At 43.7% G+C, this 57,671-nt stretch carries 44 protein-coding genes (2 of these 44 cut by a window edge); 27 read left to right on the top strand and 17 right to left on the bottom strand.

Annotated elements, in window-relative coordinates; translation table 11 throughout:
- From PATL_RS08620 to PATL_RS08610, 3 genes are all read right to left on the bottom strand, one after another.
- On the bottom strand, positions 1–1,302 hold the 5' portion of the coding sequence (locus tag PATL_RS08620) for an aminotransferase class V-fold PLP-dependent enzyme (protein ID WP_011574513.1). Its footprint begins 21 nt before the window's first position; 1,302 of the gene's 1,323 nt are visible here — the first part of the coding sequence; it begins with the start codon at positions 1,300–1,302; the stop codon falls past the left edge of the window.
- Between the two features lie 302 nt (positions 1,303–1,604).
- Positions 1,605–2,780 (bottom strand): mandelate racemase/muconate lactonizing enzyme family protein, encoded by a 1,176-nt coding sequence (locus tag PATL_RS08615; protein WP_011574512.1) that lies wholly within the window; start codon positions 2,778–2,780, stop codon positions 1,605–1,607.
- Between the two features lie 48 nt (positions 2,781–2,828).
- On the bottom strand, positions 2,829–3,596 hold the full coding sequence (locus tag PATL_RS08610; protein WP_011574511.1) for a class II aldolase/adducin family protein: 768 nt from the start codon (positions 3,594–3,596) through the stop codon (positions 2,829–2,831).
- 346 nt (positions 3,597–3,942) lie between these two features.
- Between PATL_RS08610 and PATL_RS08605 the strand changes: the two genes are divergently transcribed.
- Positions 3,943–4,218: a peptidylprolyl isomerase gene (locus PATL_RS08605; RefSeq protein ID WP_011574510.1), complete on the top strand. Its 276-nt coding sequence runs from the start codon at positions 3,943–3,945 to the stop codon at positions 4,216–4,218.
- Between the two features lie 8 nt (positions 4,219–4,226).
- On the opposite strand, the gene PATL_RS08600 is transcribed toward PATL_RS08605, so the two are convergent.
- Complete coding sequence (locus PATL_RS08600) at positions 4,227–5,054, bottom strand: phytanoyl-CoA dioxygenase family protein (RefSeq protein WP_011574509.1); 828 nt, start codon at positions 5,052–5,054, stop codon at positions 4,227–4,229.
- 60 nt (positions 5,055–5,114) lie between these two features.
- Positions 5,115–6,797, bottom strand: a complete 1,683-nt coding sequence (locus PATL_RS08595; protein ID WP_011574508.1) for a sensor domain-containing diguanylate cyclase — start codon at positions 6,795–6,797, stop codon at positions 5,115–5,117.
- A 231-nt stretch (positions 6,798–7,028) separates the two neighbouring features.
- Here PATL_RS08595 and PATL_RS08590 point away from each other — a divergent pair, with 231 nt between their 5' ends.
- On the top strand, positions 7,029–7,649 hold the full coding sequence (locus PATL_RS08590; protein WP_011574507.1) for a hypothetical protein: 621 nt from the start codon (positions 7,029–7,031) through the stop codon (positions 7,647–7,649).
- 122 nt (positions 7,650–7,771) lie between these two features.
- Here PATL_RS08590 and PATL_RS08585 read toward each other — a convergent pair whose 3' ends face one another.
- Positions 7,772–12,346, bottom strand: coding sequence for an EAL domain-containing protein (locus tag PATL_RS08585; RefSeq protein ID WP_011574506.1), 4,575 nt, complete (start codon positions 12,344–12,346; stop codon positions 7,772–7,774).
- 228 nt (positions 12,347–12,574) lie between these two features.
- Between PATL_RS08585 and PATL_RS08580 the strand changes: the two genes are divergently transcribed.
- From PATL_RS08580 to PATL_RS08565, 4 genes are all read left to right on the top strand, one after another.
- Entirely contained in the window at positions 12,575–13,954 is a 1,380-nt protein-coding gene (locus PATL_RS08580; protein WP_011574505.1) for a M28 family metallopeptidase, read from the top strand.
- 772 nt (positions 13,955–14,726) lie between these two features.
- The gene (locus PATL_RS08575) at positions 14,727–15,176 is read left to right on the top strand and encodes a DoxX family protein (protein WP_011574504.1); all 450 of its coding nucleotides are present in this window, start codon (positions 14,727–14,729) and stop codon (positions 15,174–15,176) included.
- 23 nt (positions 15,177–15,199) lie between these two features.
- Positions 15,200–15,895 carry a pirin family protein gene (locus PATL_RS08570; protein WP_011574503.1) on the top strand — a complete coding sequence of 232 codons (696 nt, stop codon included), beginning with the start codon at positions 15,200–15,202 and terminating at the stop codon, positions 15,893–15,895.
- A gap of 102 nt (positions 15,896–15,997) precedes the next feature.
- Positions 15,998–16,900, top strand: a complete 903-nt coding sequence (locus PATL_RS08565; RefSeq protein WP_011574502.1) for a LysR substrate-binding domain-containing protein — start codon at positions 15,998–16,000, stop codon at positions 16,898–16,900.
- Positions 16,901–17,098: 198 nt separating this feature from the next.
- On the opposite strand, the gene PATL_RS08560 is transcribed toward PATL_RS08565, so the two are convergent.
- Positions 17,099–18,097, bottom strand: a complete 999-nt coding sequence (locus tag PATL_RS08560; RefSeq protein WP_011574501.1) for an NADP-dependent oxidoreductase — start codon at positions 18,095–18,097, stop codon at positions 17,099–17,101.
- A gap of 157 nt (positions 18,098–18,254) precedes the next feature.
- Here PATL_RS08560 and PATL_RS08555 point away from each other — a divergent pair, with 157 nt between their 5' ends.
- Positions 18,255–19,163 (top strand): LysR family transcriptional regulator, encoded by a 909-nt coding sequence (locus PATL_RS08555; protein WP_011574500.1) that lies wholly within the window; start codon positions 18,255–18,257, stop codon positions 19,161–19,163.
- A 21-nt stretch (positions 19,164–19,184) separates the two neighbouring features.
- Here PATL_RS08555 and PATL_RS08550 read toward each other — a convergent pair whose 3' ends face one another.
- The 3 genes from PATL_RS08550 to ffh form a co-directional block, all read right to left on the bottom strand.
- Positions 19,185–20,390: a GAK system CofD-like protein gene (locus PATL_RS08550; RefSeq protein WP_041714353.1), complete on the bottom strand. Its 1,206-nt coding sequence runs from the start codon at positions 20,388–20,390 to the stop codon at positions 19,185–19,187.
- 165 nt (positions 20,391–20,555) lie between these two features.
- The gene (locus tag PATL_RS08545; RefSeq protein WP_011574498.1) at positions 20,556–20,828 is read right to left on the bottom strand and encodes a Rho-binding antiterminator; all 273 of its coding nucleotides are present in this window, start codon (positions 20,826–20,828) and stop codon (positions 20,556–20,558) included.
- Positions 20,829–20,944: 116 nt separating this feature from the next.
- Positions 20,945–22,321: a signal recognition particle protein gene (gene ffh, locus PATL_RS08540; protein ID WP_011574497.1), complete on the bottom strand. Its 1,377-nt coding sequence runs from the start codon at positions 22,319–22,321 to the stop codon at positions 20,945–20,947.
- Positions 22,322–22,554: 233 nt separating this feature from the next.
- Here ffh and ccsA point away from each other — a divergent pair, with 233 nt between their 5' ends.
- A complete protein-coding gene (gene ccsA, locus PATL_RS08535) occupies positions 22,555–23,343 on the top strand; it encodes a cytochrome C assembly family protein (protein ID WP_011574496.1) in 789 nt (262 codons plus the stop codon).
- A 103-nt stretch (positions 23,344–23,446) separates the two neighbouring features.
- Positions 23,447–24,736 (top strand): HlyC/CorC family transporter, encoded by a 1,290-nt coding sequence (locus PATL_RS08530; RefSeq protein WP_011574495.1) that lies wholly within the window; start codon positions 23,447–23,449, stop codon positions 24,734–24,736.
- 28 nt (positions 24,737–24,764) lie between these two features.
- On the opposite strand, the gene PATL_RS08525 is transcribed toward PATL_RS08530, so the two are convergent.
- Positions 24,765–24,956 (bottom strand): hypothetical protein, encoded by a 192-nt coding sequence (locus tag PATL_RS08525; RefSeq protein ID WP_041713566.1) that lies wholly within the window; start codon positions 24,954–24,956, stop codon positions 24,765–24,767.
- Between the two features lie 69 nt (positions 24,957–25,025).
- Positions 25,026–25,499 (bottom strand): phosphohistidine phosphatase SixA, encoded by a 474-nt coding sequence (gene sixA / locus PATL_RS08520; RefSeq protein ID WP_011574494.1) that lies wholly within the window; start codon positions 25,497–25,499, stop codon positions 25,026–25,028.
- Positions 25,500–25,608: 109 nt separating this feature from the next.
- Between sixA and PATL_RS08515 the strand changes: the two genes are divergently transcribed.
- The 3 genes from PATL_RS08515 (at position 25,609) to PATL_RS22780 (ending at position 33,606) form a co-directional block, all read left to right on the top strand.
- Positions 25,609–28,389, top strand: a complete 2,781-nt coding sequence (locus PATL_RS08515; protein ID WP_232283306.1) for an insulinase family protein — start codon at positions 25,609–25,611, stop codon at positions 28,387–28,389.
- 189 nt (positions 28,390–28,578) lie between these two features.
- A complete protein-coding gene (locus PATL_RS08510) occupies positions 28,579–33,096 on the top strand; it encodes an EAL domain-containing protein (protein ID WP_011574492.1) in 4,518 nt (1,505 codons plus the stop codon).
- A gap of 357 nt (positions 33,097–33,453) precedes the next feature.
- Entirely contained in the window at positions 33,454–33,606 is a 153-nt protein-coding gene (locus PATL_RS22780; protein ID WP_191917753.1) for a hypothetical protein, read from the top strand.
- 198 nt (positions 33,607–33,804) lie between these two features.
- Here the strand turns inward: PATL_RS22780 and fadJ are convergent, their stop codons facing one another.
- Positions 33,805–35,958, bottom strand: a complete 2,154-nt coding sequence (fadJ, locus tag PATL_RS08505) for a fatty acid oxidation complex subunit alpha FadJ (protein WP_011574491.1) — start codon at positions 35,956–35,958, stop codon at positions 33,805–33,807.
- Positions 35,959–35,968: 10 nt separating this feature from the next.
- The gene (gene fadI, locus PATL_RS08500) at positions 35,969–37,279 is read right to left on the bottom strand and encodes an acetyl-CoA C-acyltransferase FadI (RefSeq protein WP_006994137.1); all 1,311 of its coding nucleotides are present in this window, start codon (positions 37,277–37,279) and stop codon (positions 35,969–35,971) included.
- A 398-nt stretch (positions 37,280–37,677) separates the two neighbouring features.
- On the opposite strand from fadI, the gene PATL_RS08495 reads away from it, so the two are divergent.
- The 8 genes from PATL_RS08495 (at position 37,678) to PATL_RS08460 (ending at position 46,280) form a co-directional block, all read left to right on the top strand.
- Entirely contained in the window at positions 37,678–38,634 is a 957-nt protein-coding gene (locus tag PATL_RS08495; protein ID WP_011574490.1) for an AAA family ATPase, read from the top strand.
- An 11-nt stretch (positions 38,635–38,645) separates the two neighbouring features.
- A complete protein-coding gene (locus PATL_RS08490) occupies positions 38,646–39,617 on the top strand; it encodes a DUF58 domain-containing protein (protein ID WP_011574489.1) in 972 nt (323 codons plus the stop codon).
- Positions 39,614–40,117 carry a DUF4381 domain-containing protein gene (locus PATL_RS08485; protein ID WP_011574488.1) on the top strand — a complete coding sequence of 168 codons (504 nt, stop codon included), beginning with the start codon at positions 39,614–39,616 and terminating at the stop codon, positions 40,115–40,117. Before PATL_RS08490 ends, PATL_RS08485 begins: the two co-directional genes overlap by 4 nt.
- Positions 40,110–41,141, top strand: coding sequence for a vWA domain-containing protein (locus PATL_RS08480; RefSeq protein WP_011574487.1), 1,032 nt, complete (start codon positions 40,110–40,112; stop codon positions 41,139–41,141). The genes PATL_RS08485 and PATL_RS08480 overlap by 8 nt, the downstream gene beginning before the upstream one ends.
- Positions 41,134–43,077, top strand: a complete 1,944-nt coding sequence (locus PATL_RS08475) for a VWA domain-containing protein (RefSeq protein WP_011574486.1) — start codon at positions 41,134–41,136, stop codon at positions 43,075–43,077. The genes PATL_RS08480 and PATL_RS08475 overlap by 8 nt, the downstream gene beginning before the upstream one ends.
- Before the next feature lie 4 nt (positions 43,078–43,081).
- Positions 43,082–44,836, top strand: coding sequence for a BatD family protein (locus PATL_RS08470; RefSeq protein WP_011574485.1), 1,755 nt, complete (start codon positions 43,082–43,084; stop codon positions 44,834–44,836).
- Between the two features lie 186 nt (positions 44,837–45,022).
- Positions 45,023–45,580, top strand: coding sequence for a sigma-70 family RNA polymerase sigma factor (locus PATL_RS08465; RefSeq protein WP_011574484.1), 558 nt, complete (start codon positions 45,023–45,025; stop codon positions 45,578–45,580).
- A complete protein-coding gene (locus tag PATL_RS08460; RefSeq protein ID WP_011574483.1) occupies positions 45,573–46,280 on the top strand; it encodes a DUF3379 domain-containing protein in 708 nt (235 codons plus the stop codon). Before PATL_RS08465 ends, PATL_RS08460 begins: the two co-directional genes overlap by 8 nt.
- A gap of 110 nt (positions 46,281–46,390) precedes the next feature.
- Here the strand turns inward: PATL_RS08460 and PATL_RS08455 are convergent, their stop codons facing one another.
- A complete protein-coding gene (locus PATL_RS08455) occupies positions 46,391–46,849 on the bottom strand; it encodes a GNAT family N-acetyltransferase (RefSeq protein ID WP_011574482.1) in 459 nt (152 codons plus the stop codon).
- 106 nt (positions 46,850–46,955) lie between these two features.
- Here PATL_RS08455 and putP point away from each other — a divergent pair, with 106 nt between their 5' ends.
- The 7 genes from putP (at position 46,956) to PATL_RS08420 (ending at position 55,320) form a co-directional block, all read left to right on the top strand.
- Positions 46,956–48,491 (top strand): sodium/proline symporter PutP, encoded by a 1,536-nt coding sequence (putP, locus tag PATL_RS08450; protein WP_011574481.1) that lies wholly within the window; start codon positions 46,956–46,958, stop codon positions 48,489–48,491.
- Positions 48,492–48,511: 20 nt separating this feature from the next.
- Positions 48,512–49,732, top strand: coding sequence for an EAL and HDOD domain-containing protein (locus PATL_RS08445; RefSeq protein WP_011574480.1), 1,221 nt, complete (start codon positions 48,512–48,514; stop codon positions 49,730–49,732).
- Between the two features lie 131 nt (positions 49,733–49,863).
- Positions 49,864–50,778: a sulfate adenylyltransferase subunit CysD gene (gene cysD / locus PATL_RS08440; RefSeq protein ID WP_011574479.1), complete on the top strand. Its 915-nt coding sequence runs from the start codon at positions 49,864–49,866 to the stop codon at positions 50,776–50,778.
- Complete coding sequence (gene cysC, locus PATL_RS08435; protein ID WP_011574478.1) at positions 50,778–51,374, top strand: adenylyl-sulfate kinase; 597 nt, start codon at positions 50,778–50,780, stop codon at positions 51,372–51,374. Before cysD ends, cysC begins: the two co-directional genes overlap by 1 nt.
- Positions 51,374–52,162 (top strand): 3'(2'),5'-bisphosphate nucleotidase CysQ, encoded by a 789-nt coding sequence (gene cysQ / locus PATL_RS08430; protein WP_011574477.1) that lies wholly within the window; start codon positions 51,374–51,376, stop codon positions 52,160–52,162. The genes cysC and cysQ overlap by 1 nt, the downstream gene beginning before the upstream one ends.
- A 2-nt stretch (positions 52,163–52,164) precedes the next feature.
- A complete protein-coding gene (cysN, locus tag PATL_RS08425) occupies positions 52,165–53,574 on the top strand; it encodes a sulfate adenylyltransferase subunit CysN (protein ID WP_011574476.1) in 1,410 nt (469 codons plus the stop codon).
- Positions 53,575–53,592: 18 nt separating this feature from the next.
- Complete coding sequence (locus tag PATL_RS08420) at positions 53,593–55,320, top strand: SLC13 family permease (protein WP_011574475.1); 1,728 nt, start codon at positions 53,593–53,595, stop codon at positions 55,318–55,320.
- Between the two features lie 210 nt (positions 55,321–55,530).
- Here PATL_RS08420 and rluF read toward each other — a convergent pair whose 3' ends face one another.
- On the bottom strand, positions 55,531–56,427 hold the full coding sequence (gene rluF / locus PATL_RS08415) for a 23S rRNA pseudouridine(2604) synthase RluF (RefSeq protein WP_049765943.1): 897 nt from the start codon (positions 56,425–56,427) through the stop codon (positions 55,531–55,533).
- Between the two features lie 135 nt (positions 56,428–56,562).
- Positions 56,563–57,671, bottom strand: the 3' end of a protein-coding gene (locus PATL_RS08410; protein WP_011574473.1) for a DUF349 domain-containing protein. 1,690 nt of this gene lie beyond the right edge of the window; the window shows 1,109 of its 2,799 coding nt (coding positions 1,691–2,799); the start codon falls outside the window, past its right edge; the stop codon is at positions 56,563–56,565.

Genomic DNA, 57,671 nt, shown 5'->3' with positions numbered 1-57,671 from the left:
AGCCAGCGCCAATTCTATTTCCTGTTCGTTGTTCAGCAAGGATGGTGCGAAGCGCGCATAGCTTTGCCGATAAGGCGTACTACTCATAATAATACCTTTAGCATGCATCTTTTCTACTACGGCTTGCGGCGCTAGTCCCTTCACGTCGAAACACACTAGGCCAGATGAAAGTGCACTGTCATGGGGTGTATACAATGTCACATGCGACATTTCTGCTAACCCTTTCTTGGTTTGTGCATTAAGTTGATGAATGCGCTTTTGAACGTTCGCTTTGCCCAACTGAAGGTGTAATTTGAATGCTTCTGGCAAAGCCCAGCGATGCTCGAAGGAGTGAAAACCCCCAGGGGACATATGATCGCCAATCGGCACGTTATCTTGCGTCGTTGACCCTAGCCAAACATTGTAAGACTCACTGAAACTAGGAATAACCGGCTCGCTTTGAGCCCACGCCCGTTCATTTCCCCACACAACACCTGTGCCCCTTGGGCCAAATATCCATTTGTGAGTGCCAGCGACGAAAAAGTCACACCCTAACTGGCTAATATCTTGATCCTCAATACCAAACCCGTGAACGCCATCAATGCAAAACAGTATCTGTTGATCACCTTTACGCTGCTGATTAATCTTGATGATGGTATCAGCCATAGCCCGAATAGGCAGCTTTACACCAGTGGATGAATGCACCCACGTAGCCGCAACCACTTTTGTTCGCTGGCTAATAGCATCGCGCAATCGCTTTAACACCTGATCCACGTTGACTTGCGCTGGCTCGTCATACAGAGCGATGCGCTTAACCGTGGCCCCAGTGCGTTTAGCCCGGTGCACCAACGACATATCAGTGGAGTAATGGTCGTGCACGGTTTGCAGAATTTCGTCCCCTTGCTGCAATTTTAATCCACTATAAATCAAGCCTAACCCCATAGTGGTGCTGTCGGTTAACGCGATGTGTCGAGCTTCTCCTCCCATATAATCAGCCGCGGCTTGGGTTATTTCACCGTCAATAGTGAGAAAGTGCTCATGCCAGTAATCCGAAGGGTTCTCATCAAATGCTTGTCTGTGCTTTTCGATGGCTTGAGAAACAGGTGCGGGATGCGACGCTAACAAGAATGTTGATAGCTGAATGTAGTCCCGAGTCAATGGAAACAAATTACGCAACGCTTGCCAATCACTCGGTGCAGGAAAACTATTTGCGTTTGCTATCTTAGGTACTGCTTTTGGTCCTGCTTTTAATAAAGACGATATGCTCACCAAACCTGCTCCGGCGCCCAGCCCCAATGCATGTAAAAACTGACGTCTCAACATATAAATCCCCCTTTCTTATCTCGCCGCTCCTAAGGCTAAAAGAATACATTTACAACGCGTTAAGCCATGGAGTAATAGGCATAAGTGTAGGGGCAATGCTGAAACTTCGCCTTTTTAGAGCATCAATATAGTGCTTAAAAATACGTCAAAAAGATAAACAGAATGAAATGGGATTGGACAAAAAATAATGTCACAACAAGAAAAGATACGATCGGTAAAGCTGAAAAACGAGAATATTGAATCACTCAGCACTGTGCCCCTCGACTGGTGGCACAGTGCTCATGTTATTATGCTTGCAAGATTTATTTCACTTCCATATGCGGCGAGCGGTAAACAATCTCATCGTTGAGATCGATACCAATGCCTGGGGTTTCACTGACTTCGAAAAAGCCATTAACGGGCTGAGGGTCTTGAATACACAATTCGCGATTCCAGTCTTTAATGGCGTAAGTATGATGCTCGTGAATCAAAAAGTTAGGGATAGCAGTTTCTAAATGTAAGCTCGCCGCCGTCGCCACGGGGCCACCACACACATGGGCCTGGATGCGTACGTCATACACATCAGCGTAATCACAGACTTTTTTGGCTTCAGTGAAACCACCGCATAAGCCAATGTCGGGCTGCAATACGTCTAGGCTTTGATCTTCTAGATACGGTCTAACCCCCCAACGATTATATAAACGCTCACCACCAGCAATGGGCACATTCACGCGCTTGGCGACTTTATCGTGTAATTTAGAATTCAAGTAGTTCACTGGCTCTTCGTAATACAAACAACCAATGTCTTCGACCATTTCACCTAACTGAATGGCCGTGGCAACACCGGGTAAACTGTGGCATTCAAAAATAATATCTACGTCGTCACCTACCGCATCACGGATGGCTTGCAACCGCGCTCTGAACAAGCGCATTTCTGGCTGAGTAAACAACTTGGTGCGATCAAAGTGCCCTGCCCCGTTTTTATCGTAAACAATCGGGTCAACTTTAACAGCGTCATAGCCTTCAGCCACAGCTTTTTCAGCTGCGCGTCCGTAATCAACAGGGTCGTTCAAGCGGGTAACCTCTTTATCCCAATCGAATTGTAATTGGCTGGCATAAGTACGTAATTTTTCGTTGGTTTTACCACCCAATAATTGGTACAAAGGTACATTTAGCGCTCTGGCTTTAATGTCCCATAATGCCGTATCGATTGCGCTCATAGCCGCATAAAACACTGGGCCGCCACCTAGTCCCCAAAAACCTTCTCTGAGCATTTTGCTCCACAGCAGTTCGGTATTGACCGGATTGAAACCGATCAATAATGCTTCTGCAATTTCCTTAATCATATGCGCAGCAGCACTGTGTCCCCAGTCGTATGCAAGACCAGCCTCCCCTACGCCTGTTATCCCTTCATCTGTATGAATACGAATAAAAACGGGGTTCCACACTGTGCGTTTTGGGCACTCGATATCAAAAATTTCAACGCGGGTAATTTTCATTAATTCTATTCCTGAAAGTAATTATTCTTGTCTTTAACGTGTATTTTGTTATTCGCAAAAACTCGGATCGAGCTTGTAAGCTTTACGTAACATGGCTGGCCAGGCTTTTTGGCCGCCGGTTTGCCCACTGTGAACCACATTAGCTTGAGCATATATGCCATCGACTATGGCCTGTGGAATTTCAATAACCGATTGATTTGCTTGTAGTAAATCCATCTGAATCTCACATGCGCGCTGCAAATCATAAAAGCGCATAAAGGCATCCCCCACCGTTGGGCCCAATGTCAAACCGCCATGATTATGTAAAAGCATATGGTTGTTGTTAGCTAAATCATCTTGCAGGCGCCTTTTCTCATCGGCATTCACCGCCAGACCTTCATATTCGTGGTAGCTCATGGACGACAAGGAGAACATCGCGTATTGGCTCCATGGTTGCAAACCATCTTTTAGGCTGGCAACGCTGATCGTCGCTTTGGTATGCAAATGAATGACGCATTGCGCATCATGTCTTACTTCATGAATAGCGCTATGAATGGTAAAACCAGCAGGATTAATAGTATACGGCGAACCATCTAGGATATTGCCTTCTAAATCCACTTTCACTAGGTTCGAGGCGGTGACTTCTTCAAATGTTAACCCAAAAGGATTAATCAAATACTCATCTGTACCGGGAACACGCGCAGAAATATGGGTATAAATAAGGTCGCCCCAGCGAGCGTCTGCCACGAGTCTGTAACATGCAGCTAGATCAACGCGAGTTTGCCACTCAGCATCGGACACTTGCCCTTTTAAACTTCTATCTGATAACGCAAACACCTTATCTCCTTACTATTCAAATTAAGCGTCAAATCGCTCTAGCTATTGTTGTTTCGTTTTACTGCGCCCTGAAAATTAGCCTCGAAAGACCGGCGCGCATATTATCAACATAAGCTCTGTTTTCACTAAGCTCAGTACTGCTGTCATAAAACAACTATGATAACTGAGTGACAAACAATATCCGAGACCTATGGGAATTACCTTATGGTTTTTAAATATAGATATTTGCCTTTGCTGCTAACGTCAGTCCCGTGGCACAATAACAGTATTAATGTTTACAAGATTACGCGTCCATTTGAGCCCTGTAAAAAGCCAGTGGGTACGTTAACAAAACAGGTGAATTATCATGAAAGCAGGCGCATGCCATATCTTGGTCAAAACTGAAAAAGAAGCGCAACAATTGAAAGCGCAATTAGACAAAGGCGCGAACTTCCAACAACTCGCTAAAAAGCATTCACTGTGTCCATCAGGCAAAAAAGGGGGGGATTTAGGTGAGTTCAGCCCGGGCACTATGGTTAAAGCCTTTGACAGCGTAGTGTTTAAAAAAGAGATTTTGACCGTACATGGACCAGTCAAAACTCAATTTGGTTACCACCTAATCAAAACCCTCTATCGCGGTTAATAGAAGAACTACAGAAGACTGGGCGAGGCTTGTAACCAATTTAGCGGGTCATATTTTGTGGTAGCACACGTCATGTGCAGCGTAAAAGCATGGCGTGATTTCTCCGAGCGATTTGGCGCACTAAAATGCGGCAGTAACCCATCAAATACCACCAGCGAACCTTTCTTTACCTCTAAAGGTTTTGCATCTTCATCTTTTGGCCAAGGGGTGTCATCTAGCACTTTTAATTCTGTGCTGTCATCGGTAAAGCGCATAAATTGCTCGCGCAGAGGCGTATCACTGCCATCGGCCTTAACTTGTAAGCAGCCATTTTCAATTGTGGCATCTTCCACTGCAAACCAAAATGTCACTACGGACAAGGGGTCGCTTAAGAAATAGGTGCCGTCTTGATGCCAGCGGATCACTCCTCCTATCTTCGGCTGTTTAAAAATATACATAGATTGATGAATTTGCGGTTTGAATAACCCTACATCTCTTGCTAATTGTCTGATCCTAGGATCGTGGCTGAATGCTTTAAATACGGGGTTTAGCGTGTGCAGGGCATGGCCAATTTTGTTAATGCTTACTGCCTTAGCTTGCTTCAAGTCGCCTTTCTCGTCGAAGGCTTCCTCTTCAAAAAAACAGCGGATTTTATCGCCTGATTGTAAGAAGTAATCATCTCTTGATTTGCTCTGATCTTGGGTAGAAAAAACAGCACGAGTTGAATTAGGGTCGAACAACTCAACAATAGATTCAGCTTCACTTTTTAAAGAGGCCATTTCTGCCGTGGAAAAAAGCTGGTTTAATACGATATACCCTTGGGCTCGAAATTCATTTTTCTGATCGACAGACAGCATAGAGACCTCACACTTTGTATCAAAATTTCTTGCAAAACAGTATATTATCTTGCGTTCAAGTCAAGAGCAGGTCTTGTCTTGATTCTCCCTTTTGCTCATATACATCGCTTGATCTGCTTTTTGCAGCATTTCACTAACGCTTATTTCGTTATCACTGAACACCACACACCCCACACTGGCGGTGACTCGGATCTGCGCGCTGTCGGTACTGATATTAATATTCTTTAAGCGTTTCGTAACACGTTCTCTTAATATTTCTGATTGACGTTCATCCTCAAATTGAGCAAGAGCGACAAATTCATCACCGCCTAGACGGCCAACTGCATCTTGATCTCGCATTTGTTTACGAATGATTTTAGCCATAATTCGCAGTACTTGGTCTCCTGCTTTATGACCAAAATTGTCATTAATCTCTTTGAAGTAATCTAAATCGATGTACAACAAACATAATATTCCCTGCTGCGTGTTGTGGTTTTTTACGATTTTTTCTGCGGCTTCTTCCCAGCCTCTTCGATTAAAAATTTCACATAGCGGATCCGTCATGGCTTGGGCTTGAGCCAAAATCTTCTCTTGGTTGATGCGCTTTATTCGTTCTGAGGTAGCGATAGCAAGAAGAAAACTCTCAATGGCAAATGAAAACAACAGGCCATAACGCTGTAAAAACGGACTTTGATCACCCAAAAATATCCGGAAAACCATCGCACAACACACAGTCAATGAAGCGAGCAGTACAAGGCGAGCGGTGTGTACTCGAACGTAGGAGGCATATGCAATTAATCCAAACGTACACATCAATACGGCCATGGTGGTTCTTGCCATAATGATGGCAAGTAATGTAAACCATTCCCCTCTAGGTAAAAAACACAGCACAATTGAGACACCCAACACGAAAACAGCAGGATACATCACGACATAGCGAGTGAATCGCGACCAACGTCGCTGTAAGCCCAATAAGGTTACAACGAAAATCGTGCCGGTAAATACCGTTAAGCCAGCGAATAAAAGGTTTAACCTTATGTTGTTGGTTAGGTTTGCATCAAAGAATAGGTTTATGTTCCCTTCCTGTAACAAGAAAAAAATGCCCGCACAGAGAACGTAGTAACAATAAAAGTGGAAGCGCTTATCTTTAAGGCTTCTCCCCATCACATACAAATAAAAAACCAGTGTAATGCACAGCCCATAAAACAGGCCCAATAACAAGTTATGTTGTTGCCCCGCTAATGCGTAATCTGGCCAGGTTTTGCGAACGAGTGTTAGGCTAAAGTCCCGCTCGGCGTCTAGTACTAAACTTGCGTTGTACTGCCCCTGGGGTAAAACAAAAACCAGTTTATTAGCGGCAATTTTCTGCTGCTCTTCATGCTCAATATGCAAACTTGCTTTGCGTATAGCATTGTTGTTGATAATTAATACACTCTGTTCTTTGACGTGACACGCTACTGATAGGTGGTTAGTAAATTGTTTAACAGGCACTCTTTTGATTTGATTTAGCGTAAGGGAAAGGGGTGTATCATTCTGCTGTTCATGGAATACAAAGCAGGTGTCCTGTTCTTGTGCATAAAGACGATGACTGAATATACTGCATATCAATAGCGCCGCAGATAAATAACAGAAAGAACCAGTAGCAAACTGTCCTTTACTTCTGCCATTTACTAGTACACAGCTGAAAATAGGTTTAAGGATACGGCTACCCCAAAGATTTAGCGTCATGATTACAGACACGTGCACCGCATTAAAATACGTCATACCTAATGTATACACCTAAAAGTCAGATTCTTATGTGTTAAATAGCGCATCTAGGAAATTCTCATTTTGGCTAAATGTTAGCGAATTTGACTTACCCTCGGCACTGAAGTCTCATTCCACATGACTTAAAATTAAAAATACTCTTTACTAACAACAATTTAATTACTTGGCACAGGAACTGCCTTGCATTGCTCATTGAGAATTACGCCTAACAAATGATGAGAGATTACGATGAGTTTACCGATCATACTAGTTACAGTCATATTGGCTATTAGTCCAAGTATTGCACTGGCCAGTCAAAAAGAAGTTGAAGTTTTCTATTTTGAGAATATTGCGCAAATGCGATATGAAAGTAGCCCATCGGCACTGACTGAAGCCAAGAAGAAGCTAATGCGCCACTTACCCTACAGTAACGATGGCCTATCGACACCAGAGGTTGAAAACCTAAGCCTTATTGGTAACGACGTTAAAAGAAGCTTTCCTATGCAAATGATGTCAGATATTCGCACTGTTCGTACAGATGTTGAATTACCCGAGAGTAGCGTTGTGTTGGGTTCGATTAACACAAACGATGGCAACATAGTGTTAAACGGCGTAACCGTATTTGGTCACATTAAGTCCCTGCAAGGAGATATCAGTTTAACCGGTAATACCGTCGTTTTTGGTAACGTGTTTATTGGCCGGCAGATGTATCAGATTAATGGAAACGAGATGGGGCCGCCCTCTGTGTTTATTGGCGAAGATGTTCGCATAACAGGCAAGTTGATCGCACATCCTTTGGTACAGCTAGCGATTGAAAATGACCAAGCTAGCATAACCTACAATGGTGCGTCGTTGAGTTCATCTTTATAGCGGTTCTGCAAAGCGGCGCCTAGCAACTCTTAGCAACTAGTACTCTCATTCCGCCCCGTAGTACGTTGTATTAAGTTGTATTAAGTTGTATTAAGTTGTATTAAAAAAATGTCTATTCACCGTTAATAAACCAAAGGTTCATCTATTAATGCGAAGGTATCAGCCAAGGCAACAGGTCTCGAAAAGTAGAACCCTTGCAGAAATTGGCAATCGTGCTCTTTAAAAAACGCTACTTGCTCTTTAGTTTCTATCCCTTCTGCCACGCAATACATATCAAGGCTTTGTGCCATGCGTAAGATGGTTTCAATTAATGCCTCGTTATTCTTATTTATGCCTATGTCATCGACGAAACTTTTATCTACTTTAATCACACTTAACGGAAATTCTTTAAGGTATTTTAAAGACGAATATCCAGTACCGAAGTCATCTAGGGCAATACTGAAGCCGGCTTCCCGTAGGTGTTTCATATAGATAATTGCTTTCTGATAATCTTTCATCAGCGCGCTTTCGGTTATTTCAAATCTAACCATCTCTACCGGTAAGGCGTTCGATGCTAAAAAGGCGATCACATCCTTTATAGACTGAAGAGACTCAAAGTGACGTGCCGATAAATTAACGGATAAATACCCATCGAATCCATTAGCTTGCCAATGCTTAAACATGGGAAGCGCCCGTTCCATGGCTTGTAACGTCATGCTTTCAATCAAACCAAGCTCTTCCGCTACGGGGATAAAACGCCCGGGAGAAACTTTTCCAGTGTCGGTAAACCAGCGCATTAGTAATTCAAAGCCGGCAATTTTATTGCGGCTAATATCAATAATGGGTTGATAATAATTTTCAAGCTGTTGATGGCTATGGGCGTACTTGAGGTCACTTTCTAACGCCAACCTTTGCTGGGCGAGGACGTTCATTTTGGCAGTGAAAAATTGAAAGTGACTGCGGCCATTTTCCTTCGCGTGATACATCGCAATATCCGCATTTTGCAAGAGCTCTTGTGCATCTTGCGCATCATCGGGATAGAGCGCGATACCAATACTCGAAGATACGCTCACTAGATGGTTTTCCAGCTGAACCGGGGTATCGATGATTTCAATAATTTGGCTAGCCAAGTGTGTGAGGTCATCAATGGTATGCACATTTTCAATCAGTACCACAAATTCGTCGCCGCCCAATCTGGCAATGGTGTCCTCTTTGCGTAACAGATTGAGTAAGCGGGCGGAAATTTCTTGTAGCAGTGTATCCCCTGCGTTATGTCCCAGACTGTCGTTTACTTGTTTGAATTTATCCAGATCAATAAAAAACAAACCTAACGTGCTTGCTGAACGCTGAGCTTGATAAATCGCATGATCAACACGGTCAAGCAATAGCGCTCTGTTGGGTAAACCAGTAAGTGCATCAAAATTTGCCAGTTTTATTAATGCTTGCTGAGCTTTCTTATGTTCGCTGATATCACTTAAAATAATCAGATAGGAGTCAATATCCGTGACATCGTTGATACAGGCGACGGCTTTGATGTATACCAATACATCTCGTACTTCCTCATTTTGTAACATGATTTGGTCTTCACCGCGCCAATCTTCACTTGCTTCTAAACTTTCGAGTTTGCTCCAGAAGCTTAACAATCCGGCTTGTTGATCGTCATATACAAGCTTGAGTTGCGAGGCAATGTCCTGTTGCTCATCAATATTAAATGTGTTGCAAAAAGCTTGGTTTGCCGCCATTGGTACTGTGTGACGGTTGCACACTAACACCCAGTCGCGCGTGTGCTTGTATGCTTCACCAAACAGACGCAAATCTTCTTGCTCTGCAATGCTGTCCGTAATGTTGGTATAGGTCCCTACAACGCGCTGGTTGTGCTCGCTTGCAACTCCCCCTGTCACATTGCCTACATCACGAAACCACAACCAATGCCCGTTGTGGGAGCGCATTCTGTAAGTCACATCAAACACACGATCTTCTTGCTCTAAAAAGCTGTGCCAGCGCGCTAAATACATCTCTTTGTCACGATTATGAATAAGGGATAAGTGCTCTTCTCGTGAGACTGCGCCAGTCTTATTCTCGTAACCTAGCTCATCGTGGAAGCGAGAGGCTTGGACCGTGTCACTCTTTTCATCCCACTCCCAAACGTCACTGTTGCTTGCTTGTAGAGCAAGTGTCAGTCGGCCCTTACTTTGGACGGCTTCTTTATGCGCACTTAGCAACCTTTGAGCCTGCAAACTGCGCATTTTCCAAAAAATATAAGCAATTAGGCCGATCAGTAGAGCGTAATTTAGATAGGCTAAAGGTGAGTTCCAAGGCGCATAATCTACCTTTATTTTGATTTGTGCACTGGGACTTTCCTTGCCGCCAGACATACCAATGGCAGAAACACTGAAAACATATGATCCCGGTTCAAGTTTGGGAAAATACACCTGAGGATCGGGTGTACTTGGATAGGTTATGTCTTGTGTCCCACTAAGCCGATATTGATACCGTGTGCTATGTAAGTTAGCAAATTCCAACGTTGAGAATCTAATTCGCAACCCCACATCATCGTAAGCCATGTGTACTTCACTATCTGCTAAATCTATAAGTTTCGATGAGTAAGGCGAGGCTGAAACTTTTATGCCGGTAATTTTGGGCTTTTGCGACGTTTTCTGGCTGTTTGGCAATGTCCCAGGAGTAAACATCACTAGGCCTTTGGGCGAACCGAATACCAGTTTGCCATTAACAAGTTTTATATTGGCTCCCTGATTGAATTCTTCATTGGCTAAACCGTGAGCGTGGCCGTAGCGTTGCAGTGTCATGAATTTGGGATCGAATTTAAGTAACCCGTTGTGAGAGCTTATCCAGATGGCGTTTTCACCATCTGATTGCAAGCTATAAATATTATTCGACGGCAGTAGATTCTCTTTATTAAAGAAATACCTTTGTTCAAAGGTGACACCATCAAGCCCGACTAAGCCATAGCCTGGGTAGCTAACCCACAAAATATTTTGCTTATCCAGAACCCAGCTATCTGGCCATAAGTTAGCACTTAATTGCTTGTCCAGTTGATGAACAGGCGTTAATTGCTTTAGGTTGATGTCCCACTGAAACATGCCACCTAAGGTACTCAATAGAAGACTATTAGGAGCGCCTGGAAGCGGAGGCATAATGCCTCGCAGTAACTTTGTGGTAGCAAGTGCATTAAGCTCTTTGAGTGCATTGATGTCCTTTGTTTGCAGATTGTAGTAGTAAACACCTTGTTCATATACTAAAAATAAATCGCCGTCTTTCGTTGCGATAGCGCTTTGAATATATTCGTTGAGAATGCGCTCATCGGCTGTTTTTTTGACCTGTATCGTTTCGAGCTTTCTTGATTGAATATGAAAACGGCGTACCCCCTCTCCTGTAAGCAACCATAAGTACCCAGGCTCGGCTGGTAAAATCTGATGAATACTTGATTCTGAATACTGTGCTAGCTCATTAGATGAAACTAAAAAGGTCTCAACAGTTGCCGTTTCAAAATCATAGTAGTTTAGCCCATTGTCGGTCCCTATCCAGTACCCGCTAGGGTCGACTTGCATTAAGGCCCATATATTATTATCGCTCAACGTTTTAGCAAATCGCCCACCGTTGAGATTGAGTAAATTTTGAAAGGATTGCGAAGTACTAACCCAATGCAAAACCCCATCTGAGCGGGTGCCTAGCCATAAATTGCTACTGTCATCGAATGCAATATCGTAAACAACGTCTTGTGACAGTAATAACCTACTGTCTGTGGGTAAAAGTAAATGCTGGGCTTGTCCGGATTGGGCGTCATAAGTGAAAACCCCCTGATCCGTCGGTAGGTAAAAAAGTGAATCATTCGAGGTGCGAATACGCCAAATGTTGCGACTTGCAATTAATGTAGCGAGTGGGTCAGGTGCAATATCCTGGGTAACATAATCAGATATCTGCGCTAAAGAGACACTGTATAACCCCTTTACCGTCCCTATCATCAATGTATCACGACTTTTATCTACGAAAAGAGACTTGACATCTTTTTGCCCTTCATTGCTAAATTCTGCAAATAAAAAGCCTAAATCGAAGCTTTCCTTAAGCTGAGGGGAATATACGAACAAGCGCTCATTGGTGCCAAAAAATAATAAATCGTTATGCCAAACCAAGGTGCGGATATAATAGCCTTTTTCTATCTTATTCGTGGCCATAGAAAAAATGCTTTTTAGAGTATTTGTGTGCGGCTCGTATCGCAGAATTTCCTCATCTGATGCGAGCCAAACTGCGCCGCCGTTATCTTCAGCGATGGCATTAAAACTCTGTTGCCAATCAGCTATGACTTGGGATTTTCGCTTGTCGATTAACCTTGCTTCGCCGCTTGATAAGTTGATCTTGAAAATACCCGCGCTAAATGTCGCGACCCATAAATTGCCTTGTCTATCTTGCATCAGGTCATTTATCGTTTTTGCGCCTAGGGCGACGTTACTCGGTTCGACGACGTCGACTTGATAACCATCGTAACGGTTCAATCCTGTGTCTGTGCCTAGCCACAAGAAACCTTGATCATCTGTGTGCATCACGTTGATCGTGTCTTGACTCAAGCCATTTTCAGTCGTTAATTGAGAGAAAACTGGGGACTTTAATATTGCATGTGAAACATCTGGGACCGCCAGCGCCTTCAAAGAATAAAGCAATATCCACAACCATCCCATCAAACAACAATATTTACCAAACATGCGACTCCGTCTTTCAACCTGCTCGTTACCCCCTCTATTGTAACGTGATGTAACAAGAATAATAAATTCAATAACATTGTTGATTCAAAAAAATGTCATTTTTGTGTTTTTATAGACGATATTCATCCTTATTACTGGCGCGCTTGTCGCATTACCTATATCTCGACGAGCAAATTTCAGTAACATGCATCAGACGACATTTCGATAACATAATAATAAGAGGCTCTCATGACACACATTCTTTCTGCAGGTATCACACTTGCAATGACGTTGACCACTGCTATCAGCTATGCCCAAAGCCCTCCTAGCTATCAGGACCAACAACGCCTGCACGACATAGCAAAAGCAGTTTCTGCAGAACATATCGAACAGGATATTAGAACCCTAGTAGGATTCGGCACCCGCCATACTTTATCTGATACGGCATCAGACACCCAAGGTATTGGTGCAGCTAGACGCTGGATAAAAAGCGAATTCGAACAAATATCGCAAGCGTGCGGCGGTTGTTTAGAGGTGTATTTTCAATCTAAAAGCATCAGCGGTGAACCCCGCATTCCTAACGCCACGGAAGTAGTGAGTGTTATCGCCGTACAGCGCGGCAGTCACGATCCTGACCGCTACGTGTTAATGTCAGGCGATATTGACTCCCGCGTTTCTGATGTGATGAACAGTACGTCTATATCTCCTGGCGCTAACGACAATGCATCGGGTGTCGCGGGCACATTAGAAGCCGCGCGAGTGTTATCAAAATATAAATTTAATGGCAGCATCGTTTACGCGGCATTAGCTGGGGAGGAACAAGGTTTATTTGGCGGTAAGATACTGGCTGAACAGGCTCAAAAAGACGGTTGGCGTATCAAAGCCGTGCTCAACAACGATATGATTGGCAATATCGAAGGCATAAATGGCGTTATTAATAACACCACAGCCCGTATATTTGCCGAAGGCACTCGCCAAACTGAAACCCCGGAGGAAGCGAAAACACGTCGCTTTACTGGTGGTGAGGTCGATTCTCCGAGTCGCAACTTAGCGCGTTACATCGACTGGATGGCAGACCGCTACATTCCTAACCTAGATACCATGGTCATTTACCGTCTAGACCGCTTCGGGCGCGGAGGGCATCATCGCCCGTTTAACGATTTGGGTTACCCTGGTGTACGCATTATGGAAACCAACGAAAATTACAACCGTCAACACCAAGATATACGCAGCGAAAACGGCATTGACTACGGTGATACCATCGAAGGTGTGAACTTTGATTATGCCGCAAAACTCACAGCGTTGAATGCTGTATCACTTGCAGGAATGGCATGGGCACCCTCCCCGCCGGCTAAGGTAAAAATTGCGGGGGCAGTAAAACCAAGCACCACCTTAAGCTGGCAGGCGCTGAATGAAGAGCAAAACCCGCAACTCAAAGGTTATAAAATTTATTGGCGCTATACAGATGCTCCCCAGTGGCAGTTCAGCCGTTTTGTGGGCAATGTGAATACCTTTACCCTTGAGAACGTTGTGATTGATAATTACTTTTTCGGCGTTGCCAGTGTCAGTCAAGACGGTACAGAAAGTCCGGTTGTTTTCCCCGGCGCCGCGGGAGCGTTTGGCGAATAACCTAGGTGACTTCTTATAGAAAAACGCAGGCTATGGTTTACTTGAGTATTGAACCACTATCGCTTGCGTCCTTATAAATGTCATTTAGTTGGATGAATGTTGCCACTTGCAGAGGCTGGCACGCAGCGATAATAAAAATTGTGTGGCAATCAGGGCATTATAGCGCGTCGTATTTACCCTTTGTGCGGATCCCAGCCTAAGTATGCACGAGTTCTAGCGTATGCTTTTTTTGTCGTACTGCTGCAGTTCCATAACTCGGCATACTTGCCTTGATTAAAGTACCAATTACCGATTTTTACACCTGTTGGCGTCGTCAAGAAGTTATGCCTGTTTTACTGGTGACTGATCGAAACGGTTAAACAGGTATTGACCTGCTCGGCTTTGAGGGTGCTGGCAATATCATTTTTACCTCGCCCTTATTTAATTAAAAGTCGGGTAGCACTGAGGCTTTCAAGTGACTGCTAATCTCGAGCTGATGCTGCCCGCCATCCCTCTGAGCAGATATTTCGCTCGCCAGTAACATCATGCTAATCGTAGAGTCTTTCTAAATTTCAAAGTGCTCGCTGAAGACCGTTTGTGCCAAACTTCCTTTAAATTCAAATTTTTTGAACAAACTCATCAAAATATTCTTATTTTCTTTCATTATCTGTCGAGTTACTTTAGCCACATCAACACGCATCGCTCACTTTAACTCTGATTGATTGTGAGTTAGCGAGTAGTGTAGAACTTGGAAAGTTGAATTAATTTGAATCAAATATATTGAGGGAAAACCATGAAAAGTACATTTTTAACAAAATTAACAACGTCACAAGCGGGTTTCTCAGCATTGTCGCTACGTATTCCCGTTGGCATTACCTTCATTGCTCACGGCGCACAGAAGCTTTTTGGTGCATTCGGCGGATATGGTTTAGAGGGTACCGGACAGTGGATGGCCTCCATCGGACTAGAGCCCGGCTATACGTTGGCCTTTTTAGCAGGTAGTGCAGAATTTTTCGGTGGCATCGCGATATTGCTCGGTTTATTGACTCGCCCTGCTGCTGCAGTTCTCGCTTTTACCATGTTGGTGGCTATTTTTGGTGTACACATAAGTAATGGTTTGTTTATGTCCAACAATGGTTATGAGTATGCACTGGCGTTATTAGCTGTGTCCGTTTCCTTAGTATTCTCAGGAGCGGGTAGATTATCGATAGACTCAATAATTTCTGCTCGTGGCATAAAATAAAATTCATTAGGTAGGTGACAGCTATGATAGATATTCGTTTAGCAGCAACACGGGGGCATGCCAACTTTGGATGGCTCGATAGCCGTCATACTTTTTCATTTGGCTCCTATCACGATCCAGAGCACATGGGATATTCGGCATTACGTGTGATCAACGATGATAAAGTCGAACCGGGTGCTGGGTTTGGCACCCATGGTCACAAAGATATGGAGATAATTAGCTTTGTAACTCAGGGCATTATTGCTCACAAAGACAGCATGGGTAATGTGAAGCACTTGCCCCCAGGTGAATTTCAGCTTATGTCTGCCGGTACTGGAGTGACTCACAGTGAGTATAATGCATCACAAAGTGAGTCCTTGCGCTTTTTACAGATTTGGATCATGCCGAGTCGTCAGGGGGGGACGCCTGGCTACCAGCAAAAAGCCTTTGGTAGACGCCAAGGCCTGACGCCCATTATCACCCCAACAGGTAAAAATGGCACGCTGGCGATTAAGCAAGATGCCACACTGAGTCAATTGGTGCTTGCTCCTGAGACAAGCCTGAACATCGAATTGGATAAAGCGCGCAATACGTACGTGCACCAAGTCAGCGGGCAGCTTGATATTAACCAGCATCGACTTAATCCAAGTGATGGCGCGAAAATAAATGAACTCAACACTTTGGTTTTAGCTAACAAAGGCACACAGAGTGTCACTGCGTTGTTATTTGATTTGCCTTAATCAATTACTTAAACGCAACTTAAAGTGAAGCAATAAAGTGCTATTTATAACCACACCACCCTAAGGTTGCTTAGGGTGGTGACTTTCGTTTATGGAGAAAAAATGCGCCACGCCGTTACCCTTGAAGCCCTTAGAGTGCTAAACGCCATTCATAGCAAGGGCAGCTTTGCTGCCGCTGCAGACGCGTTATTCAAAGTGCCTTCAGCTTTAACTTATACCATCAGTAAACTTGAAGCGGATTTGGGAGTTGCTCTTTTCGATCGCAAAGGGCAACGGGCTATACTAACTCCGGCTGGCAAATTGGTGCTTAGCGAGGGGAGTGAAATATTAAGAGCCGCCGACGATTTAGAAGAGCGGGTTCAACAATTAGAATCTGGCTGGGAATCAAAATTGGTGATCTCAAAAGATACAATCATCTCTGAAGCGCCATTACTCAAGCTTATCGCGGAATTTTGCACCCTGGATAAACATGTAGACATCACCTTGATTGAGGAAGCACTTGGTGGCGGTTGGGATGCACTTCAAACAAATCGTGCCGATATTGCTTTAGGCGTTACGGGCGAACTACCCAAGGGACAATATGATGTCGCGCTTCTTGGGGAGTTAGAATTTGTATTTGCTGTGAGCGCTAAGCATCCGTTGGCAGATTTTGTTGGTTTAATAGAAGGGCATCATATACGCCAATACCCTTACATAGTCGTGGCCGATAGTTCCCGCACCTTGCCGGGACGTACCAGTGGGTTGTTCGATAATAAACAGTTGATTCGAGTAAGTAGCATGAAAAGTAAAGCCCAAGCCCAGGCCGCCGGGATTGGCGTGGGTTTTCTACCTATTCATATTGCAAAGCCATTTTTAGACAATGGCAGCTTAGTGGCAAAAGGTACATCACTACCTCGCCCGCCTATTCCTATTTATTTTGCCAGAGAAAAATCAACCTCAGGCAAGGCCGCGCAATGGTTCTGGGAGCGATTGAGTCAGTATAACTGGCTGGCCACTCAATCGTGACATATTACATAACAGCGCATTTTTTGGTCACATCACGCTTCAAAAACAGGCAATTTAAATAGCTCGGTGAAGATTGCGCTTTGAACACATAAAAATTCATAAGCTGGCAGGAAATTAACTTTCCAGCCAGCATAGAAAGTAATGAATGCTATTTATGAAACGGTTATCAAAAGAATCATTCATTTGTAGAAACAGTCGTTAAAGCTTAACCATTAATTTCCCATTGTTGGCACCACTTAACAGCATGTTCAACCCATCAACTGCTGATGGTAACCCCTCAAGTACGTGAGCACGGTATTTAATTTGCCCTTTCATCACGTAGGGCGTTAACTTCGCCAGTAATTCAGGTACCTGAGCGTAATGGTCAGGCATTGTAAAACCTTGAATGGTGAGTCGCTTTTTAATAATGGGGATCCAGTTAGGTCCAGCGCTCGGCTGTGAGGTAGCATAATCTGAAATCATTCCGCATACCGCTATGCGCCCGTGGGCATTCATATGCTCAAAGATATGCTGCTGAATTGCGCCACCGGTATTTTCAAAGAAAATGTCCACACCATTTGGCGCAAGTTCATTTAGCATGGCGTTCATATCGTCTGATTTATAGTTAATCGCGCCATCAAACCCTAGCTCATTAACTAACCACTGGCACTTTTCATCAGAACCAGCAACACCGATAACCGTCAACCCATCTGCTTTTGCAAGTTGACCTACTATGGAGCCTACTGAGCCCGCAGCGCCGCTAACCACAATCGTTTCTCCCGCTTTTGGCTTAGCGACTCCGAATAAGCCTTGAGTGGCCGTTAATCCGGGTAAAGCAAACACTGACAATGCTTGTTCTTCGCCTACGCCCGCGGGTAATTTGTTTAAGCCTTGGCCGGTGCTGACGAAGTACTCTGTCCAGCCGGTCATCCCCATGACTTTATCCCCTGCTGTAAAATCGGGGTGATTGCTTTCTACGACTTCACCTATACCAGAAGAGCGCATGACATCGCCAAGTGCTACGGGTGGTATATAACTTTTGGTATCAGAACTCATCCAACCGATCATCGCAGGATCAAGTGACATGTAGGTTTGTTTGACCAAGATTTCACCAGGTCCTGGCGTAGGCACCGGTTTTTCAACGACTTCGAAAGTTGAAGCGGGAATTGGGCCTGGCTCTGGCCGTTGAATAAGGTTTATAGCGGTATACGTTGACATTTTATTTCTCCTCACAGTCGTATTTTTGTGTTTTCACTGCTATTTCAGCGATAAATATTATTTTAGGCTTTATTTTGCTAAGATAACTCCCCATAAAAGCCAATCTTTATTGTCTTAATAGCAATAATAGAGCGAAATAAAGCGAAACAGATAATTTATGGATCAGCTCAGAGCGATTCGATACTTTTGCAAAGTAGTTGAAACCGGCAGCTTCACCAACGCTGCTACGACTTTCAATGTCCCCCCCTCATCTCTGTCACGAAGGGTCGCTGACTTAGAGCGTTCGTTAGGTGCAACCTTGCTTAAGCGCTCAACGCGAGTGGTGAGGTTAACTGAAATAGGACGAACCTATTACAATCAAGTCAATGATATATTGCGTCAATTAGAGTTAAGTAATGACACGGTGCGTAGCTATCAAACAGTACCTACAGGGCAGCTTAGGATCAGTGCCATGGTTGAGTTTGGTGAGCCCATATTGTTTCCATTATTAGAAGAATTTTCACAGCGTTATCCGCAAATTATTCTTGATGTGCGCCTCAGCGACGAACTATCGGCCTTGTCCCGAGACGAAGTAGACATTGCTATACGAGGCGGGTATGCGCCCAATGAGCGCGTGATTGCAATTAAATTAATGGAAAATCAATTTATTGCCGTTGCCACTAAGGCTTATTTAGAACGATATGGCACACCAAATACACCATTGGATCTCAGTCATCATAAAGGATTGTATTATCGAACCCCTAATGGTCCATTGCGCTGGATCAGCGAAATAAACGGCCAATGGCAAGACGTATCCGCCCCACAGGTGGCGGTTTCAAACAATGGAAAATGGTTATTAGGGAAAGTGCTAGCGGGGCAAGGCATGATGATGGCGCCCAAATGGCTGCTTAAGGAATATCTTGTTTCCGGGGACCTGCAAGAGTTAAGCCTGTCTCCCGAAATTAACATCACTTCGAGCAGTGATTTCGGTATTTATCTTTTGTACCAAAAACAGCGCTATTTAGTGCCAAAAGTCAAAGCAGCAGTGGACTTCCTGGTCGCAAGAATAAAACAATTGCATGCTTAAGTGGCTCTGAAGATAATCAATTTAAACGTGATTTTTGCAGATATCTAATAAACTTCTTAACAGCAATTCATCGTTGTAAAACGGCGCACTGCGCATCGTCACTAAATCACGCTGTACGACTTTAATTCCCAGCTCACGGAGTCGCTCAAAAGGGATCCCGCCCGCGTAATATTTCTCATTTACATCGAGCAAAATGGTACTGATATATTTGGCTGGTGGAAGAGGTTGTTCTGTGTGTTTGCGCAAATAGCTAATGAGAGTCAAAACACAATCTTCTAAGCTCATACCTAGCTGTTCAGGATCATTACCTAGATTGGGAATGTAGACCTTTGGATTTGGGTTTCTGCTGACAGCATCCCCTACTCCGACAGGCAATAAATTAGCCACAATACTGGTAAAAAAGCTGCCAGGTGGATAACAAATCATATCGGCTTGCTCAATATATTGGCGATTTTCGCTTAACAAAGAACAATCGACAGCCTCGGGGTTTTCCTCGCTTTCGCACAAAAAAAGTTTGGTAATAGCGCTATGCAATACAGGGGTTTCTTTGGCCGTTAATAAATGCTGACCAATCACCGTACTGCCGTCCTGCAGTTCTGCGGCTATTTGCAAGTTACACTCGACTATCGGCCTGACTACACCACGAATATCCAACATTTGATGAAAGAAATCGATGCTACATTGCAGTCTATTTTCACCTGCGCACAGGGTATCAATGAACAACAAATTACCGATACTGGCACCGTTTAAATCAAAATTATCAGGCAAACATTGCAAAACCCTAGCCATTTTATGACAGAACATTTGGCGCTTTTCTATTTCTAACGAGCGCACAAGTGGATCTTGGCCTTCTGCCATCGACTTAAGATGTTCACGAAGAACGTGCTGAGCTGCAATAGAGGACAATCGATAACCCAATAAGCGAGCTACAACGTTTTGTTCCGGCGTAATATTGTGACTTAGGGCCAGTAAACGATTTCGAATATCTCCAACGCCTGGTAATGCAAAATGCCGACGAATGGTCGCTGAACTGCCACCTGAATCAAACGGTGTTACAAGGTGCACCGAATTATGCGTTGCTTCTATCAGTGGCTGACAGAAACTTCGCAATGCGCTACCGCCACTGAAAAATAAAAGGTTCTTCCCCTGATGCGCTGCCCTATGCTGAGCGTCCAAAGGAGACAGAACAGACGTTAATTTTGTGTGCTGAGTTGGCTTAACGCGCATAAATAGAGGCATTCATATGATGAGGTTAACCCTGAGTGTATCTTTATTATTATGCATAATAGATTACACCTTCGTACAAAAAAGCCAAGGGCGAAGGTAATGTTGCTAGAGTAATAGCTATATTAAGACGCCGTAAAATTGATAGCGGCTTGTGAGTTAGCGTTTTTACTGGGCGTTGTTTTTAGTGGCCAATGACTTTGAAAACCTGATCTCGCTAAAATGTGGGTTTGCATGTTGAGCTTGCATCAAAGCAATTAAATTGAGCGCTATGCTGCATTCCCCTTCTGCTGAATGAAGCACAATACATTCTTGTTTCTGCTTATTGTAGCTTGTATCTTTTGCCGTCCCTTTAATCTCACTACCATCGCGCAAACGTAACAAAATTGGCATGTTAAATAAGCAAGCTAGCTCAATATAATCTTGTTCAGCACATTTCATCGTTCATCTCCTGTCTGTCCTAAAGATACTGACTCATGTCAATGAGCTATAAAATGCAAAAAAATAGCCCAACAATGTGGGCTATCAGTATCAGCAAGCTGCAATGAAAACGCTAGTTAACGTGGTGGGAACATTCCACCAGGACCACCAGGGGGCATCATACCTTTCATGTTGCGCATCATTTTCTTCATGCCACCGCCTGACATTTTCTTCATCATCTTTTGCATTTGGGTAAACTGCTTCAACAGGCGGTTTACGTCTTGAATTTGAGTACCAGACCCCATAGCAATTCGACGTTTGCGTGAGCCTTTGATGGTATCGGGCTTAGCACGCTCAAGGGGTGTCATTGAATTAATGATCGCTTCCATTTGATTAAATGACTTATCGTTGGCCTTGTCTTTCACCTGAGCGGTCATGTTGCCCATACCGGGTAGTTTATCCATCATGGACATCATGCCGCCCATATTACGCATTTGTTCCAACTGCTCTTTGAAGTCTTGTAAGTCAAAACCTTTGCCTTTCTGTACTTTCTTGGCAAGACGTTGGGCTTTATCTTTATCAACTTTACGCTCAACTTCCTCAATCAGGCTCAGTACATCACCCATACCCAATATACGTGAAGCAACACGCTCAGGGTGGAAAGGTTCAAGGGCGTCAATTTTTTCGCCCATACCCAAGAATTTAATAGGCTTGCCAGTGATATGGCGAACAGATAATGCAGCACCACCGCGGGCATCACCGTCTGTCTTCGTCAAGATAACACCGGTTAATGGCAACGCTTCATTAAACGCTTTGGCCGTGTTCGCGGCATCTTGCCCGGTCATGGCGTCCACCACGAACAATGTCTCTATCGGTTTAATCGCTTGATGAAGGTCTTTAATCTCTCCCATCATTTCTGCGTCTATGTGTAAACGCCCCGCAGTATCGACTAATAACACATCAAAGAATTTTTTCTTTGCGTGATCAACTGCTGCATTAACAATATCAATCGGCTTTTGTTCTATCGTCGACGGGAAACACTCTACACCGACTTCAATCGCTAGGGTTTCAAGCTGCTTGATGGCCGCAGGACGATACACGTCAGCACTGACCACAAGTACTTTTTTCTTTTCACGGTCGGTTAAATAGCGCGCTAGTTTACCCACGCTGGTGGTTTTACCCGCACCTTGCAGACCTGCCATGAGTACGACTGCTGGCGGCTGCGCGGCAAGGTCTAAGCCTTCATTGGCCTGCCCCATGACAGATTCCAACTCAGCTTGTACAATTTTGATGAATACCTGGCCGGGATTTAAACTTTTTGAAACTTCGGTGCCTACAGCACGCTCTTTCACCTGCTCAATGAAGCTTTTTACCACTGGCAAGGCGACATCGGCCTCAAGAAGCGCCATGCGTACTTCGCGCAGGGTGTCTTTGATGTTGTCATCAGTTAATCGGCCACGGCCGCTGATATCTTTGAGAGTTTTGCCTAAGCGTTCTGTTAAATTTTCAAACATAGCAAATTTATACAAGTTAAATTCTAGATGTGCTTATGATACCTAAATTCCTCCCAGATAAGAACCAAAGCAGTACAACAAATAAAGTTAATGAGAATTATTGCTAAACACTAGGTATGAAGGGGCATAATGGTTATACTCCGTCGTCTCAGAGCGTTAATCGTTCGCGTTTTTGCCCTTCAGGCTTCGTTCGTGAATTCGCTCAACATCAATACGGAAATCGAGGTTAGATCATGTTGTTAGGCTTAATTTGTTTTTGCCTATATGCTGGCGCTGCTGGCGTAATTTTATTGAAGTTTTTTGACCATAAAGGCCCCAACCTAAAACTGTCTTATGTATTAGCTATCGCAGCGATAGCCATGCATGCTTGGCTATTAAATAACGATATTTTTGTTAGCCTTGGCGAGAATTTAAGCATGCTCAATGTTGCTTCACTTGTCGCATGGTTGATTAGTGTGACCATGTTGATAGCCGCCTTTACCATGCCAAATACCATTTTACTGCCTGTGGTGTACTCATTTACTGGCGTCATAATTCTGCTTGACCTCTTTATTCCCGACGCGCACATTATGCAAATTGGCGTGCGCCCTGAATTAATGATTCACATAGGGTTAGCGCTATTTGCTTATGCTTGCCTTGGTATTGCCTTACTCTACGCGCTACAGTTGGCATACATCAACATGCGCCTTAAAGAGAAAAAAGCCTCGCTCCTGCACTCTTCCCTCCCCCCGTTGATGATGGTTGAAGGCATCCTCTTCAAATTGCTTACCGTTGGTACTATTCTTCTAACTCTGTCATTAATAAGTGGGTTTGTATTCTTAGAAAACATGTTCGGCCAAGGGCAAGCTCACAAGACCATTTTGTCGATATTGGCTTGGTTGGTGTTTTCTGTTGAGCTATTTGGACACTTCAAATTTGGTTGGCGCGGTAAACCCATTATTTTCGCCACTATTTTGGGCTCAATACTTTTGAGTCTGGCTTATTTTGGTAGTCGGTTTGTCAAAGAAATAATTCTAAGCTGATCCTGTTTTTAGCCAATATCTATAGTAAAATAAGCCAACTTGCTTGAAACGTGGGGAATTTGCCCTTAAAGTTTCGCTTTAACAACCTTTAGGGATCCCTTAGTTGGACGATATATCAACAGGTAGTCTATTTATTCTACTTGGTATTTTAGTATTACTTTCCGCTTATTTTTCTAGCTCTGAAACCAGTATGATGTCGATCAATCGATATCGACTAAAACACTTGGGTAACGAAGGCAATAAAGGTGCTCTGAGAGTTCAAAAGCTTCTTGAAAGGCCTGATCGCTTGATCGGTTTAATCCTTATTGGCAATAATCTTGTCAATATTGCAGCATCGGCAGTTGCAACCGTCTTAGGGTTACGTTTATACGGAGATGTCGGTATAGCGATGGCGACAGTGGTGCTCACCCTGGTTATCCTTATTTTTTCTGAGGTCACACCTAAAACGGTTGCAGCACTTTACCCAGAAAAAGTCTCTTTTCCAGCCTCTTTTTTCCTTCTACCTATGCTTAAGTTACTTTACCCATTGGTGTTTTTAGTAAACGGAATAACTAATTTTATTTTAAAGCTGTTGCGCATCAGTACTGATGACAGTGGCAGCGGTAGTTTAAGCAGAGAAGAACTGCGCACCGTAGTACACGAAGCGGGCGCCATGATCCCCAAAAAGCACCAAGACATGTTAGTGGGCATTTTAGACTTAGAGAAAGTGACCGCTGAAGATATTATGGTCCCACGCAATGAAATTGTGGCCATAGATATCAATCATGAATGGAAAGACATTCAAAAACAGTTGATAAACTCGCAACACACTCGTGTTTTACTGTATCGCGATAGCATTGATGACGCAGTTGGCTTTGTTCATGTGCGTGATGCCTTGCGGTTGCTGTCCAAAGACGAGTTTACCAAATCCAGCCTTTTGCGCGCCGTTCGGGAAATCTACTTCACCCCTGAATCGACACCATTACATACATTAATGTATAAGTTTCAAGCCGTTAAAGAACGCATTGGTCTAGTTGTGGACGAATACGGTGATATTCAAGGTTTGGTTACCTTAGAAGATATCCTTGAAGAAATTATTGGTGACTTCACCACAAGCATGGTGCCGGATCATAGCAAAGAAGCAGATACTCAGCAGGATGGAAGTGTACTGGTTGACGGCAGCGCCAATGTTCGAGAGTTAAACAAAGAGATGGATTGGCATTTTCCCACCGAAGGACCAAAAACCCTTAATGGGATTATTTTAGAGTATTTGGAAGATATTCCAGAAGCCAATATCAGTTTACGATTAGCTGGCTATCCTCTTGAAATTATCGAAATGAAAGATAACGTTGTCAAAACAGTACGAATAATGCCGCAATTCTACTTAGCACAAGATAATAATAGATCTGATTGAGTGAGATTATACCAACACCATTGAAACCTTAAATTTTGGTAAGGGGATCTTTTGCCAGTCTATTTTGACGGATTTTCTCTTTTGCTAGCTCTACTTTTGTATTCAGGTTTGTCAGGCGCTCGTAAATGCCCTGAAGCTCAGAGTCATGAGTCAGTTGTGCATTTGATACATGATGTTCAAGTACCTGCTTTAAGTAGGCAGGTAAATTTTTGCCTGGCATGAATGTAACCCCTCTAACGAGTTATCGGTTCTCATACTCAAATCTATAGTGAAAGTTTATCCCTTAACTTCAAGATGGGTGATAAATATCCAACACCGTCCCTGAGTGTGTGGTTGGTTGATAATCAACCATAACTATACTCGAAGTGTCAAAAAATAACGAATGTTGTTGTCCTGTTATCTCGTCTAAAAAATAACTCACAAACGGCATATGGCTCACAATTAATAGCGAATGTTTCACCCTATTCTCTTCGAGTAAATAATCAATGTAATCATGAGTTAGCCAAATGTTCCCGTCAGGCGTGATATCATTTGATACAGTTTGGCTATGGACTGTTATCTTTTCACCGACCGCTTCCAATGTTTGTCGTGCTCGGATAAATGGGCTAACAAGGCTCATCTCGATCCCTGACGGCTCACAGCGGTCTAATAACCATTGCCCTGCAGCCTTGGCCTGCTCTAGGCCAAACCTCGTTAATTCACGGGAACTGTCTTCATATTGAGCAGTCTCGGCTTCGCCATGACGCATGATAATAATATGCATAAATTACTGCTGAATGGTTAACAAACTTTGTTACGCTTAATATAGCAAATAAATGTTTGAAAATCCGAGAGTTGAGTGTTTTTTGCGTTATGCTATTTCAGCGCAATATATGAAAACAGGATCTAGTCTTTTGCTTACTCATCGCCTCGATAATCGTCACTATCACTTTTCTCAGTTTGAGAACGGCTTGAAAGTGATATTCGTCGAAGACCCAAGCAGTGAAGTGTGCAACGTAGCGGCTACTGTTGGCAATGGTCATTTTAGTGATCCTATTGATTGCTTAGGCTTGAGCCATTTGTTGGAACATATGCTGTTTCAAGGCAACAAAAAATATAAAACGATAGATGCGTTTGATACTTTTCTTTCTTTACATGGCGGCTCGGTAAACGCTGCCACTGGCTCAGAATATAGTCACTATTACTTTTCGGTAACCGGTGAACATCTCTCGTCTGCACTTGATCATTTCAGTCAGTTATTGACAGCGCCTTTATTTGAAACAGAGGCAATTGAAAAAGAAATCGGCGCGATTGATGCTGAGTTTTCATTAAAAATACACGACGATTTGCGCAGGCTATATGAGGTGCACAAGGAAACGGCTAACCCGGACCACCCTTTTAGTCAATTTTCTGTCGGTAATGCAACCACCTTGGGTGAACTTAATTTACAAGAAGTGCGGCAGCGTCTAAAAACACTGCATCAAGATAAATACGTCTCTCAAAATATCGCATTGTGCATCATCAGCCCATTTAGTCATCAAACGAGTTTAACGCTCATTGAGCAATATTTTGGACAACTGGAAAATAGAAAACCGTCTAAGCGACCCCCTTTACCAGCACTTTACCTGCCCGAGCAGTTGGGTATTAGAATTGATATTACCCCCCTAAAATCGGCTCGCAGGCTTATCGTCACGTTCGCACTGCCATGTGTACACCATTATTATCGCACTAAACCGCTAAGTATTATCAGCGAGTTATTGGCTGATGAGGGCCCAAATGGCTTACTTGGATTTTTTAAAGAAAAGGGATTCGCTACCAATATTAGTGTCGGTGGTGGTATCGAAGGCAGTAACTTTCGAGACTTCAATGTCAACTTACAACTAACAGAATTGGGGTTAGCCAACATTGACTCCATGTTAGAAACGCTATTTCAATACTTAGAGAATATTAGGCAGCACAGCAAACTGCGCTTCTTTGATGAAAAGAAAGCGTTGCTGGAACAAATCTGGCAATTTGCTGATGCCATAAAACCGATTGATGAAGCTGTTAGCTTATCCAGCGCAATATTTCTCTACCCTTGTGAACACCTTATTGCCTCAGAATACATACTCGATAAGGCCGACCCTTCAATTGTGGACGAAATACTGGGCTTTTTTACGCCGTCAAATATGCGCGTTAAAGTCGTTTCCCCTGATGCTCAAACGAACCAAATAAGCCAGTGGTACAACACCCCTTACGCAGTGTCTCCCCTGCCCCCTCAATTGCTAAAGAAATTGCAAAATGAGAGTTGCAGTTCGCTCTTAATGTTACCTGAAGAAAATCAATTTCTGAGCCTCGAGCATACATTGATTCAAGCTGAAAAGAAGTATTCTGTACCCCAAAACATAGTTGCATCAGAGGACTTCAATGTCTGGTTTGGTCAAGATACCCAATTTGGTTTACCAAGAGGTGATTGCTATATCTCATTCGATTGCCAAGCAGCCACCACTGGGGTTGAAGCGACAGCATCTAGAAAACTGTGGATTGCCTTACTCAATAACCATTTCCAGCAAGCTTATTATCAAGCAAATGTAGCAGGGCTTAATTATCATTTGTATTCACACCAATGTGGTTTTTCTTTGCATACCAGTGGCTTTAGCGCCAAGCAACTGACCTTTAATCAGGAGCTAATAGATCAATTACACTCTTTTGAAGACTTTGAAAAACACTTTGAGCAGATTAAACAACAACAATGTCAGAGCCTACACAACAACTTACTGAATAAACCCATCAACCGATTATTCGCCAGACTCTCGGCTTTCATGCAGCAAAATACCCATACACCACTGAGTATGGTCGCTGCCATGGAGAGCACAACACTTGAACATGTCCACACCGTAAAAGGCCAATTGCTAAATGATAGATATATGGAATCTCTCATTTTTGGAAACTGGGATATCAATCACGTACACCGGTTCTCGGATAAATTACATCAAAAACACGCATTATATAGCGGGCACAAAAAGCTATCGAGGAGTGTATTTGATTTATCAAAGCAAGATTCGTTACTTCACGCCCTTCCCTGTGAGCATCCGGATGCCGCTGTGGTCATTTATTACCAATCTCCCAATACCGGGCGCCGAGACACATTGTTGACGATATTATTAGAACAATTAGTGTCACCTGTCTTTTTTAACTTTGCCCGCCAGCAAGCGCAATTGGGTTATTTAGTGGGGAGTGGTTATGTGCCGTTCAACCAACATCCCGGCATAGCATTCTATGTGCAATCACCTAAATATTCGGCGCAATACCTCATTACCGTCATCCGAGACTTTTTGAAAAAGTTAACAGTAGATCTATTGTCTTATCAGAAAAATTGGCGTGACATAAAACATGGCGTGATGAAGCAATTATGTCAAAGAGATGCAAATCTAAGTATCAAGAGTCAACGTTTGTGGTCTGCATTAGGCAATCAAGACTATCGTTTTTCTCAAAATAGAGACACGGCAAATGAATTAGAATGCATCGAGTTTTCGGATCTAATGAACTTCGTAAACGGTCTCATCATCGGTAAAAACACGGGTGAATTAATACTGTACAGCGACCCTAAGCATTCAATATCGGCCGATGAGCTTTTGACGACTCCAGTTGACGATGTCTCGGAGTTTAAAAAACGCACGCCGTTAGTAGAATAAAGCGTTAATATTTCTTTAATAGACCGAACAATTCACTGCTTGTTAGTAAAAGTTAGCTGTAGCGTTAAAAAGTAACGATTAAAACTTGTTAAGGCCCCATATTTTAGGCATATTTAAGGCCGTGGGTACTACGGATAGTTTCCTAAATATTAATAATTACAAAGCAGAAAAACTGCTGACAGGTGTTAATTGCGTACTTTAACTATTCCATCCATCTTTTGGTGTCTGTGGCTCGTAAGCGCTACTTTTGGCTTTTTTAATGCCGCTCATGCTCAAACATTTTCATTTGATAATCTCACCAAAGCCGACGGCTTAACGCAAAATACCATCACCGACATCATCGAAGATAAGCGCGGCTTTATGTGGTTTGCCACTGCAAACGGCTTGAGCCGTTTCGATGGCTATGAATTTGTCAATTATCAGCATAACCCAAATGACGTTAAATCATTACCTCATGATTTTATGAGAACCATGTTAATAGATCAGGACGGGGCACTGTGGATCGGCACGCAAAACGGTCTGGCGCGCTACAATCCTTTATCGGATGATTTCACTCGTTATAACCAACAAAATAGCAGTTTAAATAACAATATTATAAATACCCTAAGTCTCACCAATACTGGAAAATTGCTAGTCGCTAACGAATCGACTCTTTACACGTATTCTAAACAGACAAATGATTTCACCCCAGTAGAGGTATCCTCGGAACGACTTCCTGCAGAAATTAAAGCTATACTTGTCGAAGATACTTTTAGCATCATTGGTAGCTACGGACACGGCATTTATCTACTAGAGAATGAGTCAAATACACTCTATAACTTAAACGCTCAAAACCCACTTAACATCACTATTCCTGCTCAATATTTATTTGATGTAAAGCATTTCGGAAACAGTTATTGGTTTGCGACCGAGCTTGGCGCCTATATGTGGGATAAAGAAACTCAAGAGCTACTGCATTTCAACGGGAACAGCTCGCCAAGCCTTCTTGGAAACGAAGTACGCAGCATCCAACAAGGCAATGATGGAGATATCTGGCTCGGTACATCAGCTGGTCTAACAATTGTAAGTAAGACAAAGGATACTACTAAGCATATTTCACCAGATAGTGGCTTAGCCAAGCTCCCCTCACAAAGCGATGCTGGTATATTCCTACTCAGTATGTTTCGTGATAGTAACGATACCTTATGGCTTGGTTCACATACCGGAGGGGTGTATCGATACAATCAAGACTCAGCACTTTTTCGTCATTATGTCTCAACTGCGTCAAATACGAATACATTGGCTGGCGATGTAGTGTGGTCAATAAAGCTAGATAGTAAGGGGTTGGTGTGGCTTGCAACTCAGGCTGGCGGCATATCCGAGTTTAACACTGATACGGAGCGATTTACGTCCTGGCTTGAAGACTTTGAGTACAGTATTTGGGACATGACTATCGACGAAAAAGATCGCCTTTGGTTAGCAACAAGTGGAGGAATATACATTTATGAGAAAGCCGATAATGGCGAATTAAGCCTCTTGAAAACCCTATCTAAAGGTAACTTTTATTATAGGGTTTTGTACTCTAAAAATAAGATTTGGCTAAAGTCCCTTGATAATAAATTAAGATGGATAGATACAAGTGATTTTAGCGCCCACACCATACAACTAGGCAATAAAACATTTAAGACATTAGATCCAGTATTCATAGATAGCGAAGAGCGGTTATGGTTAAGAGGAAACAATGAACTCCTGCTCTTTGACATGAAAACGCAAAAACTTGATCAGCTGTCGAACGATCCGCTACTTACCAGCAACAATTTTAGCGCCGTGGTTGAAACAGACGAGCAGTTTTGGTTAGCGTCTCTTGAGTTCGGGCTTATTGTTTTGGATAAGCAAACTTTCCAAGTTACGCAAAAAATAAATGTCAGTTCTGGGTTATCTGATAATCAAATAGTACAAGCTTTGAAAGTAGACGATAGTATTTGGCTAACTACCATGGCAGGCGGAATCGAAGAAGTTTCTATTTCATCTGCTCAGGTCATCCAACAAATAACGCCTGAGAGACTCAATTTTAACGATTTCAATGAAGGCGCTGGACTCGTCACTTCAGATAGGAAAATTTTATTTGGCGGCTCACAAGGTTTTAACCTGTTCGATCATGACCAAATAACTCAGAACAGACCGCCCTCAAGCAGCAACCTTGCTAATAGCAATATTTCAATTCCCCCAATCATTACTCACCTAGGATTATTCAATAGAAAAATCGACGTTCATAGTGTAGGCAGCCCGTTACGAAAGCCCATTTATCTTACCGATCAACTTACACTTTCTAACAGCTCAAATCACGTTAGCTTAACCTTTGGGCAACTTAATCCGCTAGATGCTAAAGGGTATTCTTATCGTTATAAGTTAGGTGGTTATTCTAATAAATGGCTGGATGCAGATAAGCGTACGCGAGAAGCGACTTTTACAAACTTAGACTTTGGCCGATATCAATTTGAGGTTCAAAGCCGGCATAACATGGACCCATGGTCTAAGTCCCGAAAGTTGACAGTCAACATCGAGCCACCGCTATGGTTACATCGCAATGCCCTCATTTTTTACTGCATATTAGTGTTGTTCAGCATATTGGCGGTGGTTAAGCAATATCGCTCTAAGCGTGTGGCGCGCTTGGCAATAACCGAAAGTGAAGAGCGTTTAAAACTGACATTATGGAGCAGCGGTGACGAATTATGGGATTGGGATATATATCAAGGTCAAGTGTTCCGCTCAAACACGTGGGGGATCATGGACTTTCCTCAAGATGATATTCGCGTTAACAGTGCCTACCAAGCTAATATCCACCAGAACGATCTGAAGCGGGTTCAGGATGCGCTTAACGAACACCTACAAGATAAAACCGAGCATTTTGAAGTCACATACCGAGCAAGCACCTTTAAAGGTGAATGGTTGTGGGTGCTTGACCGAGGCAAGGTTGTTAGCCGTGATAACAATAATCAACCTGTTCGGATGACGGGTACATTTAAAAATATTAGCCACCTGAAAGAAGCTGAAGAGCAATTAAAGCTTTTCAAACGCTCCATTGAAACCATTTCAGACGGCGTATTTATTGCAGATACCAGCTTTAGATACATTTCTGTCAACAAGGCATATTGTAAATACACTGGCGAAACGCGAGAGCAAGCATTAGCAAGTTATCTCACCTTCCATCAATATCCTGGGGCTTTTACCGAAGAAGTAAAAAAATCCCTTCGTCAAAAAGGCAATTGGAACGGAGAGGTCGAATCAAGACGAATAAATGGTGAGAAGTATGAGATGGAATTGAACATCGATGCCATCAATGATGAGGACGGCCGCATTAGCCATTACGTAGGTGTATTTTCTGATATTACACCTAGAAAAAGCACCGAAAAAGAATTGCTTAAGTTAGCCAATACTGATCCCCTTACCGACTTACCAAACCGCTCTTTCTTTCAAGCGAGCCATAATAATATTGTGCGCCGTGGCACCCAGCATGCGTTGGTATGTTTAGACATGGACAACTTTAAGAAAATTAACGACTCATTAGGTCATCAGACCGGCGACTTATTGATTAAACAAATAGCACGGCGTTTGCAGAAATTAGCCGGTAAAAGTGCAACGTGCTACCGCCTTGGAGGCGACGAATTTAGTATACTGCTCGACAAAGACACTGACGTGCACAGTGTGACGCATTTCACTCAATCCATTTTAGATGACTTGGCCCGCCCTTTTTTAATCAATCATCAAGAATTTGTGCTGGGTGCCAGTATTGGGATCGCGTTTTATCCTGAAGACGGTAGTTCACCACAGGAATTATTGAAAAATGCGGATACTGCTATGTATTTCGCCAAGAACGCTGGCGGTAACAAATATCAATTTTTCAGCGGTGAAATGAATCAAAATGCAGTGCGCCAATTACAAATAGAGAATTTGATACGCCACGGCTTAAAGGAAGATTTATTTAACGTTTATTATCAGCCTAAGATTGACATCGCTACCGGCAAATTGGTTAGTATGGAAGCCTTAGTGCGCTTTGAACATCCAGAGAAGGGCATTGTGAGCCCGGCTCAGTTCATCCCGTTGTCAGAGCAAACTGGACAAGTCATCGATATTGGTGAAGTGGTATTACGAAAAGCTTGTGAAGACACCAAACGTTGGGTTAAAGCGGGGATTTTCACCGGTCGCGTGGCGGTTAATATATCAGCGCGTCAATTTGAATTACCGGATTTAGATGAGAAAATCGAGAGCATTTTGCAAAAAGCAGATCTTTCGCCATTGCATCTAGAGTGTGAAATTACCGAAGGCACATTGATGCAAGACCCTGACAATGCTCTGCGCATGATGACTCGTTTGCGTGAAAGAGGCATACATTTAGCCCTTGATGACTTCGGTACGGGCTACTCTTCTCTGGCCTATCTAAAACGATTCCCGCTTAACACCCTTAAAATAGACAAAGCCTTTATTGACGACATTGCCACCAGCAGCGTTGACCGGCACATGACTGCCGCTATTATCACCATAGCGCACAATCTTGGCCTCAAAGTTGTTGCCGAGGGTGTAGAGCTCGAAGAACAGATGTCAATATTACGTCGCTATGAATGTGAAATGCTACAAGGCTATCTTTATAGCAAGCCTCTGAGCTCTTCACGCTTCGAACGGTTACTAAAAGAAAATCACCAGCTAAACAAATTATTGCAAGGTAGCTAAGGGTACCCCTTAGCTTTTTTCAGCCACTAGCGTTGCCTAGTTTTCATCACCAAAAAATTGAAACGCTATCGTTAACAACCCCATACTACATGGCTTGGGGAGAACTCTATTTGATTCATCTTCTCCTTGTTCGCTAAAAATTATGAATCTTGATCTATATAATGATCGCAAAATATTGCGATACGGTTTTTGAAAGTATCTTTACCTTCTCGCGTATAGATAACCTCCCCGCTACGTAATTTCATCGTGTATTAATTCTACCTTGAGCACATTGGCACACAATAAGCATTAATACTTTCGACTGACAAATAATAGTCAGCAAAACGTCAATAATAAAAATATAAAGAGGAATATCCAATGTTAAAAGCTTATGCAATTGCTCTAGCCCTTACTACCGCTGCTCCTGTTGCAACACAATCTGTTGAAAGCGCTAAAGCTCCTGAAGCGACAAAAACAATAACTTCAACGGTAGAAAATAAAGCAATAAGAGTAGGTTCAGTAAGATTCTAGATGACTAAATACTAATTGAATTTTATTATTCAGTAGAAAAAAAGAGAGAGGAACTCTCTTTTTTTATGCCTGTAATTTAAGGTTGGTATGACGAGTCGGAACACTCCGAGTTAACTAATTGGTCATTTGGTAAAATAAGGCGTAAAAAAACCGAGCTAATCCGCTCGGCTTTCAAAGGCTAGTTAAAATACACATTAACTATTTCGGGTAAAACGTATCCTTACTTTCTGCCATGTCTAAAAGGCGCTTAGCAGGCGCAAACTTGTCACCGAACTGCTGCTGATAATGCGTTAATCGTTCCACAACGTGGTTAATGCCTAAGGTATCCATGTATCTAAACGGGCCGCCTAAGAATGGTGGAAAGCCGATACCAAATATCGCACCTATGTCACCGTCTCTAGGATTACGCACAACACCTTCGTCAAGACATATAGCGGCCTCATTAAGCATGAGTAACACACAACGTTCGGCAATAGTATGCTCGCTCAAGCGGCTATTAGGCGTAATGCCAAGTAGATCATAAACGCTTTCATCGACTTCTTTGCCAGGCTTTTTACCTTCATAGTTATAAAAACCACGCTTGTTCTTCTTACCTTTTCGATCGTCCGCCAATAATTTGTCAAAACCTGGCGCTGACTGGAATCGCTCACCGAACTCAGCAACCAAAATTGGTCCTATTTTAGTGCCAACATCAATACCCACTTCATCTAAAAGTTTGATGGGTCCCACAGGGAAACCGAATTTGACTAACGCCTTATCTATCTGCTCAATGGGCTCACCAGCCAATAGAATTTCAGCAGATTCATTCATATATGGCGCTAAAATTCGATTAACATAAAAACCTGCGCCGTCTTTTACAACGATCGGGGTTTTACCTTGCTTCTTCGCTAGCTCAACCGTAGTGGATATTGTTTGGTCAGAGGTGGCTTCATGCGCAATAACTTCTGCCAAGGGCATCTTATCTACCGGTGAAAAATAATGTAAACCAATAACATTTTCAGGGCGCTTCGCCTTAGCGGCAATTTGACCTATGGGGATAGAAGATGTATTCGAAGCAAAAATCGTATGCTCTGAGCAATGCTCTTCCACATCCGCAACCATATTTTGTTTCAACGCTAAATCTTCGAAAACCGCTTCAATCACCACATCGGTGTTATCAAACCCAACATAATCAACAGAGCCTGTTAGCCGTGATAACTGAGATTGCATTTCTGAGTGCAGCATAAACTTGCGCTTCACTTTTTTGTTCAAAATATCGTAGGAATATTTCATCGCATGCGCGATGCCATCGCTGCGGATATCTTTGATTCGAGCCGGAAGTTTAGCTTTGGTTGCCGTCACAAACGCAATGCCACCGCCCATCAACCCACCGCCTAACACGCCGATTTTCTTCAGTGTTTTAGGCGCTACTCCTTCCACGCCATTTTCTTTTTTCATTTCGGTGGTCGCGAAAAACAAACTACGTAAAGCAGCTGATTCAGACGTCATAACCAGATGACCAAAATGCTTAGCTTCCACAGCAAAACCTTGGGCTTTTCCCTTCTCTAATCCCGTTTCGATACAATCAATAATGCGCTCAGGTGAGGGATAATTCCCCATTGTTTTAGCCTGAGTTTGTTTGCGAGCTTGTTTAAACATGAGTTTTCGGCCCATAGGGGTACGTTCAAGAAACTGCCCCATTGCATCAAGCTTTACTGGTTTTCTATTCGGCTTAGGTTTTTTCGCCATTTCAATCGCGACTTCAAGCAAAATAGAACGCGGCACCATATCGTCAACGATACCGTATTTTTTGGCTTGTTTTGCTCGTACTGAGGCCCCTGTGAGCATCATTTTCATTGCTTGTTGAACGCTAATTAACCGCGGGAGTCTTTGCGTGCCACCACTACCGGGTAAAAGACCAAGCTGTACTTCAGGTAAGCCCAGCTGCGTCTTATTGTCGTCACTACATACTCGCATGTGACACGCCAACGCCAGTTCAAGCCCGCCTCCCAAAGCAGGGCCGTGGATCGCAGCGACAAATGGCACTGCCATATCCTCGATACGTTGGAATACCGCTTGTCCGCCTTTTCCAATCGCTTCAGCTTCTTCTGCACTTTTACATCCTGCGAGCATAGAGATATCAGCACCGGCCACAAACGAGTTATCTTTACCACTGATCACTACCACGCCTTTAATAGCGCTATCACTTTGAATTTGGTCAAGCATGTCACCGACTTGCTCACCAAACTCCACTTTGAGCGTATTCATGGTTTCCCCTGGCACATCCATACTCAAAATCGCGATGCCATCATCACGCTTGGTTAAGGTAAACGCGCTAGGGGCAAGTTGTTGGGTACTATTTTCAGTTGTCATCTTTTTGCCCTTATTCTGTTTCAACGATCATTGCTGCGGCCAGACCGCCAGCGGCGCAAGCGGTGAGTAATCCACTGCCGCCTCCACGTCGATTTAATTCATTTAACATTTGGGTGATCATACGTGTGCCCGTCGCTGCAAATGGATGCCCATAGGCAAGTGAACTTCCCATAACATTGAATTTAGCCATATCAATTTCGCCTGTGGCTTTACTACGACCGAGCTTTTCTTGGGCAAATTTATCACTAGCAAACATTTTGATATTCGCCAATGTTTGCGCCGCAAACGCTTCGTGCATTTCAATTAAGGTTAGGTCGTTTAATGTCATACCCGCCCTATCTAACGCCATAGGCGTGGCATACGACGGCCCCATTAACATATCTTCCCACACATCGATAGCGGCAAACGCATAACTCTTAATGTAACCAAGAGGGGTGTAACCCAGTGCTTTTGCACGGCTTTCTGTCATCATCAACACGGCTGAAGCACCATCAGTCAATGGAGTAGCGTTCGCCGCGGTGACAGTACCGTGCTTCTTATCAAACACAGGGCGAAGTTTGGCATAGCCTTCTAATTTTGAATCAAAGCGGATGTTGTTGTCTTTTTCAAATGCGCTTTTGTATGGCGCAGGGTAAGCGGTCATCACTTCGCCAGCTAATTTACCTTCATTCCAGCTCTGCGCTGCTAAAGAATGCGAACGGTGTGCGAGCTTATCTTGGTCTGCCCGGCTAATACTATGACTCTTGGCCATTTGCTCAGCAGTTTGTCCCATGGACAACCCAGTTGAATACTCTGCAACTGCAGGTGGAACCGGTAACAAATCTTTTAGACCTAGCTTTTTAAGAACATTGAATTTTTGGCCTAAGGTTTTGGTTTTTTGCAGATCTGTCAAAGCCCGTGCTAGGTTTTTGGAAACGCCAATGGGAGACACAGACGTAGAATCAGCGCCCCCAGCAATGCCGACACTGATATTACCCAGCATCATCGATTCCGCAATATTCACCGTAGACTGGAAGCTCGTCGCACACGCCCTAGACACGCTGTAAGCGTCGGTATGCACACTCATGCCTGTGCCAAGCACTATTTCACGTGCGATATTAGGGGCTTCTGGCATCTGCACGACTTGACCATAGACCAATTGCTCGATAAGTAGCGGGTCCACATTGTGCTTAACCAACATCTCATTCACTACCATTTTGCCTAAATCAACAGCAGGAACGCCGTGAAAATTCGTCGCCATTTTAGCGAATGGTGTTCGTAGTCCCGCTACGATAGCGATGCGCTCTCCATCTCGAGTCGTAACTGTTTGCTTTGCCGTCATGATTTGCCCTTAATGTTGAGTCAAAAACCAAGTGGTCTGACCTGTAATTTTAATCGATTGTACAGGGAGAATAGAAATTTTGAAAGTCCAAGTAACATTGCGTCAGTTTTGTACATTTACAATAGTCCTAAGGTAGTGAATAACACGCGCAATCTCACCCTATGCGGTCAGACGACGTTGAATAAGGCAGCGTCGCCGGTATTACGCCCATTAGTTAGGCTATTTAACAATGGATACAATAGCTTATACCGTCAAAACGGATTGGTTTTCATCGAAAAGATGTTATTTGTAACATTGTTTTTCACCAATGGAACCCTATATACACAGCATTGTCTGTTATACAGTTTATTTTCCCGTACACCTTTGTACGCCAATCAACCAAGGAATAATAAGAACGCATGCCTTCAGTTCAATTCTCACAACTACAAGCGTATTTAGACTCACAAGTTATTGGTCAAACAACCTTGACGCAAAATATTCTCGTGGCGTTACTTGCTGACGGCCATCTACTGGTTGAAGGTCCTCCCGGATTGGCAAAGACCCGCGCCGTTAACTCATTGGCCAACGGCGTTGAGGGTGACTTTCACCGTGTTCAATTTACCCCTGATTTACTGCCCGCTGATTTAACAGGTACAGATATATATCGACCAGAAACAGGCAAATTTGATTTTCAAAAAGGTCCACTTTTTCATAATTTGGTCCTTGCCGATGAAATAAACCGCGCGCCCGCCAAGGTGCAGTCGGCGCTGCTCGAAGCAATGGCGGAAAGGCAAATTACTGTCGGTAACAAAACCTATCCGTTGCCTGCGTTATTCTTAGTGATGGCAACTCAAAATCCTATTGAGCAGGAAGGTACCTACCCCCTACCTGAAGCACAGCTAGACCGGTTTTTGATGCATTTAGAAATTGATTACCCTGGGGCAGAAACAGAGTTAGCGGTGTTAAAACTCACGCGCAATGAATCATTAAATAGTGCCCCGGTTATGCCACCCAACTTGACGCAAGAAGACATATTCAAGGCGCGCAAATCGGTACTGGAAATTCATTTAGACGAATCCTTAGAGCGCTACTTGGTAGAATTGATTATCGCCACTCGTCAACCGCAAAAATACAGCGAACAACTAGCGAGTTGGATCGAATTTGGTGCGAGCCCAAGGGCCACGATTGCTCTAGACAAATGCGCTCGGGCTCACGCTTGGTTAATGGGCAGAGATTTTGTAGGACCAGATAATATTCACGCGGTATTTCATAATGTACTGCGCCACCGGTTGTTACTCAGTTACGAGGCAGAAGCGGAAGGTGTTAGCAGCAATCAAGTGCTTGATAGCATATTGCAACTTGTCCCTGTTCCTTAAGGACACTGGATATGCAAACGATACAGGACATACCTCAGTGGCTGGCCAGCCATCATAGCGATGGCGTTAATCTGAGTATAAAAGAACTGCTTTATTATCGCACCAAAGCGAGTCTGTTGAATTTAAGCTTAGGACGTCCCGCACAAGCCAAGCTAGCCGGGGGTTACCTCGCGAAGACGAAAGGCCGCGGTATGGAGTTTGATGAAGCTCGTCATTACCAGCCTGGTGATGATATTCGAGCAATCGATTGGCGAGTCACTGCGCGCACGGGTAAAACCCACACAAAAATATACCGCGAAGAGAAAGAGCGTCCGGTCTTTGTGTTAGCGGATTTATCAAGCTCAATGCACTTTGGTACTCAATTGCTGTTTAAATCCGTACAGGTCGCACACTTAACCGCATTAATCGCATGGGCGGCTCATAAACGGGGAGATCGAATAGGCGGGTTGGTATACAACCAAACACAGCACAAGGAATTTAAACCGTTTTCTAGGCAGAAAGCCGTACTTTCTTTATTAAATGGTATGGTCAATTTACATCATCCCCAATCACTGCCCTCTAACCATGATGAAGAGCAAGTGACCTTCTGTGATGCGTGTGCTCGACTTAGGCGTTTAGCACATCCGGGGAGTTTGGTCTTTATATTGAGTGATTTTGCCAACTTAACGGATTCGGCTCAGCAGCACATATCCCAGTTAAGCCGGCACTGTGAGGTAACCGCTTATCCTATCAGCGATCCTTTTGAACACGCATTACCCCAAAGTAAATTCCAACAAATGCTTAACTTAACTGATGGACAAAACGAGCAACAAATACTCATCGGTGAACAGCGCATCGCAACGCAATACCAAAGTCAACACGAACAGCGATTTAACGCGATCAATACGCGCTTGAAAAAATGCCGAGCCAATGTAGTACCGATAAGTTGCGCACAATCTCTAGAGCGACAGTTATCAAAACGTAGTAGTGAAACAGACGTATGAATCCGTTAGACCAATTAAAAGACATCCACATTCCTTCTCAAATCAGCCCTTGGCCGCCGGCCTATGGTTGGTGGTTAGTCGCCTTTTTTATCCTTTTAGTTCTCATTGTGCTCATCACCGCATGGGTGAAACACCGACAATATAACGCCGCACGACGCCATGCTCTGAATGAACTAGCTTCAATCACAAGCAATCAATCTGATTGGCCAATTCGTATGAATACTTTGCTCAAGCGTACTTGCATGCATTATTTACCGAGTGAGCAACATGCAAATCTGCACTCTCAGCGCTGGCAAGCTTATCTCTGTGAGCAGTTGCCGTCGTCCCAACAAGGTTCCTTTAACGCGGCCTTTTCAGCATTGCAAACACAACTCTACCGCCCAGCTACCGCGGATAGTACGCAATTTACTGCTATTCAGGCCCAAGTCGGCGTATGGCTAAAGTACGCCAAATTAAAAGATGTTAGTGAGTCTTCTTCAACAGGAGCCGCACATGTTTGAGTTTGCATGGTGGTGGATGTGGTTCGCTTTACCGTTACCCATATTGGTTTACTTGTTGCCCGCAAAGGCACAAGTGCAATCTGCTGCTTTGAGGGTACCTCACCTGCCCCAAGGGATCCAAAACGTCTCTAAGCCACCCACAAGTAGAAAGGCATTCTTGATAATTGCCACCATAGGCTGGGTTGCCCTAGTGAGTGCAAGTGCTCGCCCCCAATGGTTAGGCGAGCCCGTTAGTATTCCCGCAGAAGGCCGCGACCTGATGATTGCGGTTGATTTATCTGGCAGTATGAAAATTGACGATATGCAAGTTAACGGTCGTCAAGTCGATCGCTTGCAAATGATAAAGTCAGTGTTACATGACTTCATTCAACGTCGCATTGGTGACCGATTAGGGCTTATTTTCTTTGCTGACACAGCCTACTTGCAAGCACCCTTGACTTACGATCGTGAGACAGTGTCACAATTATTAAACGAGTCGCTTATTGGCCTGGTGGGTGAACAAACGGCTATCGGGGATGCCATTGGTTTAGCCATCAAGCGCTTCAAGAGCAAAGAAGAGTCAAACAAAGTATTGATCCTGTTAACTGACGGGCAAAATACCGCGGGTAACATTACGCCGGAACAAGCCAATGAACTAGCCATTAACAACGGCGTCACATTATACACAATAGGCGTCGGTGCCGACCAAATGTTAGTACAAAGTATCTTTGGCAGTCGCCAAGTCAATCCCTCACAAGAGTTAGATGAAGGCATGTTAACCACCCTTGCAGAATCCACTGGGGGCCGCTACTTTCGTGCAAGAGACGCCCAAAGCCTAACGGAAATTTATAGCAAGCTAGACGAATTAGAGCCCATCGCTAGAGAAAGTCGACAAATGCGCCCGCTGCAGGCACTTTATTTCTACCCCTTAGGCTTGGCGCTACTTATTTCCTTATTACTGGCCCTTAAACCGCTTGTCTCCAGCTGGTTGTTTAATCTTAAAAACGCTAGAACATCCAAAGAAAGGAGCCAGATTGATGTTTGATTTTACCCTAGCGGATTTTCATTTTTTGCGCCCTTTGTGGTTATTAGCCATTATTCCTTTGTTTTTACTCATTGCGCTGTTGAAACGCATGAACCAACAACGCTCAGGGTGGCAATCTGTTTTACCTTCACACCTGTACCAACACCTTGTCGCGAATAATGGGGTTAAATCTTCGAAACCGCCTTTATACGTATTAGTCGTCGCTTGGACCTTAGCCTGCTTAGCCCTCGCGGGACCAACGTGGCAGCGCTTGCCTCAGCCGGTATATCAGTTAAACAGCGGAAAAGTCGTGGTACTGGATATGTCATTATCAATGCGAGCAACAGATGTCACGCCGAACCGTCTAACTCGTGCTAAGTACAAGGCTATTGATTTAGTCAAGGCCATCGCCGAAGGTGAAACCGGCCTCGTTGCTTATGCTGGTGATGCCTTCACTATTAGCCCGCTAAGTTCAGATGGGCAGAATTTAACCGCTTTGATCCCCAGCCTGTCGCCCGAAATTATGCCCGTTGCCGGTAGCGAGCCGTTTTTAGGCTTGGAATCAGCGATCGCGCTATTACGCAATGCTGGTTACCAGCAAGGTGAAATATTTTGGATAACCGATGGCATTGAAAATACGCAAGTCGCTGAGGTGAGTAAATTGCTTGAGGATTCACCTTATCGCCTTTCCATATTGTCGATTGGTACACCCGATGGAGCTCCTATTCAATTGGTTAATGGTGACTTTTTAAAAGACAATAGTGGCGCTGTAGTCGTGCCTCGATTACGGGCAAGTAACCTGCAAACCCTCGCACGCAAAGGGGGGGGCAGGTATATTGCGATGCGCACAGATGATAGCGATATCGACTACCTTAAAAACCAAACTGTGCTCTCGTCACAAGAAGATAAGCCTGGCGAAACCGATGACAAGTTTGGTGATAAGTGGCAAGAGATGGGCCCTTATCTGTTAATACTGTTATTACCCCTAGCCGCGTATGGCTTTCGTCGCGGGTTACTAAGCATATTTGCAGTTTTCATGTTATTGCCCGGGTATACACCGCCCGCCGGTGCAACTTGGTGGGATGACATGTGGCAAACCGCAGATCAGCAAGGTCAACACGCCTTTCAAACTGAGAATTATGAAGAAGCAGCTAAACACTTTGACGACCCTATGTGGCGAGGAACAGCTGCTTACAAAGCGCAAGACTACGCTGCTGCACTTGATGCATTTCGCGCAGCAAGTGGCGCGCAAGCCCGTTACAACGAGGGAAATACTCTTGCCCAGCTGGGTGAAATTGAGGAGGCCATTAAAGCCTACGATAGAGCACTGGCGGTTGATCCTGATCACGAGGATGCAAAAGCAAACAAGGCATTGCTCGAACAGCAAAAGCAACAGGACCAGCAAAATCAAGAACAGCAGGAAAATGCTGAACAACAAGAGCAAGACGAAAACCAGCAAGGTGAGAACAACCAATCTGGCGATCAACAAGAGGGCCAAAATGCCGATAACAGCCCTGAGCAATCATCACAGGAAAACCAAAAGCAATCGCAAACGAATAATGACTCGCAACAAGGTGATAGCGAGCCATCCACTTCTGAGGAACAACCTGAGCAGAACGAGCAAGATAGTGAAAACAACAGTCAGCAAGACGGTGCACAGTCTTCTCAACAAGAGGAGCGAGAGCAGTCTCAAGATGAGCAATCATCTCAACCTGCTTCTATGGATGAAAATGAGCAAGCTGAGGGACAAGATGCGTCTCAGCTGCAGGCGGCTTCCATGGGCGCACAAGCACCACAAGAACTTACTGACGAACAGAAAGAACAAATGCAACGCATGCAAACATTGCTCAACCGCGTTCCTGACGATCCAGCATTTTTATTAAAACGAAAAATGCAGATAGAAAATCAAAAGCGAAGACAACAACGTACACCGACTCAACGACAAAGGAACTGGTAGCAAAATGCAGTTATTTATCCGTTATTTATCTCGTTCATGTTTATTCCTCTGGGCCTTAAGCACATTTGCTCTTGCGCAAATAGATGAACTGTCAGCCACGGTCGATAAAAACCCCGTACTCGCTGATGAATCGATAACCCTAAGTGTGGTCGCATCGGGCGATGCATCTCGCGAGGCATTCGATCCTAGCCCATTGAACGCAGATTTTATCGTAGGCAGAACCTCTGTTAGCTCGCAAACCCAAATGATAAACTTTGACACAACCCGCACCACCATTTGGACCACCGTTCTTATTCCACGCAAGCCAGGGCGCTTTGTCATTCCAGCATTTACCATAGAAGGCAAAAGCTCAGCACCCATTAATATGATGGTTTTACCGGTATCGGCTCGTCAAAGTACAGAAGGTCGAGATGTGTATGTCACAACGTCAGTAGACACAGATGAAACCTACCTACAGCAACAAATTCGTTATACCGTAAAGTTGTTTCTTGCCAGAGACCTGCAGCGAGGTAGCTTATCGGCTCCTACGTTGGCCGACGGAGAAATTCGACAAATTGGTAAAGATGCAGAATACAACGACATCGTCGATGGAAAACGCTATCGGGTGATTGAACGCACCTTTGCGGTTATTCCACAAAAGAGCGGTACCTTTACTATCCAAGGCCCAATGTTTGAAGGCGAAGTAGTTCAGGATAGGCAACAAAGCTTTGGTTTCTTCAGCCGCAGTAAAACCATTAATCGTGTGGGGCCAGCACAAGAAATAACCGTGAAACCCATTCCGGCCAATTATTCTGGTACCTGGTTGCCTAGTGATTATGTTGAGCTACACGAAGAGTGGCAACCTGATGCATCTAAATTCACGGTCGGTGAGCCAATCACCCGCACTTTGACTCTTACCGCTGTAGGTGTTGATGAAGCGCAGCTGCCAAGTATCAATAGTCAATATCCCAGCGGCGTGAAGGTTTACCCTAACCAACCAAATACCACCACTGTTGAAAAAGACAATACGCTCATCGCCCAGCGCACTGAAACCATCGCGATCATTCCCAGTCAAGCGGGTGAATTCACGCTAGATGAAGTGAGCGTTCCTTGGTTTAATATTGTCAGCGGACAAGTAGAATATGCCACGCTGCCCAAACGCATCATTACGGTCGTTGCAGGCGCTAATGATACGTCATCCTCCAACATTCCACCTGCTGCTGTTGGCAAAAACGAACAGTTCCCCCCTACTGTGCAAACTGCAGAACAGGCCCCCCAGCAGGACAGCCAACACAGCGTTGAACAATCAATCTCAAGGGTTAGCCAAACAACCAATCTCTGGTTCTGGCTCAGCTGCACATTAATAATCTTGTGGGTAACCACACTTGTTGGCTGGGCGGCGCACGTTCGTCGCTTAACAACCAAAGCAAATGTGTTTAGTAGAGCCAATAATGGCGCAGCGAATAAGACGAATCCTTCTGAGAAGCAAGCATGGAACTCGTTGCAAGCAGCTATCAGCAAACAGGATACGCAGGCAATCATTCAGGCATTAACATTATGGCTAAATACGTTAACGGGAAGTAATGGTAAATCAATCAATACATTACAAAACGAATTTAGCAACGCCTCGCTAGATAATGCGATAAGTACATTATATGCATCTAAATTTGGCGCCGAGGACAAACAGTGGAACAAGGAAGAAATTGTCTCAATACTTAGCTTAATTCGACAGCAAGCTAGCGCTCATCACAGCAACGAAAAATTAGCCCCACTTTATTAGCTGATGAATGGGGAACAACTTCAATGACTTAAGAGCGCTATTTTTCATGCCTCATTTGTAAATATGGGGCAACATCCGCAGTAAAAATGCATGTGCAATCAGCCTTTCTCCCACGACTAAGGGCGAATTGCACTATGCCCCGCTTTAACGAATAATAAGATCACACATAAAAGGCGGAAATAAATAATGAATTTGCGAAAGCAATTTAAAAAAGCCTCGGTCTCTAGTGACATGCTAGATAAACAAAAACGATACGAAACCCTAGTCCAAGCATTACATGGTGATATATTCCGCTATGCATACTGGCTGGTTAAAGATAAAGCGGTGGCAGAAGACATAGTCCAAGAGACATTTCTGCGTGCATGGAAATCATTGGATTCATTAAAGGACGAAAAAGCCGCCAAATCTTGGTTGATTACGATATTGCGTCGGGAAAATGCCCGACGCTTTGAACGTAAGCAGTTCGACTTGGTTGATATCGATGATGTGTCTATCTCAGACGATCAGTTGACTCACGAAGTTGAGATTGAGCACCGAGAGTTACGGAAAATAATGGCGTCTTTGACTGAAGAGTATAGAGAGCCATTAATGTTGCAAATCATGTTTGGATACAGCGGAGATGAAATTGCAGCTCAACTAGATTTAAACAAGAATACCGTAATGACCCGACTATTTAGGGCGCGAAGCCAAATTAAAGAGGCGCTAGAGAAATCAAATGACAATCGAGAACGGAAAAATGGATGATTTAGAATTTCGCAGAACCATTTATGCTGATCCGAATTGCGATGACATACGAGTCAAAGAAGCGGCAGCACAAGACCCTGCAAAACACGAATTTTGGTCTGAGCAAAAAAAGATCGATGCGAGTTTACAAGCGGCGATGAAAGTCGATGTGCCTGACGATTTAGCACACAAACTTATTTTGCGCCAAACTATGCAAACTCACCAACACAATAAGAAGCGTGCCCGGGTGCATTTAGCGCTAGCGGCATCTTTAGCGTTTGTTGTGGGTGTTAGTTTCACGCTGTGGCAACAACAAAATTACATTGATGTGTCAGCTCAATCACTGGCTCACGTATATCATGAAGGTCCTCATGCGCTTGATGCGAACGAAGATTTCACCTTGCAACAAGTCAACGCTAAGCTCGCCCAATACGGTGGTCATTTAAATGAGGATATGGGGCAAGTATTTTATGCAAACCACTGTGACTTCGAAGGGGTTAGAAGCCTGCACTTAGTCATGCAAGGCGATAATGGCAAAGTGACTGTATTTATTGTGCCTCATAAAGACGGTTACAAAGCAAAAGACAGAGTCACCGATGGCTATCTAACCGCCGAAGCAGTGGATATGAAAGATACCAGCTTAGTGATCGTCAGTGAAAATGTACATGATGTAGAGCAGACCAAAGATAAATTGACTAGAGGCATGACCTTCTCTGCCTAAGAATGTGTTGCGCGTAAAGAAGAGCGCGCTACATAGAAACCGACAATGTTTGAGAAAAAGGAGCTTATGCTCCTTTTTTTATCTCCCTCGACTCCCTTTTGAAGCTCCCCTTATCTGCCCACCGATAAAAACATATCGATGTGCTCGATGCCGCCATCATCGTAAGGCTTACCCTCTGGATGAAAACCAAATTTAAGATAGAAATCAGACGCATCAGTCTGGGCTGATAACGTGATCGTTGTGACTTTAGGGTCAAGACGAATCTGCTTAATCGCCTCTTTAATTAATCTATTCCCGACTCCCTGCCCCCTGTATTCTGGCAAACACACCACCCGCTCAATCTTAGCGATACTTGGCTGTTTTGTTGTACGTACCCTTGTATAAGCAATTAACCTAGCTTGGTGAAACACGCAAACGTGTGTGCTGACGTTATCCTGCTCGTCTATGTCTCTGTATATACTTTGTTGTTCGATGATAAATACGTCCTGACGCAATTGTAAAATTGCGTATAAATCGTTCAACTTCAGCTGACTAAAAGAGATTACTTGGGTTTTATATAATGCCGACACTAGTGTATTCCTAGGTTGCTTGATAGCATGGTGTAAAAAAGTAAACGCTAATTTGCAACAGCGTAAACAAAAATTCAATCATTCCTCATCTTAATCGAAGGACACCATGGAAACAGCCACTTTTATATCATTAGGATTGTACTTTCTCGCCATGCTCGCTATTGGCCTTTATTCTTTCAAACAGGCAAATACTGACGTAGAAGGTTATATGCTGGGGGGGCGAAACCTTAGCCCAAAGGTTACTGCCCTTTCGGCTGGCGCTTCAGATATGAGCGGATGGATGTTAATGGGCTTACCCGGCGCAATGTATTTGACCGGTTTGTCTAGTGCTTGGATAGCCATAGGACTCGTCATTGGCGCCTATTTTAACTATGTACTGGTAGCTCCCCGTTTACGGGTATACACAGAAGTGGCAAATAATGCGATTACTATCCCTGACTACTTTGAGAATCGGTTCAACGACAAAAGCCGCGTTTTGCGCATTGTTTCCTCTATCGTCATTGTGCTGTTTTTTACCTTATATACCTCATCCGGTGTCGTTGCTGGCGGCAAATTGTTTGAAACATCATTCGGTCTAAATTATGAGTTGGGTTTATACATTACCGCTGGTGTGGTTGTGGCTTATACCTTATTTGGAGGGTTTATGGCTGTGAGCATCACTGACTTTGTGCAAGGATGTATCATGTTTGTAGCGCTGGTATTGGTTCCAGTGGTGGTGCTCGTCGATTTAGACGGTTGGCAAGGTGTCACCCAGTCTTTAAGTACCCTTAATGGTCAATACTTAGATATGTTCGTCAATGCTTCAAATGGTGAGCTTGTATCGACAATTGCCATCATATCCATGCTGTCTTGGGGATTCGGGTATTTTGGGCAACCCCATATCATTGTGCGCTTCATGGCCATTCGCAGCGTAAACGACATTAAAACCGCTCAGACGATCGGCATATCGTGGATGGTAGTAGCCATAACAGGGGCATTAGCAACGGGGCTACTAGGGCTAGCCTATGTGACCAAACAGGGCACACCATTGAATGACGCGGAAACAATATTTATTTATTTATCTCAGTTGCTCTTTCATCCTTTAATCGGTGGTTTCTTGCTTGCAGCAATTCTGGCTGCAATTATGAGCACTATTTCCTCGCAATTACTGGTCACATCGAGCTCTCTAACGAGCGACTTTTATCAAGCATTTTTCAGACGAGATGCGAGTCAACACGAACTGATCATTGTTGGCCGTATATCCGTGGTCATTGTTGCTTTGGTCGCTATTTTCTTGGCGTACGACAGAGATAGCAGCATATTGTCATTGGTCAGTAATGCGTGGGCCGGTTTCGGTGCAGCATTTGGGCCTTTGATTTTATTCAGTCTATTTTGGAAGCGAATGACACTCATCTCAGCCATAAGTGGCATGTTAGTCGGCGCTGTAACAGTGTTATTATGGATTTATTTGCCAATTACTATCAATGGCCAGAGCCTAAGTGCTTGGCTATACGAAATAGTACCGGGCTTTATATTGTCGAGCTTGACTATTGTTGTAATCAGCCTAGTGTCAAAACAAAGTGATAGTTCAATTATCAATACATTTGAGAAAGTAGAGAAGACTCTGCACGACTCGGTGAATAACGGCGGCAATGCTTCTTAATGTTTAAATAGGGAATTTACATGAACTTTTATGCCGCTAGGCAACCGATATTACATGCAGATAAAACACTGTTTGCTTATGAATTGTTATTTCGGGATAGTTTGGAGAATACCTTTCCAAATATAAATGAAGATGAAGCTACAGCGAAAATGGTCGCTGGGCTTCAATTCAATCTAGGGTTAGACAGCTTGTTGCCTGACACGCTAGCGTTCATAAACTTTACACATAATTCGTTATTAGACGGGTATCCTTTGATGCTACCTAAAGAGAAGATTGTAGTAGAGATTTTAGAAACGGTTAAACCAGGTAAAAAACTACTTAATGCGTGTATCGATCTAAAGAAAAAGGGCTATATCGTTGCCCTTGATGACTATGTTCACCAAGGAGTCTGGCTGCATTTCTTTCCTTATATCGATATTATTAAAATTGACTATCAAGATACCTCACATGAGCAAATTCTAAAGATAATAGAAGCGATAAAGCCCTTCCCCAAGGTAAAATTGTTAGCAGAAAAGATTGAAACCCACCAAGAATACTTACAAGCACTGGAGTATGGCTGTTGTTATTTTCAAGGCTACTTTTTCAGTAAACCAGAGATTATAAAAAACACAGCCTTAACGCCTTCGCAAATGTCCATAGCGAAATTAATGGGGGAAATGGCCAAAGAAGACCCCAAAATTGAGATTATCACTCAAGCGTTTGAATCTGATGTGAGTCTCTCTTTTAAATTGCTGCGTTATGCCCAATCGCCGATTTTTAAACGCACCAAACAAATTGAGACGATAAAACAAGCTATTGTGGTGTTGGGGCAAACTGAGCTTAGGCGTTTTGTGTCGTTACTTTTTACTGCTCAATTCAGTGAAGGCAAGCCTGCTGAGCTTACCGTGATGTCACTTTCGCGGGCTCGTTATTGTGAACTACTCACAGAATATTCCAATCAACGCGACGGCGTGGCATCCGCTTTCTTGGTTGGGCTTTTGTCATTACTTGACGCCATGTTGGATGCTGATATCGCAGACCTTATGGAAAAACTGCCTATATCTCAGAATATCAAAGACAGTATCGTGCTACGTCAGGGGGAACAGGCCAAATACTTAATGCTGAGCGAATTTTTTGAGGAAGGTCGATGGAGTGATGTCAATCGCCTGTGTGAAAATCTCGACGTTAATTTTGATGATGCATTTTCAATGTTTCAACAATCTCAACTATGGGCAAAAGAAAGACTCCAGGCTTTAAAGTAATCCCCCATTCAAACAGTTGTCATTTTGTCATGATATATTTTTAAAAAATATATCATGACTGCTCGTTTTCGTGATATTGTTCTATGCATATAATATTTTAGTATATCCATTAACTTAGCACGAGAAACTCTATGACTTCGTCGATTCCAAACGTTACACATTTGAAACAGCTTGAAGCGGAAAGTATTCACATTTTTCGTGAAGTAGCCGCTGAATTTGATAACCCAGTAATGCTTTACTCAGTAGGTAAAGACTCTTCTGTGTTGTTACATCTAGCGCGTAAAGCCTTTGCCCCAGGTAAAATCCCCTTTCCTTTGCTGCATGTAGACACCACATGGAAATTCCACGAAATGATTGCCTTTCGTGACCAAATGGCAGACAAGCACGACTTAGACTTGTTGGTTCATATTAACCAAGAAGGCGTGGATATGGACATTAACCCATTTATTCATGGCAGTGCTAAGCATACAGATATTATGAAAACGGTTGGTCTTAAGCAGGCGTTAAACAAATACAAATTCGACGCAGCGTTTGGCGGCGCAAGGCGTGATGAAGAAAAGTCACGTGCCAAAGAGCGCGTGTACTCTTTCCGAGATGAAAACCACCGCTGGGATCCTAAAAACCAACGTCCTGAATTATGGAGTATCTACAATTCACAAATTAACAAGGGCGAAAGCATTCGTGTATTTCCAATGTCGAATTGGACAGAGTTAGATATCTGGCAATACATCTACATGGAAAACATCGAAATTCCTTCTTTATACCTTGCTAAGCCACGCCCAGTAGTAGAGCGCGACGGTTTGCTGATTATGGTTGATGACGAGCGCATGCCGTTAGAAGAAGGTGAAACGCCAGAGATGCGTTCAGTACGTTTTAGAACGTTAGGCTGTTATCCATTAACAGGTGCCGTTGAATCGACTGCGAATACACTACCTGAAGTTATTCAAGAAATGCTACTAACTAAGACCTCTGAGCGCCAAGGGCGAGTCATTGATAATGATTCATCTGGCTCTATGGAGAAGAAAAAAATGGAAGGTTATTTCTAATGGAAAACAACATTGTTTGGCATCAGCACGAGGTTGACAAACGTCGCCGCGCTGACGCTAAAGGGCAAAAGCCGTGTGTGGTTTGGCTGACTGGGTTAAGCGGTTCTGGCAAGTCGACCATCGCTAATTTGTTAGAAAAAAAATTAGCCGATAACGGCAAGCACACCTACTTACTTGACGGCGACAATGTTCGTCATGGTCTCAATGGTGATTTGACCTTTAGCGACAAAGATCGGGTTGAAAACATTCGCCGCATAAGTGAGTTATCCAAACTCTTCGTAGATTCAGGCTTGATTGTCATCACCGCATTTATCTCACCGTTTAAGAGTGAACGTGATTACTGCCGCTCTCTGCTTGAGCAAAACGAATTTGTTGAGGTGTTCGTCGATACACCATTAGAGGAATGCGAAAAACGCGATCCTAAAGGGTTGTATCAAAAAGCGCGTTCTGGCGAAATTACTGATTTTACCGGTATCAGCTCACCCTATGAAGCGCCAGAATCTCCTGAGATCACCCTTAATTTCAGCGGACAAAGCGCCCAGGAATCTGCGGAACAACTGTTCACTCAATTAAAGCAAAAAGGATTGATTGACTAATGCTCGATAGCAAATTGATAGACAGTATTACCCATATTGCACACCAAGCGGGTGATGCAATAATGGATATATATCAGCGTGATTTTGCGGTATATGAAAAGTCTGACGAAAGCCCTTTAACAGAAGCTGATTTAGCTGCCCACAATTGCATTGTCAAAGGCTTACAAGCCGTATCTGATCTACCTATTTTGTCAGAAGAATCTGCTAACATACCTTGGTCTGAACGCCAGACATGGGATCAGTATTGGTTAGTAGACCCCCTTGATGGCACAAAAGAGTTTATAAAAAAGAATGGCGAGTTTACAGTCAACATTGCATTAATTGATAACGGTGAACCCGTCTTTGGTGTCGTTTTTGCCCCCGTACTAAAGCAAACCTATGTCGGTATTGTGGGCCAAGGCGCTTATAAGCTAGAAGGTGATAGCCGTACAGCGATTACCCCTAAAATGAAGAGCGATGACGAAGAGTGGCGCGTGGTAGGCAGTCGCTCACATCAAAGTCCTGACATTCAAGCGCTACTTGCCAAACTTGGTGGAGAGCCTGAGCTTGTGGCAATGGGCAGTTCGTTAAAATTATGCTTAGTTGCTGAAGGTGCAGCGCATTTATACCCTCGCTTAGGCCCTACGTCTGAATGGGATACAGGTGCAGCTGATGCGGTGGTTCGTGCCGCCGGTGGTAAAGTCACTATTATTGAAAGTGCTGCCAATGTGTTCGATGAACACGCTAAACCTCTTAGCTACAACCAAAAAGAATCCGTTTTAAACCCTTATTTCCTTGTGAGTTGCTGATCATGAATAGTGAAAACGCGTTATTACAATCTGACATCCTGGCGTACCTCGAACAGCATGAGCAAAAAGACATGCTGCGTTTTTTAACCTGCGGTAGCGTAGATGATGGTAAAAGCACCCTAATTGGTCGTTTATTACACGACTCGAAAATGATTTACGAAGATCAGCTTGCCGCCATCACCAAAGACAGTAAGAAGTCTGGTACCACTGGCGACAAAGTAGATTTAGCCTTGTTGGTAGATGGCTTAGCGTCTGAGCGTGAGCAAGGGATCACCATTGATGTGGCATATCGTTACTTCTCAACGGATAAACGTAAGTTTATCATCGCCGATACTCCGGGACATGAGCAATATACCCGCAACATGGTAACGGGTGCATCAACATGTGATTTGGCCATCATATTGGTAGATGCTCGTGCTGGAGTTAAAACCCAAACCCGTCGTCATTCATTTTTGGTTTCATTGCTTGGCATCAAACACGTCATCGTAGCAATCAACAAAATGGATTTAATGGAGTTCAGTGAAGAAGTGTACGAGAATATCAAGAAAGACTACTTGGTCTTTTCTGAACAACTAGATATTCCTGATATTCAGTTCGTGCCTATCTCAGCCCTTGATGGCGATAATGTGGTTAATAAGAGCGAGAATACTCCTTGGTTTGAAGGCTCTACGTTAATGAAAACCTTGGAAAATATTGAAATTGGTAATGACGCCAATATCGATGATTTCCGTTTCCCCGTGCAATATGTAAACCGCCCCAATCTTAACTTCCGTGGTTTTGCTGGCACAGTTGTGTCTGGCCAAATCAAAAAAGGCGATAAGATCACCGCGCTTCCGTCGGGCAAACAATCTACCGTGCGCTCTATTGTCGGTTTTGAAGGCGAGCAAGAGGTGGCTTATACACCGCTTACCACGACCATCACCCTTGAAGATGAAATCGATATCTCTCGTGGTGACATGATTGTCAAATCTGACAACTTGCCTTTACAAAGCAGTGCTTATGAAGTCAATTTAGTGTGGATGGACGAAACACCGTTAATGCCAAACAAACAATACGGTTTCAAATTTGCTACTAAGTTTGTACCAGGTAGCGTAACGGACATCGAACACCAGATTGATGTAAATACCATGGAGCACAAAGAAGCAGTAAGGCTTAATTTGAATGAAATTGGTGTTGGAAAAATCAAGCTTACCCAGTCAGTTGCCTGTGACCCATACACCAAAAACCGTGAAACCGGTGCGTTCATTATTATTGACCGATTAACCAATAGCACAGTCGGTGCAGGTATGGTGATTGATGCCATTCAAGATTCAGGTACGAAAACAGAATATTCTGAGTTTGAACTTGAATTTAATACCTTGGTTAGAAAGCATTTTCCACATTGGAATGCCACTGACATCACTAAGCTGTAGGCGCAACGTCGATACTATATGGACATAAACCAGCTTCTGGTATTAGCAATATTTACCGGTACATTAGCGGCGCTTATTCTCACGAATAAGCGCCCTTCTTCAATTTTTGCGGGGACATTGTTAGCACTTATATTAAGTCAGCAATTATCGCTTTCAAACATCATCACCAACTTCACAAACCAAGGATTAATTACCCTTATTCTGCTGTTGATTGTAAGCACAGCAGTAGATAAAACGTCCCTCGTCAAACGGTTGGGCCGCACGCTTATCGTTGCGAGCTTCAAACGCAGTTACTGGCGCTTATTTGGGCTAACGTTTGCTTCTTCAGCATTGTTGAATAACACCGCCGTGGTAGCAAGTTTGATTGGTCCGACTAAACAAAATCAATACCATCCTGCTTCTAAGTTACTTATCCCTCTTTCATACGCAGCAATTTTAGGCGGTACAGTGACACTTATAGGTACCTCCACCAACCTCATAGTTGATAGTTTCATGCGCGAGCATGGTCACGCAGGTTTTAACTTCTGGGACTTTACGCTCTATGGCTTGGTCGCAGGTTTAAGCTGTGGCGTGTTAATGTTTTTGTTAACGCCACTGTTGCCCGTAATCGAAAACAAAAACCGCAAATACAATAGTTATTTTATCGACGCGAAAGTAGAAGCCGATTCTGAATTAATTGGCAAAAGTGTCGAGCAAAACCACTTACGCAATTTACCTGAGCTTTTTTTAATCGAAGTGGTGCGCAACGGTAAACTTATCAGTCCTGTTAACCCTGAGTTAGTCATACAACAAAACGACAAACTGATTTTTTCAGGGGATATACACAAAGTTGATAATTTAAGTCACATCAAGGGATTAACCCTTTTTGCAGAATCAAATGGTTTGTTACGTGAAAACCTTACCGAAGTGATTATTTCTAATCGGGCACAAATCATTGGTAAAACGCTGAAAAGTGTTGGTTTTAGGGCATTATTTGATGCCGCTGTTGTGGCTATCCGTCGAGACGGTGAAACCCTATCAGGAAAATTAGGGGAAATTAAACTCCAAGCAGGTGATTTTTTGCTTTTGGCTACAGGCCCTGACTTCGTCAAGCGCCAAAACTTAACCAAAAACTTTTTCATTTTGTCCGAGAAAAAAGTCGCCACAAAACTCCTCGAAAAACAAGAGTGGATAACCTTAGGCGGTTTTCTAGTCACTATCGCCCTTGCTGCCGCATCCCTCATTTCACTTGCCACAGGTTTAGTGTTTTTCCTAGCGATATTGGTAGCCACTGGCGTTACATCCACCAACGAAGTTAAACGTCACCTACCGTTAGAGCTCATTGTCGTGATTGTCGGCGCCCTTAGCCTGGCTAACGCGTTAGAAAGTGCAGGAGTGATAACCACTCTCACACATTATTTAGAGCCCTTCATGGCAAGCTCCAGTCCATTTGTGGCATTGGTAGTGGTGTATTTAGCAACCTTGTTGTTAACAGAGGTCGTTACCAATAACGCTGCTGCCGCACTGATGTTCCCCTTTGCTTATGGGTTGGTAGAGAGTTTAGGCGTACCTTTGATGCCGTTTGCCTTAGCGGTCGCTTTTGCCGCCAGCGCTAGCTTTATATCGCCCTATGGGTATCAAACCAATTTACTGGTTTTTAGTGCCAGTAATTATAAGATGAAACACTTTGTGAAATTTGGTTTGCCTATTTCAGTTTGTTACTCGAGCATCGTGCTCATCCTACTGAAGTACACATATGACTTTTAAGTCAGCGAACATTTTCAGCAGCCCAACGGGTTAACCGTTTTAAAACGCAAATAATCTATTTCCCAAGACAAAAAAGACGAGAGTGTCACCACTCTCGTCTTTTTCTTTTGTTGTGTCTGTGTCTTATAGCAATTCCATTGAATAATTAGCCACTCAGCGGAAATTTATTGGCGTTGGAATGATTGACATAAGTCCGCAGTAAATGTCAGCTTACGCCTTAGGTTTGCGTCCTCGGCTCGGCGTGGCCGGTGCGGTGTTGTTTGTCGCTTGACGTCTACTTCCGTGTTTTGCCTCCCCCACTTGGGACTTGATCCCTCGATGATGACTGCGCTTGGAAGAGCGGGTTGGCTCAGTCTTTGGGGCATTTTTATCGGTAACGTTAGCTGCTATTTTCTGATCGGTTTTCAGTGCTGTTTTGGTTGAGCCCTCAACAGCGTCACTAATTTCACGCATTTCATCAGGGGTTAAATTTCGCCACTGCCCTACCTTTAGCCCCGCTAAACGAATTGACATAATACGGCTGCGTTTTAACTTGGTTACGCCGTAACCTAAGTATTCGCACATACGGCGAATTTGCCTATTTAACCCTTGGGTTAAAATAATACGAAATACGAATTTACTCTGCATTGTTACCGTACAGGGCTTAGTCACCGTGTCGAGTATAGGTACTCCGGCTCCCATGGCGTGAATAAAACGCTCTGTCAACGGTCGGTCCACCGTCACTATGTACTCTTTGTCATGGGCATTTTCAGCGCGCAAAATTTTGTTAACTATGTCACCGTCACTGGTCAAAAAAATTAAACCTTCCGAAGGTTTGTCTAATCGGCCAATGGGAAAAATGCGCTCGGGATGACCGATGGCATCGATAATATTCCCTTTGACGTGGCGCTCAGTCGTGCACGTAATCCCGACAGGTTTATGGTATGCCAAATACACTCTGTCAGACTTATTCTCGGCACTCGCTTTAATCAAGTTTCCGTCAACGCGCACTTCATCCCCAGACAACACTTTAGTGCCTAATTCAGGAATAACGCCATTGATCGTCACGCGTTGGCTGTCTATCAATTTATCTGCTTCGCGACGAGAGCAGAAACCTGAGTCGCTAATAAATTTGTTTAAGCGAATGCTAGAAACAGTTGTGTTTGATGTGTTCGATGTATTCAATGTAACCCACTATGTCATCTTTAGTTAGCGCCTAGGCATTCCTAGGCGAAACAGATGTAAACGGTTGATAACGCTTGACTAAGCAAAGCATCGTTGAGCACGGGATAACAACACCTGCTCTTGTTTTGCGACAGGGCCATGTTGTATCCATAACTTCAGTAATGACGATTTGTCATATTCAACGCCTTGCTGAAGTTTATCGGCCATCAATTGCAGCTGTATTTCTTTACGCAACGCTTCGTCAGCTTGTGGCGAAGGGACATCGCATACTATTTCTAGCATCAAGGTTAAGTTAAGACGAGGTACGTCACTTTGCCCAAGAGCTTTAAACGACTGCTGCCATTGGTTAGGCAATGAGTCTATATCGTCAGGCAAAGCAGGCGTTTCCCAGCGCTTTAGTATATCAAATAGTGCGCTCACACCGTGGGCTCTAGATTGGCGCTGCAACCCCTCCAATTTGGTTTGTCGTTCATCAATAAGCCCGGATAAGCGACGAAATAAACCAGAGCTTGACGCTTTAGGCATCGCTACCAATTGTGCCTCTAGCTCAGTTTGCAAAATGTGAGTGCCATCCAATTCATCAAACGTTTGGGCTTCATTAACCGCCTGTTGCAATTTTTGCAATATGTCAGCTGCGGCGGCTACTTGCGCGTTAATTTCCTGCTTCTGTAGCTGATTGTGCGCTTTGCGCTTAGCAAAAATCACATCATTGGCTTTTCGAAATTGATCCCACAAGGCATTTTCAACTTTACGTTGGGTCTGGCCTACGTGTTTCCACTTTTCTTGTAATGCTTTGGCTTGCTCAATAGCGACATTAACATCTTCGACCGCTGACAATGCTTGTGCTTGCAGGATAAGCGCTTGCTTCATCTCAGTATTCTCATTGAAATACACTTCGACTTGTTTCTTCAACGGCGCCAAGGCTTCACGATAAGCATTGTTCACTTGTGTTTTAACAGTGAAATCAACATCACCGACGTTTTGCCACTTCTGCTGCACCTGTTGAATCGCTTTTGCTAACGCATCAGCCGATAAACCATGCTCAGCTAATGTGCCAATCTCGTTGATCAGAGCCTGTTTTTGCGCAAGGTTATTTTCGCGCTGCAACTGTTGCTTTTCAAAGTGTTCGCGACAAGGCGCAAAAGCAAGTTCAATTAACGCGTCAAACTGCTTATTGAGCACATCAT

It is taken from the genome of Paraglaciecola sp. T6c (assembly GCF_000014225.1).
Taxonomy (GTDB): domain Bacteria; phylum Pseudomonadota; class Gammaproteobacteria; order Enterobacterales; family Alteromonadaceae; genus Paraglaciecola; species Paraglaciecola atlantica_A.
Note: the sequence above shows the minus strand (reverse complement) of the source record. Positions and strands in the feature narration are given on the sequence as shown.

Bases quoted from the DNA above. Each gene is read 5' to 3' on its own strand.
- PATL_RS08445 (WP_011574480.1), top strand. From the start codon at position 48,512: ATGAACTTTTATGCCGCTAGGCAACCGATATTACATGCAGATAAAACA.
- cysC (WP_011574478.1), top strand. From the start codon at position 50,778: ATGGAAAACAACATTGTTTGGCATCAGCACGAGGTTGACAAACGTCGC.
- PATL_RS08470 (WP_011574485.1), top strand. From the start codon at position 43,082: ATGCAGTTATTTATCCGTTATTTATCTCGTTCATGTTTATTCCTCTGG.
- PATL_RS08490 (WP_011574489.1), top strand. From the start codon at position 38,646: ATGCAAACGATACAGGACATACCTCAGTGGCTGGCCAGCCATCATAGC.
- PATL_RS08545 (WP_011574498.1), bottom strand. From the start codon at position 20,828: ATGAAATGTGCTGAACAAGATTATATTGAGCTAGCTTGCTTATTTAAC.
- PATL_RS08465 (WP_011574484.1), top strand. From the start codon at position 45,023: ATGAATTTGCGAAAGCAATTTAAAAAAGCCTCGGTCTCTAGTGACATG.
- PATL_RS08575 (WP_011574504.1), top strand. From the start codon at position 14,727: ATGAAAAGTACATTTTTAACAAAATTAACAACGTCACAAGCGGGTTTC.
- PATL_RS08595 (WP_011574508.1), bottom strand. From the start codon at position 6,797: ATGACGTATTTTAATGCGGTGCACGTGTCTGTAATCATGACGCTAAAT.
- PATL_RS08495 (WP_011574490.1), top strand. From the start codon at position 37,678: ATGCCTTCAGTTCAATTCTCACAACTACAAGCGTATTTAGACTCACAA.
- PATL_RS08605 (WP_011574510.1), top strand. From the start codon at position 3,943: ATGAAAGCAGGCGCATGCCATATCTTGGTCAAAACTGAAAAAGAAGCG.
- PATL_RS08580 (WP_011574505.1), top strand. From the start codon at position 12,575: ATGACACACATTCTTTCTGCAGGTATCACACTTGCAATGACGTTGACC.
- putP (WP_011574481.1), top strand. From the start codon at position 46,956: ATGGAAACAGCCACTTTTATATCATTAGGATTGTACTTTCTCGCCATG.
- PATL_RS08480 (WP_011574487.1), top strand. From the start codon at position 40,110: ATGTTTGAGTTTGCATGGTGGTGGATGTGGTTCGCTTTACCGTTACCC.
- PATL_RS08525 (WP_041713566.1), bottom strand. From the start codon at position 24,956: ATGCCAGGCAAAAATTTACCTGCCTACTTAAAGCAGGTACTTGAACAT.
- PATL_RS08560 (WP_011574501.1), bottom strand. From the start codon at position 18,097: ATGTCAACGTATACCGCTATAAACCTTATTCAACGGCCAGAGCCAGGC.
- PATL_RS08570 (WP_011574503.1), top strand. From the start codon at position 15,200: ATGATAGATATTCGTTTAGCAGCAACACGGGGGCATGCCAACTTTGGA.
- PATL_RS08600 (WP_011574509.1), bottom strand. From the start codon at position 5,054: ATGCTGTCTGTCGATCAGAAAAATGAATTTCGAGCCCAAGGGTATATC.
- PATL_RS08550 (WP_041714353.1), bottom strand. From the start codon at position 20,390: ATGCGCGTTAAGCCAACTCAGCACACAAAATTAACGTCTGTTCTGTCT.
- fadJ (WP_011574491.1), bottom strand. From the start codon at position 35,958: ATGACAACTGAAAATAGTACCCAACAACTTGCCCCTAGCGCGTTTACC.
- ffh (WP_011574497.1), bottom strand. From the start codon at position 22,321: ATGTTTGAAAATTTAACAGAACGCTTAGGCAAAACTCTCAAAGATATC.
- cysD (WP_011574479.1), top strand. From the start codon at position 49,864: ATGACTTCGTCGATTCCAAACGTTACACATTTGAAACAGCTTGAAGCG.
- cysN (WP_011574476.1), top strand. From the start codon at position 52,165: ATGAATAGTGAAAACGCGTTATTACAATCTGACATCCTGGCGTACCTC.
- PATL_RS08585 (WP_011574506.1), bottom strand. From the start codon at position 12,346: ATGTTTGGTAAATATTGTTGTTTGATGGGATGGTTGTGGATATTGCTT.
- PATL_RS08615 (WP_011574512.1), bottom strand. From the start codon at position 2,780: ATGAAAATTACCCGCGTTGAAATTTTTGATATCGAGTGCCCAAAACGC.
- cysQ (WP_011574477.1), top strand. From the start codon at position 51,374: ATGCTCGATAGCAAATTGATAGACAGTATTACCCATATTGCACACCAA.
- fadI (WP_006994137.1), bottom strand. From the start codon at position 37,279: ATGACGGCAAAGCAAACAGTTACGACTCGAGATGGAGAGCGCATCGCT.
- PATL_RS08420 (WP_011574475.1), top strand. From the start codon at position 53,593: ATGGACATAAACCAGCTTCTGGTATTAGCAATATTTACCGGTACATTA.
- PATL_RS08460 (WP_011574483.1), top strand. From the start codon at position 45,573: ATGGATGATTTAGAATTTCGCAGAACCATTTATGCTGATCCGAATTGC.
- PATL_RS08555 (WP_011574500.1), top strand. From the start codon at position 18,255: ATGGATCAGCTCAGAGCGATTCGATACTTTTGCAAAGTAGTTGAAACC.
- PATL_RS08515 (WP_232283306.1), top strand. From the start codon at position 25,609: ATGAAAACAGGATCTAGTCTTTTGCTTACTCATCGCCTCGATAATCGT.
- ccsA (WP_011574496.1), top strand. From the start codon at position 22,555: ATGTTGTTAGGCTTAATTTGTTTTTGCCTATATGCTGGCGCTGCTGGC.
- sixA (WP_011574494.1), bottom strand. From the start codon at position 25,499: ATGCATATTATTATCATGCGTCATGGCGAAGCCGAGACTGCTCAATAT.
- PATL_RS08565 (WP_011574502.1), top strand. From the start codon at position 15,998: ATGCGCCACGCCGTTACCCTTGAAGCCCTTAGAGTGCTAAACGCCATT.
- PATL_RS08475 (WP_011574486.1), top strand. From the start codon at position 41,134: ATGTTTGATTTTACCCTAGCGGATTTTCATTTTTTGCGCCCTTTGTGG.
- PATL_RS08485 (WP_011574488.1), top strand. From the start codon at position 39,614: ATGAATCCGTTAGACCAATTAAAAGACATCCACATTCCTTCTCAAATC.
- PATL_RS22780 (WP_191917753.1), top strand. From the start codon at position 33,454: ATGTTAAAAGCTTATGCAATTGCTCTAGCCCTTACTACCGCTGCTCCT.
- PATL_RS08590 (WP_011574507.1), top strand. From the start codon at position 7,029: ATGAGTTTACCGATCATACTAGTTACAGTCATATTGGCTATTAGTCCA.